The sequence below is a fragment of the Planctomonas sp. JC2975 genome (assembly GCF_012985205.1).
Classification (GTDB): domain Bacteria; phylum Actinomycetota; class Actinomycetes; order Actinomycetales; family Microbacteriaceae; genus Humibacter.
The window spans coordinates 2,065,879-2,122,580 of sequence record NZ_JABEKS010000001.1; the positions used below are offsets into that span (position 1 = coordinate 2,065,879).

Annotated in this window: 54 protein-coding genes, 3 tRNA genes and 2 pseudogenes (1 of these 59 running past the window's edge); 31 read left to right on the forward strand and 28 right to left on the reverse strand. The window is 64.5% G+C overall.

Features of this window, described 5'->3' with window-relative positions; translation table 11 throughout:
* Window positions 1-327 carry the 5' portion of a TetR/AcrR family transcriptional regulator gene (locus HII28_RS09235; protein ID WP_170025138.1) on the reverse strand. It extends 291 nt beyond the left edge of the window, so the window shows 327 of its 618 coding nt (coding positions 1-327); it begins with the start codon at window positions 325-327; its stop codon lies off the left edge, out of view.
* A gap of 232 nt (window positions 328-559) precedes the next feature.
* Between HII28_RS09235 and HII28_RS09240 the strand changes: the two genes are divergently transcribed.
* The 4 genes from HII28_RS09240 (at window position 560) to HII28_RS09255 (ending at window position 5,099) form a co-directional block, all read left to right on the forward strand.
* On the forward strand, window positions 560-1,474 hold the full coding sequence (locus tag HII28_RS09240) for an MBL fold metallo-hydrolase (RefSeq protein WP_170025139.1): 915 nt from the start codon (window positions 560-562) through the stop codon (window positions 1,472-1,474).
* A gap of 92 nt (window positions 1,475-1,566) precedes the next feature.
* A complete protein-coding gene (locus tag HII28_RS09245; protein WP_205864613.1) occupies window positions 1,567-1,968 on the forward strand; it encodes a Zn-ribbon domain-containing OB-fold protein in 402 nt (133 codons plus the stop codon).
* Window positions 1,969-1,970: 2 nt separating this feature from the next.
* Window positions 1,971-3,134: a thiolase gene (locus tag HII28_RS09250; RefSeq protein WP_170025141.1), complete on the forward strand. Its 1,164-nt coding sequence runs from the start codon at window positions 1,971-1,973 to the stop codon at window positions 3,132-3,134.
* Window positions 3,135-3,560: 426 nt separating this feature from the next.
* The gene (locus HII28_RS09255; RefSeq protein WP_170025142.1) at window positions 3,561-5,099 is read left to right on the forward strand and encodes an MFS transporter; all 1,539 of its coding nucleotides are present in this window, start codon (window positions 3,561-3,563) and stop codon (window positions 5,097-5,099) included.
* A 171-nt stretch (window positions 5,100-5,270) separates the two neighbouring features.
* Here the strand turns inward: HII28_RS09255 and HII28_RS09260 are convergent, their stop codons facing one another.
* The 10 genes from HII28_RS09260 to tilS form a co-directional block, all read right to left on the reverse strand.
* Window positions 5,271-5,675 (reverse strand): VOC family protein, encoded by a 405-nt coding sequence (locus HII28_RS09260; RefSeq protein ID WP_170025143.1) that lies wholly within the window; start codon window positions 5,673-5,675, stop codon window positions 5,271-5,273.
* Between the two features lie 63 nt (window positions 5,676-5,738).
* On the reverse strand, window positions 5,739-6,245 hold the full coding sequence (locus tag HII28_RS09265) for a helix-turn-helix transcriptional regulator (protein ID WP_170025144.1): 507 nt from the start codon (window positions 6,243-6,245) through the stop codon (window positions 5,739-5,741).
* A 67-nt stretch (window positions 6,246-6,312) separates the two neighbouring features.
* Complete coding sequence (locus HII28_RS09270; protein WP_170025145.1) at window positions 6,313-6,792, reverse strand: DUF3180 domain-containing protein; 480 nt, start codon at window positions 6,790-6,792, stop codon at window positions 6,313-6,315.
* The gene (gene folK / locus HII28_RS09275; RefSeq protein WP_170025146.1) at window positions 6,789-7,400 is read right to left on the reverse strand and encodes a 2-amino-4-hydroxy-6-hydroxymethyldihydropteridine diphosphokinase; all 612 of its coding nucleotides are present in this window, start codon (window positions 7,398-7,400) and stop codon (window positions 6,789-6,791) included. Before folK ends, HII28_RS09270 begins: the two co-directional genes overlap by 4 nt.
* Window positions 7,397-7,867 carry a dihydroneopterin aldolase gene (folB, locus tag HII28_RS09280; protein ID WP_170025147.1) on the reverse strand — a complete coding sequence of 157 codons (471 nt, stop codon included), beginning with the start codon at window positions 7,865-7,867 and terminating at the stop codon, window positions 7,397-7,399. The genes folK and folB overlap by 4 nt, the downstream gene beginning before the upstream one ends.
* Window positions 7,864-8,715 carry a dihydropteroate synthase gene (gene folP, locus HII28_RS09285; RefSeq protein ID WP_346769250.1) on the reverse strand — a complete coding sequence of 284 codons (852 nt, stop codon included), beginning with the start codon at window positions 8,713-8,715 and terminating at the stop codon, window positions 7,864-7,866. Before folP ends, folB begins: the two co-directional genes overlap by 4 nt.
* Window positions 8,712-9,284 carry a GTP cyclohydrolase I FolE gene (gene folE, locus HII28_RS09290; protein ID WP_170025148.1) on the reverse strand — a complete coding sequence of 191 codons (573 nt, stop codon included), beginning with the start codon at window positions 9,282-9,284 and terminating at the stop codon, window positions 8,712-8,714. Before folE ends, folP begins: the two co-directional genes overlap by 4 nt.
* 18 nt (window positions 9,285-9,302) lie before the next feature.
* The gene (ftsH, locus tag HII28_RS09295; RefSeq protein WP_170025149.1) at window positions 9,303-11,306 is read right to left on the reverse strand and encodes an ATP-dependent zinc metalloprotease FtsH; all 2,004 of its coding nucleotides are present in this window, start codon (window positions 11,304-11,306) and stop codon (window positions 9,303-9,305) included.
* 294 nt (window positions 11,307-11,600) lie between these two features.
* Window positions 11,601-12,155: a hypoxanthine phosphoribosyltransferase gene (hpt, locus tag HII28_RS09300; RefSeq protein ID WP_170025150.1), complete on the reverse strand. Its 555-nt coding sequence runs from the start codon at window positions 12,153-12,155 to the stop codon at window positions 11,601-11,603.
* Window positions 12,156-12,264: 109 nt separating this feature from the next.
* On the reverse strand, window positions 12,265-13,305 hold the full coding sequence (gene tilS / locus HII28_RS09305; RefSeq protein ID WP_170025151.1) for a tRNA lysidine(34) synthetase TilS: 1,041 nt from the start codon (window positions 13,303-13,305) through the stop codon (window positions 12,265-12,267).
* Between the two features lie 234 nt (window positions 13,306-13,539).
* Here tilS and ppa point away from each other — a divergent pair, with 234 nt between their 5' ends.
* Entirely contained in the window at window positions 13,540-14,031 is a 492-nt protein-coding gene (gene ppa, locus HII28_RS09310; RefSeq protein ID WP_170025152.1) for an inorganic diphosphatase, read from the forward strand.
* A 20-nt stretch (window positions 14,032-14,051) separates the two neighbouring features.
* Window positions 14,052-14,999 (forward strand): class A beta-lactamase, encoded by a 948-nt coding sequence (bla, locus tag HII28_RS09315; RefSeq protein WP_170025153.1) that lies wholly within the window; start codon window positions 14,052-14,054, stop codon window positions 14,997-14,999.
* A 57-nt stretch (window positions 15,000-15,056) separates the two neighbouring features.
* On the opposite strand, the gene HII28_RS09320 is transcribed toward bla, so the two are convergent.
* Both HII28_RS09320 and HII28_RS09325 read right to left on the reverse strand, forming a co-directional pair.
* Window positions 15,057-16,529, reverse strand: a complete 1,473-nt coding sequence (locus HII28_RS09320; protein ID WP_240977286.1) for an NlpC/P60 family protein — start codon at window positions 16,527-16,529, stop codon at window positions 15,057-15,059.
* A gap of 19 nt (window positions 16,530-16,548) precedes the next feature.
* Window positions 16,549-17,820, reverse strand: a complete 1,272-nt coding sequence (locus HII28_RS09325) for a M23 family metallopeptidase (RefSeq protein ID WP_170025154.1) — start codon at window positions 17,818-17,820, stop codon at window positions 16,549-16,551.
* Between the two features lie 219 nt (window positions 17,821-18,039).
* On the opposite strand from HII28_RS09325, the gene HII28_RS09330 reads away from it, so the two are divergent.
* From HII28_RS09330 to HII28_RS09340, 3 genes are all read left to right on the forward strand, one after another.
* Window positions 18,040-18,112 (forward strand) — tRNA-Glu (locus HII28_RS09330).
* A 43-nt stretch (window positions 18,113-18,155) separates the two neighbouring features.
* A tRNA-Asp gene (locus tag HII28_RS09335) sits at window positions 18,156-18,229 on the forward strand.
* 61 nt (window positions 18,230-18,290) lie between these two features.
* A tRNA-Phe gene (locus tag HII28_RS09340) sits at window positions 18,291-18,366 on the forward strand.
* A 534-nt stretch (window positions 18,367-18,900) separates the two neighbouring features.
* Here the strand turns inward: HII28_RS09340 and HII28_RS09345 are convergent.
* The 3 genes from HII28_RS09345 to HII28_RS09355 all read right to left on the reverse strand — a co-directional run bounded on the left by HII28_RS09345 (window position 18,901) and on the right by HII28_RS09355 (window position 22,451).
* Entirely contained in the window at window positions 18,901-19,401 is a 501-nt protein-coding gene (locus HII28_RS09345) for a flavin reductase family protein (RefSeq protein ID WP_240977288.1), read from the reverse strand.
* A gap of 106 nt (window positions 19,402-19,507) precedes the next feature.
* Window positions 19,508-20,977 carry an NtaA/DmoA family FMN-dependent monooxygenase gene (locus HII28_RS09350; RefSeq protein WP_170025155.1) on the reverse strand — a complete coding sequence of 490 codons (1,470 nt, stop codon included), beginning with the start codon at window positions 20,975-20,977 and terminating at the stop codon, window positions 19,508-19,510.
* Between the two features lie 61 nt (window positions 20,978-21,038).
* Window positions 21,039-22,451 (reverse strand): LLM class flavin-dependent oxidoreductase, encoded by a 1,413-nt coding sequence (locus HII28_RS09355; RefSeq protein WP_170025156.1) that lies wholly within the window; start codon window positions 22,449-22,451, stop codon window positions 21,039-21,041.
* A 194-nt stretch (window positions 22,452-22,645) separates the two neighbouring features.
* Here HII28_RS09355 and HII28_RS09360 point away from each other — a divergent pair, with 194 nt between their 5' ends.
* The 9 genes from HII28_RS09360 to HII28_RS09400 all read left to right on the forward strand — a co-directional run bounded on the left by HII28_RS09360 (window position 22,646) and on the right by HII28_RS09400 (window position 29,875).
* Complete coding sequence (locus tag HII28_RS09360; RefSeq protein ID WP_170025157.1) at window positions 22,646-23,659, forward strand: aldo/keto reductase; 1,014 nt, start codon at window positions 22,646-22,648, stop codon at window positions 23,657-23,659.
* Window positions 23,660-23,729: 70 nt separating this feature from the next.
* Entirely contained in the window at window positions 23,730-24,581 is an 852-nt protein-coding gene (locus tag HII28_RS09365) for an ABC transporter permease (protein WP_170025158.1), read from the forward strand.
* 76 nt (window positions 24,582-24,657) lie between these two features.
* Window positions 24,658-25,722 carry an ABC transporter substrate-binding protein gene (locus HII28_RS09370; RefSeq protein ID WP_170025159.1) on the forward strand — a complete coding sequence of 355 codons (1,065 nt, stop codon included), beginning with the start codon at window positions 24,658-24,660 and terminating at the stop codon, window positions 25,720-25,722.
* The gene (locus HII28_RS09375; protein ID WP_170025160.1) at window positions 25,719-26,642 is read left to right on the forward strand and encodes an ABC transporter ATP-binding protein; all 924 of its coding nucleotides are present in this window, start codon (window positions 25,719-25,721) and stop codon (window positions 26,640-26,642) included. Before HII28_RS09370 ends, HII28_RS09375 begins: the two co-directional genes overlap by 4 nt.
* Entirely contained in the window at window positions 26,639-27,478 is an 840-nt protein-coding gene (locus tag HII28_RS09380; RefSeq protein ID WP_170025161.1) for a sulfurtransferase, read from the forward strand. Before HII28_RS09375 ends, HII28_RS09380 begins: the two co-directional genes overlap by 4 nt.
* Window positions 27,479-27,534: 56 nt before the next feature.
* Complete coding sequence (locus tag HII28_RS09385) at window positions 27,535-27,870, forward strand: NIPSNAP family protein (RefSeq protein ID WP_170025162.1); 336 nt, start codon at window positions 27,535-27,537, stop codon at window positions 27,868-27,870.
* Between the two features lie 97 nt (window positions 27,871-27,967).
* Complete coding sequence (locus HII28_RS09390; RefSeq protein ID WP_170025163.1) at window positions 27,968-28,375, forward strand: hypothetical protein; 408 nt, start codon at window positions 27,968-27,970, stop codon at window positions 28,373-28,375.
* A 98-nt stretch (window positions 28,376-28,473) separates the two neighbouring features.
* Window positions 28,474-28,917, forward strand: a complete 444-nt coding sequence (locus HII28_RS09395; RefSeq protein ID WP_170025164.1) for an OsmC family protein — start codon at window positions 28,474-28,476, stop codon at window positions 28,915-28,917.
* Window position 28,918: 1 nt separating this feature from the next.
* A complete protein-coding gene (locus tag HII28_RS09400; RefSeq protein ID WP_170025165.1) occupies window positions 28,919-29,875 on the forward strand; it encodes a rhodanese-like domain-containing protein in 957 nt (318 codons plus the stop codon).
* Between the two features lie 746 nt (window positions 29,876-30,621).
* Here the strand turns inward: HII28_RS09400 and HII28_RS09405 are convergent.
* From HII28_RS09405 to HII28_RS09425, 5 genes are all read right to left on the reverse strand, one after another.
* Window positions 30,622-31,158, reverse strand: coding sequence for a hypothetical protein (locus tag HII28_RS09405; protein ID WP_170025166.1), 537 nt, complete (start codon window positions 31,156-31,158; stop codon window positions 30,622-30,624).
* Window positions 31,159-31,731: 573 nt separating this feature from the next.
* Window positions 31,732-32,688 carry a DMT family transporter gene (locus HII28_RS09410; RefSeq protein WP_170025167.1) on the reverse strand — a complete coding sequence of 319 codons (957 nt, stop codon included), beginning with the start codon at window positions 32,686-32,688 and terminating at the stop codon, window positions 31,732-31,734.
* Window positions 32,689-32,791: 103 nt separating this feature from the next.
* Window positions 32,792-32,956: a hypothetical protein gene (locus HII28_RS09415; protein ID WP_170025168.1), complete on the reverse strand. Its 165-nt coding sequence runs from the start codon at window positions 32,954-32,956 to the stop codon at window positions 32,792-32,794.
* Between the two features lie 271 nt (window positions 32,957-33,227).
* Entirely contained in the window at window positions 33,228-34,325 is a 1,098-nt protein-coding gene (locus HII28_RS09420; protein WP_170025169.1) for an acyl-CoA desaturase, read from the reverse strand.
* 1,339 nt (window positions 34,326-35,664) lie between these two features.
* Window positions 35,665-36,666 (reverse strand): diacylglycerol kinase family protein, encoded by a 1,002-nt coding sequence (locus HII28_RS09425; protein WP_170025170.1) that lies wholly within the window; start codon window positions 36,664-36,666, stop codon window positions 35,665-35,667.
* Window positions 36,667-36,928: 262 nt separating this feature from the next.
* Here HII28_RS09425 and HII28_RS09430 point away from each other — a divergent pair, with 262 nt between their 5' ends.
* On the forward strand, window positions 36,929-37,639 hold the full coding sequence (locus HII28_RS09430) for a GAF and ANTAR domain-containing protein (RefSeq protein ID WP_240977291.1): 711 nt from the start codon (window positions 36,929-36,931) through the stop codon (window positions 37,637-37,639).
* Window positions 37,640-37,663: 24 nt separating this feature from the next.
* Window positions 37,664-38,404 (forward strand): GAF and ANTAR domain-containing protein, encoded by a 741-nt coding sequence (locus HII28_RS09435; protein ID WP_170025172.1) that lies wholly within the window; start codon window positions 37,664-37,666, stop codon window positions 38,402-38,404.
* Between the two features lie 729 nt (window positions 38,405-39,133).
* On the opposite strand, the gene HII28_RS09440 is transcribed toward HII28_RS09435, so the two are convergent.
* Together HII28_RS09440 and HII28_RS09445 are read right to left on the reverse strand one after the other, a co-directional pair.
* On the reverse strand, window positions 39,134-39,718 hold the full coding sequence (locus tag HII28_RS09440; protein ID WP_170025173.1) for a hypothetical protein: 585 nt from the start codon (window positions 39,716-39,718) through the stop codon (window positions 39,134-39,136).
* Between the two features lie 326 nt (window positions 39,719-40,044).
* Window positions 40,045-41,064, reverse strand: a complete 1,020-nt coding sequence (locus tag HII28_RS09445; RefSeq protein ID WP_240977293.1) for a site-specific integrase — start codon at window positions 41,062-41,064, stop codon at window positions 40,045-40,047.
* A 446-nt stretch (window positions 41,065-41,510) separates the two neighbouring features.
* Here HII28_RS09445 and HII28_RS09450 point away from each other — a divergent pair, with 446 nt between their 5' ends.
* Entirely contained in the window at window positions 41,511-41,816 is a 306-nt protein-coding gene (locus tag HII28_RS09450) for a hypothetical protein (protein WP_170025175.1), read from the forward strand.
* 350 nt (window positions 41,817-42,166) lie between these two features.
* On the opposite strand, the gene HII28_RS09455 is transcribed toward HII28_RS09450, so the two are convergent.
* Window positions 42,167-42,655 (reverse strand): hypothetical protein, encoded by a 489-nt coding sequence (locus HII28_RS09455; protein ID WP_170025176.1) that lies wholly within the window; start codon window positions 42,653-42,655, stop codon window positions 42,167-42,169.
* A 680-nt stretch (window positions 42,656-43,335) separates the two neighbouring features.
* Here HII28_RS09455 and HII28_RS09460 point away from each other — a divergent pair.
* The 5 genes from HII28_RS09460 to HII28_RS09480 all read left to right on the forward strand — a co-directional run bounded on the left by HII28_RS09460 (window position 43,336) and on the right by HII28_RS09480 (window position 45,502).
* Complete coding sequence (locus tag HII28_RS09460) at window positions 43,336-43,593, forward strand: hypothetical protein (protein ID WP_170025177.1); 258 nt, start codon at window positions 43,336-43,338, stop codon at window positions 43,591-43,593.
* Window positions 43,594-43,898: 305 nt separating this feature from the next.
* A complete protein-coding gene (locus HII28_RS09465) occupies window positions 43,899-44,366 on the forward strand; it encodes a cation transporter (protein WP_240977295.1) in 468 nt (155 codons plus the stop codon).
* A gap of 139 nt (window positions 44,367-44,505) precedes the next feature.
* Window positions 44,506-44,712, forward strand: coding sequence for a hypothetical protein (locus HII28_RS09470; protein WP_170025178.1), 207 nt, complete (start codon window positions 44,506-44,508; stop codon window positions 44,710-44,712).
* Window positions 44,713-44,834: 122 nt separating this feature from the next.
* Entirely contained in the window at window positions 44,835-45,155 is a 321-nt protein-coding gene (locus tag HII28_RS09475; protein WP_170025179.1) for a hypothetical protein, read from the forward strand.
* The gene (locus HII28_RS09480; RefSeq protein WP_170023362.1) at window positions 45,086-45,502 is read left to right on the forward strand and encodes a hypothetical protein; all 417 of its coding nucleotides are present in this window, start codon (window positions 45,086-45,088) and stop codon (window positions 45,500-45,502) included. Before HII28_RS09475 ends, HII28_RS09480 begins: the two co-directional genes overlap by 70 nt.
* Before the next feature lie 55 nt (window positions 45,503-45,557).
* Here HII28_RS09480 and HII28_RS09485 read toward each other — a convergent pair.
* Both HII28_RS09485 and HII28_RS09490 read right to left on the reverse strand, forming a co-directional pair.
* A pseudogene (locus HII28_RS09485) lies at window positions 45,558-45,824 on the reverse strand (leucine zipper domain-containing protein); the annotation flags it as partial.
* 365 nt (window positions 45,825-46,189) lie between these two features.
* Window positions 46,190-46,495 carry a hypothetical protein gene (locus HII28_RS09490; protein WP_170025180.1) on the reverse strand — a complete coding sequence of 102 codons (306 nt, stop codon included), beginning with the start codon at window positions 46,493-46,495 and terminating at the stop codon, window positions 46,190-46,192.
* Between the two features lie 268 nt (window positions 46,496-46,763).
* Between HII28_RS09490 and HII28_RS09495 the strand changes: the two genes are divergently transcribed.
* From HII28_RS09495 to HII28_RS09505, 3 genes are all read left to right on the forward strand, one after another.
* Window positions 46,764-46,925: a hypothetical protein gene (locus HII28_RS09495; protein WP_170025181.1), complete on the forward strand. Its 162-nt coding sequence runs from the start codon at window positions 46,764-46,766 to the stop codon at window positions 46,923-46,925.
* 80 nt (window positions 46,926-47,005) lie between these two features.
* Window positions 47,006-47,170 carry a hypothetical protein gene (locus HII28_RS09500; RefSeq protein WP_170025182.1) on the forward strand — a complete coding sequence of 55 codons (165 nt, stop codon included), beginning with the start codon at window positions 47,006-47,008 and terminating at the stop codon, window positions 47,168-47,170.
* Between the two features lie 156 nt (window positions 47,171-47,326).
* Window positions 47,327-47,806 (forward strand): hypothetical protein, encoded by a 480-nt coding sequence (locus HII28_RS09505; RefSeq protein WP_346769251.1) that lies wholly within the window; start codon window positions 47,327-47,329, stop codon window positions 47,804-47,806.
* Between the two features lie 640 nt (window positions 47,807-48,446).
* On the opposite strand, the gene HII28_RS09510 is transcribed toward HII28_RS09505, so the two are convergent.
* Complete coding sequence (locus HII28_RS09510) at window positions 48,447-48,704, reverse strand: hypothetical protein (protein WP_170025184.1); 258 nt, start codon at window positions 48,702-48,704, stop codon at window positions 48,447-48,449.
* Window positions 48,705-48,836: 132 nt separating this feature from the next.
* On the opposite strand from HII28_RS09510, the pseudogene HII28_RS09515 reads away from it, so the two are divergent.
* Both HII28_RS09515 and HII28_RS09520 read left to right on the forward strand, forming a co-directional pair.
* Window positions 48,837-49,822, forward strand: a pseudogene (locus tag HII28_RS09515) (IS481 family transposase).
* Between the two features lie 417 nt (window positions 49,823-50,239).
* Window positions 50,240-52,837, forward strand: coding sequence for an AAA family ATPase (locus tag HII28_RS09520; protein WP_240977297.1), 2,598 nt, complete (start codon window positions 50,240-50,242; stop codon window positions 52,835-52,837).
* A 919-nt stretch (window positions 52,838-53,756) separates the two neighbouring features.
* On the opposite strand, the gene HII28_RS09525 is transcribed toward HII28_RS09520, so the two are convergent.
* Window positions 53,757-56,345, reverse strand: a complete 2,589-nt coding sequence (locus tag HII28_RS09525; protein WP_170025186.1) for an AAA family ATPase — start codon at window positions 56,343-56,345, stop codon at window positions 53,757-53,759.
* Window positions 56,346-56,702: the final 357 nt, after the last annotated feature.

Sequence of the window (56,702 nt, forward strand, 5' to 3'; positions counted from 1 at the left end):
GCCGCGGGATCCGGCCACGAACAAGTCGACGGCATCCGTCACGCCGGCATGCCGTGCATCGGCAACGGCCTTGGTGGCCGCCTCGCTGTAGACCGCCTCGAACTCCTCCCAGAGCGCCAGGAAGAGATCGGCCTTGCCGTTGAAGTGGTGGTAAACGCTGCCGACGCTGAGCCCGGATCGCTCGACGATGTGAGCGATGTTCGCCTCGGCGTAGCCCTCGTCGACGAAGACGTCTCGTGCCGCATCCAGAATGGTGCGCCGAGTCTGCTGCGTCCGCCCCCACTGGCGAGCCGGCCGCTCGTCTGCGGCAACTGATTCGGTGCTCACGTGGTCCCTCTCGTGGTGGGTGTGCTCGCCCCCTGGGCTCACTCAGCGTTGTCATCGTACGGGGCGGCCCCCGCGACTCTCACCTTGCAACCTCGTCCGAGGCCGTGTTAGAACATCATTCTAGAATCAAGTTTGGATTCCTGGAAAGCCTTCCGTCACCGGCAGTCATCCTCGCCCCGAGCGGGGAAGAGCCGTGCAGAAAGCACCTGGATCCGGCATGGAGAGGTCGAAGATGACAATCGCCGTGACGCAGCCGTGGCCGCCCGAGCCCGACTCCGCCCGAGGTGTGGCGCCCGCCGTCGAGCACTTGCTCGCGCCCAATGCGAGCTCGTGGACCTACGAGGGAACCAACTCCTACGTCATCGCGAACGGCGGCGCGTCGGTACTCATCGACCCCGGCATCCTCGACGAGACGCATCTGGAAGCGCTGCGGCGCACGGGCCGCGCCAACGGCCGCGAGGTCGCCTCCGTGCTGCTCACGCACGACCATCCGGACCACAGCGACGGAGCCAGGGCGCTGGCCGACTCGCTCGGCGTGCCGATCCTCTGCATGTCTCCCCGGTTCGCCGACGACTACCTCGCAGGCGGCCAGGTGCTCGACGTCGACGGACTCGACGTGCACGTCATTCACACACCGGGCCACAGCGACGACTCCGTGTGCCTCTGGATGCCGGACAGCGGCACCCTGCTCACCGGCGACACCGTGCTCGGTGCGCGGTCGTCCGGCGTGATGGGCAAGCTGGGCGACCTTCTCACCTCGCTCGAGCTGCTGCGGAACCTCGCAGCGGATCGGGATGTGCTCGCGCTCCCCGGCCACGGCCCTGCGTTCACCGACCTCGTCGCATCCGCCACGAAGGTGATCGATGTGCGCACGAGGCGAATCAACGAGCTGCGCGGATACATCGCAGACGGCGACACCACGCTGCTGACCCTCATCAAGCGCCTCTACCCCGACCTCACCGGATCCCGCGCCATGTTCGGCGCCTCGACGGTGATCTCCACCGTCGAGTACCTGGCGGGCCTCGACGGGGAGCACGGGATCGCGGATCCCGACCAGCGCGAACAGATCCTCGCCGACATCGAGAAGTACAACCAGCAGTTGGCCGCCCACGCGAAGGAGCGGGCGGCGGCCGCTGCGGCGCACTGAAGCGCCACTGGTCGAGGCCGGGCCGACGGCACCTTCCAGGAGAGACGACAGCATCCACCAAGAAGAAAGGGGCGAACGTGTCAGAAGGACCCGTGCCCGTACCCACTCCCGAGACCAAGCACTTCTGGGAGGGCACCGCGGTCGGGGAGTTGCGCATTCAGCGCTGCACTTCCTGCGAGAAGTTCTACTTCTACCCGCGCCCCTATTGCCCTCTGTGCAATTCCGGCGATGTCGAATGGCGGGTCGTCTCCGGAAAGGGGACCCTGGCCTCGTACAACATCAACTACCGGCCGTTCCCCATGTTCAAGACGGATGAGCCGCAGGTCATAGCGCTGGTGCAACTCGATGAAGGCGTGCGCTTGATGTCCAACATCATCGGCGTGGATCCGCTGCCGGAGAATCTCCCGCTCGGATTGCGCCTGAAGGTCGAATTCGAGCCACGCGGAGACCAATTCCTGCCGGTCTTCACTCCTGAGAACACCGAGGGGAACTGACCGTGACGACCACCAGTATGCATCAGGGCAACATCGCCATCGTCGGCGCGGCGGAGACGGAGCACATCGGCATCGTTCCCGATGTCTCGATGATCCATCTGCACACAGGTGCCGCGCGCCGGGCCATCGCCGACGCCGGCATCGACATCTCGGAGATCGACGGCGTCGCCACCGCAGGGCCGACCGCCATCGAGGTCGCCGACATGCTCGGCATCCGGCCGCGCTGGGCCGACGGCACCATGCTCGGTGGCTGCAGCTTCATGGCGCTCGTGCGCCACGCATCTGCAGCCATCGCCTCCGGCGCTGCGAACGTCGTGCTCGTCACGCACGGCGAGTCGGGTCGCTCGCGGGTCGGCGTGCCGAACTACAGCCACTCCCCGAGCTCGATGGGCGGTCAGTTCGAGGCGCCATTCGGCGCCCTCGCGCCGTACTCGTCGTTCACCACCCCTGTGCTCGCGTTCATGAAGTCGCGCGGGTTCACGCGCGAAGACCTCGCCGAGGTCGTCGTGTCGCAGCGCCTGTGGGCCATGCCGAACGAGCGCGCGCAGCGCCGCTCGCCGATCGACGTCGAAGGCGTGCTCTGCGCACCGCCCATCGCCTACCCGTTCACCCGCGACATGTGCTGCGTCGTGACGGATGCCGGCGGCGCGCTCGTACTGATGAGCGCCGAGCGGGCCCGCGATCTGCCCTCGGCCGAGCGGGCCGTGTACGTGCTCGGATCCGGCGAGGGCACCGAGAGCGTGATCGTCTCGCAGATGGACGACCTCGAGTCGTTCGGACCATTCCGCCGCGGTGCCGAGGAGGCGTTCGAGACGGCCGGCGTCACCCACGACGACATCGACCACGTGATGTTCTACGACGCGTTCGCCCACCTGCCGCTGTACATGCTGGAAGACACCGGATTCGTCGGCAAGGGCGAATCCGCCGACTTCTATCGCGACGGCCACACGAGGCCGGGCGGAAAGCTGCCGATCAACACCCAGGGCGGCGGCCTCTCCTACACGCACAGCGGCATGTACGGCATGTTCGCCATCCAGGAGGCCGTGCGGCAGCTCCGCGGCGAGGCCGCGGTGCAGGTTCCCGATGTGCAGACCAGCTTCGTGCAAGGCGTCGGCATGATGTTCGGCGCGGGAGGGAGCCTCGTGCTGTCCAACCGCAGGCCGTAGCGCCCGCCACGCGTTGACGCGTTGGTGGGGGCGTTCGGCGGCATCGGTCGTGAGCGCCGGCCGTACCGCGGATGCCCCCACCCGCTCCCGCTCAACGCAACTATGAATCCTTCGGGATTCGCGTTCTGATTACGAATAGTGAGCAATTCGCTATTTCGTCCGGAAATGCCTGCTTTTCCGATTGATCCTGCGCAATTCGGCATGCAATGTCGCGGCCGAAATAATGCTTCGATGAATAACACAAATTCCCTATACAAGCGGTATGGCCGTCTGTAAGGTACCCATAAACCGAACCCGACTGCATTCGAAATGAAGTGGGACCCGAGACAAAGTCGTCCGGGGGTTCATCCGAATAACGATCGATTCAGGGCAATGGCGCCCAGCCGAACGCCTGCCTTTGCAATCCCCGTATAGCCAAGGATAGGAATGACTACAACCACTCTCGCCTCCGCCGGCGTCGACCGGCGCCTGGCGTCACTTCGCATCAAGCCAGTCAACGCGGTCGCCATCGTCGCCGCGATGATCGTGTTCGTCGGCGACGCTCAGGCGCTCGCGCTGATCCCGCTGACGAGCACCATGGAGAAGGAATACGGGCTCAGTCCGTCGCAGGCCAGCCTCGTGCTGGCGATCCTCGGTCTGGTGGGCGCCGGATTCCTGCCCGTGCTCACCCGGTTGGCCGAACGCATCAGCCTGCGGCTCTTCCTCCTGATCGGCGTCGCACTCGTCGCCGTGGGCAACGCCATCTGCGCCCTCGCACCCGGATTCACGCTCCTGCTGATCGGACGCGGCATCATCGGCTTCAGCGCCGCCATGCCGATCGCCCTCGCCCTGGTGCGTGAGAAGGCGGACACCGAGCACAGCACCAACCGCGCGCTCGCCGTCGTCACTGCCGCCGTCGGCATCAGCGTGGTGTTCTCGTTCCTGCTCGGCGGATTCATCCTGCAGATCGGCGGCCACGTCAGCACCGTGTTCTGGGTCATGGCCGCCGTCGGCCTGCTCACGTTCCTGGTCGGCCTGGTGATCGTGCCCGACTACCGCACCACGACACGCCAACGGGTCGACCTGCTGGGCGCCATCACCCTGGTCGTCGGTCTCACGCTCATCGCCATCGGCATCGGTTTCGCCGAGAGCTGGGGTGGAACCGGCCTACTCGTGCTCATCGGCGGCTTCGTCGTGATGATCCTCTGGGTCGTCGTCGAGTTGAACGTCAAGGATCCGATGATCGACCTGCGGCGCACGTTCCGCCGATACACGGTCCCCGCGTTCATCCTCGGCGGCCTGTTCGGCATGGTGGCGGTCATCTCCAACCTGGCCGTCACGATGTACGGCGAGTTCAACCCTGAGCCGTTCTCCAAGGTGCCTGCACTCGCCGGCCCTCTCGGATACGGCTGGGGACTCATCGTCCTGCAGACATCGCTGTTCCTGATGCCGACGGCGTTCTTCATCCTGATCGGCGGCTTCACCGTCGGCCGCATCATCACGAAGATCGGTGTGAAGACCACGTTCGCGATCGCGAGCATCTGCACCATCGTCGCCTTCACGCTCATGGCACTTCTGCACGACCAGGTCTGGGCGAACGCGGTCGGCATGGGAATCTGGGGCATCGCCTACGCGCTGGGCAGCACGGCAGCCAACGCTGCAGTGCTGCACGCGGCGAAGAACACGGAGGGTGCGCACTTCTCGGCGGCGTCCTCGACCATCGTCGCGACGATCGGGTCGCTCGCCGCCCCGATCTTCACCGCCATCCTGTACGCGTTCGCCATCACCGTCCCGATCCCCGACGGCAAGGGCGGAACGATCCCGACGCAGATCCCGACCGTCACCTCGTACGAGAACACGTACTGGACCCTGGTCATCTTCGGCGTGCTCATGCTCGTGTTCACGGTGCTGCACAAGACGCAGAAGTTCCGCAACAAGACCGTCGAGGAGCCGGTCGCCGAGGTGGTCGCCGACGGAGTGGCATAGTCCGATCGGTTCCTCATCATCCGTATGAGGGAGCCGGAAGCGGCGGTCGCCTGCATGGCGACCGCCGCTTCTTCGTCTCGGGCGCGGCGGCTCGGTCCGAGTCTCGGGGTCCGATCGGCTGGTTCGTGCAGCCGAATCGTCGTTCGAACCTCCGAGCTGCCGTCCTTGCCCTCAGGACTGCGCGATCCGGATCATGTTGCCGCTGGGGTCGCGCACCGCGGCGTCCCGCACGCCCCAGAACTGGTCCGTCGGCTCCTGCAGCACCTCGACGCCCGGTTCTGCTGCCAGCCTGTCGAATGTCGTCGCAAGGTCGTCCGTGCGCAGCTGGAGCATCTGCAGCTCCCCCTTCGCCAGCAGGGTTGCGACAGCGTCGCCGTCCTCCTGCGAGCGTCCGGCGTGGGGCTGCTCCAGCACGATCTCGATCTCCGGCTGGGATGCCGTGGTCAGCGTGATCCAGGTGAAGTCTCCCTGGTTGACCTCGTTCTTCACGGTGAGCCCGAGGATGTCGCGGTAGAAGGAAAGGGCGCTCTTCGGGTCGTCGACCAGAACGTGCACGCCACTGATTGCTACTGTCATGGCTCCCACGCTAGGGCGGCCACGGATGCGACGCTTCTCGGAAACTGCTCGCTTCAGGATGCGTCAGCCGGATGCCGACGCCGACAGAGGCTCCGACGCAGCGACCGGTGCCGTCACGGACTCCGCCTCGCCACCCAGCTCCAGGCCGCGTTCGTCGAGGTGCGCTCGCCCTTCGCCCTTGCGATGCCGCGTCAGCACCATGGCCTGACAGGATGCGAACGAATCCAGCGCCTCATGGTCGCGATCGCGATAGGCCGAAGGCGACTCGCCGACGAGCTCCGTGAACCGGGACGAGAACGAGCCGAGGCTCGTACAGCCGACGGCGCTGCAGACATCCGTCACGCTCAGATCGCCACGGCGCAGCAACGCCATCGCGCGTTCGATGCGACGGGTCATGAGGTACGAGTACGGCGTCTCCGAGTAGACGTCCCTGAACCTTCTGCTGAAGTGGGCGGGCGACATCAGCGCTGTCGCGGCCAGCGCGGGCACGTCGAGCGGCTGCGCGAACTCGCGGTCCATGCGGTCCCGCGCCCTGCGCAGTCGGCGCAGTTCGTTCAGGTCGACGCCCATCGCACCAGTCTGACAGACACCACTGCGAGCAGCGCCGGTCGCGGCGGCCTGCTCGGGGCTGTGGTCATCAGCGGGCGTGCACGTGGTCCGTCTGCTCGTCCTGTTCGTCTCCAGGAGGCGGCAGCGTGCAGAAGAACTCGGCCACGAGGCCGCCGACCAGCAGGATGATCGCACTCACCGCCGCGACGACGGCCAGCCAGATCGCGTCCGACCCGGCCGGCACCGGACGAGTCAACACGTAGACGACGACGCCGATGCCCGTGCCGGTGAGCAGCGCCCCGACGAGGCTGCACGCCTTCGCGAGCACGGCGATGCGCATGGCCCGGAACGGATCCACGTGCACCTTCACCTTGCTGCGCACCGCACGCCGGATCGGAATGGCCAGCAGCACAACGATCACGCCGATCGCCACCAACGTGATCGACAGCGACACCGGCGGGATCAACATCGACGTCCCCGCCGCCACGAGCAGCACCTCGAGCAGGTATCCGACGGCGATGCCGACGATGCCGAGCGCGATCAGGGCGGCCGCTGCGGTGCGTCTCACGACCGGCTCCCCTCGCCCGAGCCGTCCGGCTCGGCATCCGAGGATCGACCTACGGCTTCAGCCCCGGCCCCGGGTCCGGTTCCGGAATCGGCAGATGCGGATGCCCGCACTCGCTCCAGCAGCACGTCCACCCGTCCCAGCCCCGGCAGCTCGGCATCCGGGTCGACGTCCAGCCACGGTGCGAGCACGAACTCGCGCTCTGCGGCGCGCGGATGCGGCAGCACGAGCGTCTCGTCGTCCACGTACCTGCCGCCCATCGCGATGAGGTCGAGGTCGAGCGTGCGGTCGCCCCAGCGCTCTACGCGCACGCGCCCGTTGGCATCCTCGATGCGGTGCAGCTCGTCGAGGAGCGCGTGCGGATCCAGCGCCGCGGAGATGAGCGCGATGCCGTTGAGGTAGCGCGGGGCGTCCTGGTCGACGCCGTCCAGCCTCAGCGCCGCGGTCTCGTGCAGGGACGAGACGGCGTCCAGCCGCACGCCCGGAGTGGACGCGAGGTCGTCGAGCGCCGCTCGGATCGTGGCCTCACGGTCGCCGAGGTTGCTGCCGAACGCGACAACGGCGGGCTCGAGGGGCCGCATCCGCTGCGGTTTCGGTGCGACCGGGCTCATAGCGCCTGCTCCTGACCGGACGGCATCTCGCCCGGCGTCTCGTCCGGCTGGGTCGTCGCATCGGAGCGTCCGAGCGCGCCGGCCGGCGCGGTCGTGCCATCGGCCCATGCGCGGTCCCTCACCACGGTGACGGCCACGTCATCGAATGGCACGGAGATGGGTGCGCTCGGCTTGTGCACCGTCACCTCGACGTGCTCGACAGGGAACGACAACGCGACCCGTGCCACCCGCTCCGCCACCGTTTCGATGAGGTCGACGGGATCGGATGCCACGGCCTCCGCGACGGCCTCCGCCAGCTCCCCGTAGTGCACGGTGGCCGCGAGCTCGTCGCCGCGCGCGGCGGGAGCCAGGTCGAGCCACGCGACGACGTCGATGACGAAGTCCTGACCCTGCTCGCGCTCGAAGTCGAACACCCCGTGGTGGGCGTGCACCCGCAGCCCGCTCAGCGTGATGCGATCGGCGTTCATCGGATGCCCCTCCCGCTTTCCGTACCCATCGCGGCGGATCCGCCGTCCCAATGCCGCACGACGTCCAGCGCGATCCTGGTGGACACCACATCGTGCACGCGCACGCCCCACACGCCTTCCCTGGCGGCGAGCGCAGCGACGACCGCGCTCGGCAGGTCGCGGTCCTGCGGTGTCGCTCCGTCCCACATCAGGTCGGACAAGAACCGCTTGCGCGAGGCTCCGAGCAGCACCGGCAGGCCGGCGGTCTCGAAGTCGCGCAGGTGCCGCAGCACATCCCAGTTGTGATCCGACGTCTTCGCGAAGCCCAGCCCAGGGTCGACGATGATCCGTTCCGGCGCCACGCCATCGGCTTCGAGCGCGTCGACACGACGGAAGAGCTCCTCGCGGATCTCGCGCGCGGCATCCGTGTAGTGGGCCAGGTCGTTCATCGTTCGGCTGTGTCCACGCCAGTGCATCACGACGTAGTCGACGCCACGGTCGGCGACCAGGGGTCCCATCGCCGGGTCGGCCAGACCGCCGGAGACGTCGTTGACGAGCTGCGCTCCCGCGTCGACGGCTGCTCTGGCAGTCTCGCTGTTCATCGTGTCGATGCTCACGCGGATGCCGCGCCCCGCCAGTTCCCGCACCACCGGCAGCACGCGCTCCAGCTCAGCAGGAACGGGCACGCGCTCAGCGCCCGGACGGGTGGACTCACCGCCGACGTCCACGATGTGCGCGCCCTGCGCGGCGAGCTCGAGGCCATGTGCGATCGCGGCATCGGTGGATGCCCACCGCCCGCCGTCGCTGAACGAATCCGGCGTCACGTTGAGCACGCCCATGATGAGGGTCGTCTGGCCTGCGAAACTCACTGCAAGCCCCTGCCGATGAGGGCGATGAGCTCGGCTCGCACGACCGGGTCGCTGAGCTCGCCGCGGCTCGCGATCGTGACTGTCGAGGCATCCGTCTGGCGGGTGCCGCGCGTCGTCACGCACGCGTGCCTCGCGTCGAGCACCACGAGAACGCCACGCGGATCGAGGCCCTCGACGAACGTGTCGGCGATCTCCTCGGTCAGCCGTTCCTGCACCTGCGGCCGTGCAGCGAGGATCTCCACCACCTTGGGCAGACGGCCAAGACCCACCACGCGCTCGCGCGGAAGGTACGCCAGGTGGGCGACACCGGTGAACGGCAGCAGGTGGTGCTCGCACATCGAGCGGAAGTGGATGTCGCGCAGCAGCACCGTCTCGGCGTCGCTGTCTCCGAGCGGAACGGTGTCGCGCAACGGCTCCGCCGGATCCAGACCGAGCCCGCCGAAGAACTCCTCGTAGGAGTCGGCAACGCGCGACGGAGTCTGCGCGAGCCCCGGACGCGCGACATCCTCGCCGATAGCGGCGAGGATGTCGGCGACGGCCGCTTCCACACGTGCGCGGTCGATAGCCATACAGCTATTGTGCCGGGGCTACGCGGTGGCCGGGCGCGGGTTGATCTGGCGCGAACGCTTCGGGGTGGGAGTCGAGTCGATGTCGCCGTCGACGACACCCTCGTCGATGGGCGCGGTGGCCGGCTCGGGGAAGGCGATCGGCGGGATCCCGGGGGACACGCGGTTGTCGGCCGACACCCATTCCGGACGCTCCGGGAGCTTCTTCACGTTCTTGAAGATCTCGGCGATCTGGTGGTGGTCGAGCGTCTCCTTCTCGAGGAGCTCGCGCGCCAGGGTGTCGAGGATGTCGCGGTTGTCGTTGATGACCTGCCAGGCCTCGTCGTGGGCCTTCTCGATCAGCGTGCGGACCTCGGAGTCGACCTTCTCCGCGATGTTCTCCGAGTAGTCGCGCTGGTGACCCATGTCGCGACCGAGGAACATCTCGCCGGAGGACTGGCCGAGCTTGACGGATCCGATGTCCGAGCTCATGCCGTACTCGGTCACCATCTTCCGTGCGATGCCGGTGGCCTTCTCGATGTCGTTGGAGGCGCCGGTGGTCGGGTCCTTGAAGACGACCTCTTCGGCCACGCGCCCACCCATGGCGTACGCGAGCTGGTCGAGCAGCTCGTTGCGCGTGACGGAGTACTTGTCCTCGAGCGGCAGCACCATCGTGTAGCCGAGTGCCCGGCCGCGCGGCAGGATCGTGATCTTCGTCACCGGGTCGGTGTGGCGCATAGCAGCGGCGGCAAGCGCGTGACCACCCTCGTGGTACGCCGTGATGAGCTTCTCCTGGTCCTTCATCACGCGGGTGCGGCGCTGCGGACCGGCGATCACACGGTCGATGGCCTCGTCGAGGGCACGGTTGTCGATCAGCTGGGCGTTGGAACGCGCGGTGAGCAGCGCGGCCTCGTTGAGCACGTTGGCCAGGTCGGCACCCGTGAATCCCGGGGTCTTGCGAGCGACGACCTCGAGGTCGACGCCTGCAGCCAGCGGCTTGCCGCGTCCGTGCACCTCGAGGATCTTCTTGCGACCGAGCAGGTCGGGCGCGTCAACGCCGATCTGGCGGTCGAAACGACCGGGACGCAGCAGCGCCGGGTCGAGGATGTCGGGGCGGTTGGTGGCGGCGATGAGGATGACGTTGGTCTTGACGTCGAATCCGTCCATCTCCACGAGCAGCTGGTTCAGCGTCTGCTCGCGCTCGTCGTGTCCTCCGCCGAGGCCCGCGCCACGGTGACGGCCGACTGCGTCGATCTCGTCGACGAAGATGATGGCCGGAGCGTTCTGCTTGGCCTGGTCGAACAGGTCGCGAACGCGGCTTGCGCCGACGCCGACGAACATCTCGACGAAGTCGGAACCCGAGATGGAGTAGAACGGCACGCCCGCCTCGCCCGCGACTGCGCGAGCGAGCAGCGTCTTACCGGTTCCGGGAGGGCCGTACAGCAGCACACCCTTGGGGATGCGCGCACCGACCGCCTGGAACTTGGCCGGCTCCTTCAGGAAGTCCTTGATCTCCTGCAGCTCCTCGATGGCCTCGTCGCTACCTGCGACGTCGTCGAACGTGACCTTCGGGCTCTCCTTGGAGACGAGCTTGGCGCGCGACTTGCCGAACTGCATGACCTTGTTGCCACCACCCTGCATGCCGGAGAGCATGAGCCAGAAGAAGGCGCCGATCAGGATGACCGGGAGCAGGATGCTCAAAGCGGAGAGCCACCAGCTGGGCTGCGGAACCTGATCGTCGTAGCCCTTGGGAAGATTGGCGTCCGTGACGGCCTTGACCACCTCGGCACCGCGAGGAGCCACGTAGTAGAACTGCACCTGCGTGCCGTTGCTTCCGTCGGCCTCCTTGAGCGAGAGGTCGACGCGCTGGTCGGTGTCCACGATGACAGCCGACGAGACCTTGCCGTCCTTCAGAAGCTCAAGACCCTGTTCCGTCTTGATCTGCTTGAAGCCCGACATCGTGATCAGGCTCGAGCCGATCCACACGATGATGACCGCGAGCACGATCCACAGGATGGGGCCACGGAAGATCTTTTTCAGGTTCATGGTGAAGTCAGGGTACCGCCACGCTCCTGGAGGCCGTCTGCGTGTTCGCCCTCGGCGTGCACTGTGCTTCCTGTGCGCCGGTCACTGCCCTGCGCACCGCTGTCGGCCTCGCGACGAAACGAGTCCGGCGACGTGCACGCCGCCGACTCCAGGAGCGGCCCACGTCCGCCTCGGTGCGACCTGCGTCCTGCCTGCGGCACGCACGCCGTCGGAGTCGACGGCCACCCCCTCGTCCACCGCGTGGAAGACCGCGACCGGACCCCGCGCCCGACAGTATCCGCGAGGAGCGGACGGTCAGCTCTCGTACACGTGCGGAGCGAGGATGCCGACCGACCGCAGGTTGCGGTAGCGCTCGGCGAAGTCCAGCCCGTAGCCGACAACGAAGTCGTTCGGGATCTCGAATCCGACGTACTTCACATCGACCTCCACCTTGGCGGCGGCCGGCTTGCGCAGCAGTGCGCAGATCTCGACGGATGCCGGTCCGCGCGAAAGCAGGTTCTCGCGCAGCCACGAGAGGGTCACGCCCGAGTCGATGATGTCCTCGACGATGAGCACGTGCCGTCCGGCGAGCGCCGCATCGAGGTCTTTCAGGATCCGCACCACACCGCTGGACTTCGTGCTCGCGCCGTACGAGCTCACGGCCATCCAGTCCATGTTGATCGGGATGCTGAGCGCCCGCGCCAGATCCGCCATCACCATCACGGCGCCCTTGAGCACGCCGACGAGCAAGACGTCCTTGCCTGCGTAATCCGAGTCGATCTCCGCTGCCATCTCGGCGAGCCGAGTCTGGATCTGCTCCTCCGTGACGAGAACCGTCGTGAGGTCGCCTTCGATGTCTTCTGGCAGCATGCGTCCATCCTCGCATGCGCGCTGGAGCCGGGACCCAAGGTCATTTCCGGCCCACGCCGCGGCGCTCCTCGCGCTCGGCCGGACAGCGGAACGATGCCGCCGGACGCGCTCAGTGCTCGTGGGGCAGCACCGTCGTCGACCCTGTCGTGGAGAAGACGACGTGACCACCGGATCGTGACGCGCTGATCCCACCTGGCAGGTCGAGCGCCTTCTGCCCGTGCCAGTCGGTCACCAACCTGGCCACGGCGAGCACATGAACGCGCTCCAGCGCGACGCCGAATTCGCTCGACACGACATAACGGATGATGCGGTTGCGCAGCGCAGGCGGATTGGCCTCCAGCGCACCGACCGACACGGCGATGCCGGCCTCGGCCGGCGCGCAGATGTCCTCGATGACCTCCTCGATCATCTCGTCGAACGCCTCGGCATCCTCGCGGAGCTGTTCAGCTGTGCGCGCGAGCGCTTCGGCAACACCCGGACCGAGCTCACGCTCCAGCGCAGGCAGAACGTTCCGTCGCACGCGCACGCGCGTATAAGAGGGGTCGAGATTGTGCGGGTCGTCCCACGGATCGAGTCCGGCATCCAGGCACGCCTGCCGCGTCGTCGCGCGCCGGATGCCCAGTAGGGGCCTCAGCACAGATCCGGCCTCACTCGCCATCCCCTGAAGGCTGGCGGCGCCGGACCCGCGGGCAAGCCCGAGCAGAACGGTCTCTGCCTGATCGTCGAGCGTGTGGGCGATCAGCACCCGCGTCGCACCGGTCTCGGTCAGCGCCTCGGCGAACGCGGCGTATCGCGCATCCCTGGCGGCGTTCTCCGGACCCCCGCCGTCGACCCCCTGAGCGACACGAACCCGCTTGACGACCGCGGGGGCCAGGCCGAGGGCGACCGCCTGCGCACGCGCGCGGTCCGCGGTCTCGGCGGACGCATCCTGCAGCCCGTGGTCCACGATGACGGCGCCCACCCGGATGCCGGCTCTCGGCCCCTCGAAAGCAGCACCGGCCGCGAGCGCGAGCGAGTCCGGACCCCCGGAGAGCCCCACCAGCACGAGGTCACCCTCTGCGACTCCCGCGGATGCCAGACCTTCCCGCACAGCGCGCCGGATGTCCGCGATCGGCGGTGTCAGCCGCGGGCGACGTTCAGCATCGGTCACGTCTCCACGCTACGGCCTGCCGTGCGCTTCCGTACCTCGGGCGACGCCGGGCACCGGCCGAGCGGATGTTGTCCGGGCATTCACGGTGACGGCATCCGGAGAAGCGCGTGGGCGGGGTGCCCAGTGCCCACGGGTAGATTGGATGCGCATGTCTGCGGCGGTGACGCGTGTGTCCGGCCGCTTCGGACATCCCATCAGCCATCCCGCACATCCACCGAATGAACTGGAGCACCCATGGCCGACTACGACGCGATCATCGAGATTCCGCGCGGAAGCCGCAACAAGTACGAAGTCGACCACGAGACCGGACGGGTGTTCCTGGACCGCGTGCTGTACACGAACTTCAGCTACCCGACCGACTACGGATTCTTCGAGAACACGCTCGGTGAAGACGGCGATCCGCTCGACGTGCTCGTGCTGCTGGACTACCCGCTGTTCCCCGGTGTCGGCGTGAAGGTGCGCCCGGTCGGCGTGCTCCACATGAGCGACGAGGCAGGCGGCGACGACAAGATCATCGCCGTGCAGTACAAGGATCCGCGCTGGTCGCACATCCAGGACGTCGACGATATCGCCGAGTACACGAAGAAGGAGATCCAGCACTTCTTCGAGCACTACAAGGACCTCGAGCCCGGCAAGTGGGTCAAGGTGGACGCCTGGGGCAACGCGGCAGACGCCGACCGGCTCGTGCAGGAGGCCATCGCCCGCCTCGCCGAGCAGGGTCACTGAGACCGCCCGTAGCGCCCCTGGTGGCGCGGAGACCGAGTAGAGCAGCGCTCGCCGCCATCGCGGCGAGCGCTGCTCTCGCTCTGCTCTCGGGATGCTCCGCGGCCCAGGACGCGCCGCCGCCCACGCACTCGTCTGCGCACACCGCGACCGGCGCGACGCCCGTACCTTCCATCGACGCCGCGGCGCTGGATGCCGAGCTGAAAGGCATCGAGTCTCACTACGGCGCGCGGGTAGGCGTGCAACTGATCGACACCGGCACTCGCATCTCGTTCGGATACCGAGCCGACGAACGCTTCGCGCTCGACTCCACCGCCAAGCTGCTCACGTCTGGCATGCTGCTGAAGGAGGCCGACGACGCGCGCCTCGCTACGGTCATCCCCTACGACGGCTCCGAGCTGCAGTCCTACTCGCCGATCACGTCGCAGCATGTGCAGACGGGGATGACACTCTCCGCCCTCATCGCAGCGGCTCTGCAGTACAGCGACAACACGGCCGCGAATCTCCTGTACGACCAGCTCGGCGGGCCTGCCGCCGCCCAGGATCGGCTGCGCTCCTGGGGCGACTCCGTCACGAACCTCGACCGGATCGAGCCGGACCTCAATTCGGCGCTGCCGGGCGATGCTCGCGACTCGTCGACGCCGGCACAGATGGCGGCGAATGCGAAGGCGCTGCTCATCGGTGATCGGCTCTCGAGCTCCCGCCGGCAGACCCTGGTCGACACGATGCTGGCGAACACCACAGGGGATTCCTTCATCCGCGCGGGGGTCCCATCCGGCTGGCGGGTCGCGGACAAGACCGGCAACGGGGGTTACGGTTCGCGGAACGACATCGCGGTGCTCTATCCGCCCGACGCCCGACCGATCGTGCTGGCGATCTACACCACCAGAAGCACAGCGGATGCCGCCTCCGACGACGACCTCATCGCCACCGTCACACGTGCGGTCGTCGGTGCCCTGCCGAACGGATGATCCGCTGCGGCACATGACACGGCTCGTCGCCGCGCCGCGGATCGAGCGGGACGCGCCTCAGGCGGACGGCCTCGCCACGTACGGATAGGGAGATCCCCACAGACTCTCGATCGCCAACGGCTCTCCATAGTCCCGTGCGGCGATGATCTGGTTGCCCCCTAGGTAGATGGCGTCATGGTAGAAGCCGCCGTCGTACCAGAAGATGATGTCGCCACGTTGGCGCTGGCTCAGCGGAACCACCTGACCGCGCGACTGCGCCGTGTAGAACTGGTCGGAAACGCTGTGCGAGCCGACGTAGATCCCGGCCGCACCGTAGGCCGCCATGACGAGGCCGGAGCAGTCGTAGTAGACGGGTCCCGCGCCGCCGAGATCGTACGGCGCTCCGATGTGCGCCGTCGCATAGGCGATCGCCGTCTCGACCGCACTGCTGTTGGGCGCTCCGACCGATCCGCCACCCCCCGAGGGTGCAGAACCTCCGCCGCCGCCCGATCCACCGGACGAGGTACCGCCCGACGAGCCGCCTGCCGACCCTGGCGAGCCACCCGCCGCCTGAGCGGGTGGCGGCGGTGGCGGAGCCGACTTCGCGGCGTCCTCCGCGGCCTTCGCCGCCACACCGACGGCGTACTGCTGCGCCACCTGTTCGGACGTGTTCTGCAGCGACGCCAGCTGGGTGACGAGTTCGGCCTGCTTCGTCTGCTGGGTCGCCAGAGCCGCACGAGCCGCTGTTGCGGCATCCTTCGCCTTCTGCAAGGCGGTGGCCGCGGCATCCGCGAGCTGTTTCCTCGCCTTTTCGGCTGCTGTCGCCTGGTCGGCGATCGACGCTGCGGCGTTCTTGTCACTGAGTGCCTGGCGGTAGATCGTTGCGGATTGCTCCGTCAGCTGGCTCATCGCACTGAGCTGGTCGAGCAACTGATCGGATGCGTCGGCGTCGCCACCGGAGAGGAACAGGTTCACCGAGGAGTCGCCGCCGGACTTCGCCAGATGGGATGCCAGCAGCCCCGCCCGCAGAGCGGACGCCTTCGCCGTCTTCTCCGCCGCCTTGGACTCCTTCTGCAGGTCGTCGGACTTGGCCGTGGCGTCGTCGAGCTTGCCCTTGGTGACGAGGTACGCCTCCGCGGCGAGGTCCGCCTGAACGCTTGCGGCATCCGCCTGCTTCTGCAGATCGCCGATCAGGCCGGTGATCTTGTCGACGAGCGCCTGCTGGTCCGCGACGTTCCGCTTGGCCTGCTGCACGTCGTTCCAGTTCGGATAGTCGTCGGCGTGCGCGGGCGGCACAGCGATGCCGATGGCACCGGTCATCACACCCACTGCGGCGGCGCCAAGGGACAGCGATCCGAGCCCGAAGCCGGACGTGCGGTGCTGCGGATGCTCGCCCCCATCGTCTTCGATGGGTGGATCTGCAATGGGATGCCCGGCAGGACCCCACGCAGAGGTACGTGCCCGCTGGCGGCGCTGTGCCTGCAGGATGTCGTTCTCACGGCGCAGACGTTCTTCCGCCCGCGCGCTCTCGTTCGGCGATTCGGTTGCCATATCGCCCCCCGCGATATTTTCAGCCGAGCGGGGCTCCCCGATCAGCCATGAACGGGATCGGATTGATGGCGCTCCCGTCGTTCCGCACCTCGAAGTGCAGGTGACATCCTGTCGAGTTCCCGGTTGAGCCCACCCTCGCGATCGGCTCCCCCGCACCGACGTTCTCGCCGATGCTCACCATGATGCCTCCTGACACGATATGTCCGTATCCGGTGGAAATGCCATTTCCGTTGTCCAACAGGACGAAGTTCCCGTACCCGCCGTTCGGACCCGCCCACGTGACGACACCGTCGTGAGCGGCGTAGATCGTGTTGTTGCAACCCGCCCCGATGTCCACGCCTTCGTGGTAGGTCGTACAGCCGGAACAGGGCGCGACTCGGTATCCGAAGTAGTCGGTGATCGGACCGCTCGCCGGTACCGCCCAGCCCTGTGGTCCGACGTGTCCACCCTGTCGTGCCGCCGCCGCGGCGGCCTCTTCCGCCTTGCGGCGCGCTTCGACGCCGGCCTGGTAACCGGCGACGGTCGCGGTCGTCGTGTCCTGCAGCGCCTTGAGCTGCGCCTCGAGGATGACGGACTGCGCCTGCTGCGCCGCCAACGCCGCTTGCGCGGCCTGTGCTGCGGCGATGGCCTTCTTCAGCGCGGCATCCGCTGCGGATCGCAACTGCTCGCGCTCGTGGAACGCGGCCGTTGCCTGGTCGCTCATGGATTTGGCCGTGTTCCGCGCCTGCGCAGCCTGCTGGTACACGCCGCTCGTGTTTTCGACGAGCTTGGAGGCGGATCCGAGGTGGTCGAGCAGCTTGGCGGCATCCTTCGGATCCTTCGATCCGCTCAAGAAGATGTTGGCCGACAGGTCGCCCCCGCCGGTGCGGTAGAGCTCCGCGACGAGGCGTCCAGCCTGGGTGGTCGCGGCATCCGCCTTCTTCGTCAGTTCGGATGCCTGAGCCTGCATCGTCTGCGACTTCACGTCGGCCGCGTCGAACCTCTGCTGGGCCAGGTTGAACTCGTTGCCGGCAGCGACGGATGCGGCCTGGGTCTGCCCGACCTGCGCCTGCAGGCCCGCGATCAGGCCCTGGATCTTCGTGACCTCGGCCTGCGCCGCGGCCTCGTTGGCCTTCGCTGCCTGCACGTCGGCCCAGCTCGGGTAGTCGTCAGCATGAGCTGGAGCGGCGACGCCGCCCACCAGCACGACAGCGATGACACCGACCAGAATCCGGCTGAGAGCACCGACAGCGGACGCGCGCGACACTCCTCGAAAGAGCGCGCGTCGTCGCGTGCTTTCGTCTGGCGTCATGGCGCTCGTCCTCGGGTGGGTCGCGGAGTGTCCGTCGGGCGGTGTGCTTGAGCGACTGTACCCCTGGGGTGACGGGGGTTCGGCACATTCTCGGGGGTGGCGGGAATCGACGTGCGGAGGGCGACTCGCCCGGGGTGCGCGGCCGCATCCGCTCGGTTTGGCAATCGCCGAGGGGTCATCTAAGCTAAACCCTCGGAAGTCAGCGCCGTGAGCGTGGACGGCCCCATCGTTTAGTGGCCTAGGACGCCGCCCTTTCACGGCGGTAGCACGGGTTCGAATCCCGTTGGGGTCACGCTATGATTGTCTTCCGAAACATAAAACTGAACACACCATATGGCCCTGTAGCGCAGTTGGTTAGCGTGCCGCCCTGTCACGGCGGAGGTCGCGGGTTCAAGTCCCGTCAGGGTCGCTCTGGAGAAGCCCTCCTTCGTGGAGGGCTTCTTTTCCAGTAGGCGTCTTTCGGATGCCATGGCTCTGTAGCTCAGTTGGTAGAGCGTTCGACTGAAAATCGAAAGGTCACCGGATCGATGCCGGTCGGAGCCACCAAGTAAAACCCCCGATCCCACTGGGAATCGGGGGCTTTTTTGTCTCTGCCTCGGGAGTCCCTTGGAGTCGTTTGACTACACTTTGACTACACCTGAGTGATACGCACCAGCGTTCATCTCGACTGCAACGGCGTCACGGTGATGGTCGAAGTGGTCGGCGTAGACGTCGAGTGTCATCGTTGCGGGGCGCGCCTGAACATTTGTTGCACCGACTTCACGTTTACTCCCGTTGACGCTGCGGGGGACGCAGCGGTGTGTCGTAGGTCGTGAGGAGTCAGCCTTGAGAAAGTCGGGTCCTTCGCGCAAAGGAGCCGACACAATGCGGGGCGCGATCGCGTAATCGCCGACCGCGCCCAGCCCGCATTCAGCCCTCCAGACACCACCTGCCGCCGCGACTCGGCGTAAACCCGGTCGCGCCCAAAAGCGCTGTTGGCTCCTGCGGGGGCAGACTCCCTCGCAACAGAATCCCTAGGAGCGATCAGACAGCGAGTTTGGTGTTCGGGTCCGAACAGCGGCGTCGTCACTCACAGTGCCTTCAGTTCGAAACGATTTTCAGAACGTGCCTGTGCCACACCAAGGGATTGCCACTCTCATCCGCTGTGATCGCATGCACCTTCAACACGATGATGTCGTGGTCCCCGGCTGGGTAGGCATGCTCGACAGAGCACTCGAGCCAGATCGGGGCATCGTCCATGAACAAAGCGCCGGACTCCGTCACCGTATGACCCACGCCCGTCAGCCTGTGAAGACGGTCGCGTGACGCGAGCTGCCTGATGATGCCGACATGGCGCTCGCCCAGGATCGAAACACCGATCACCGGCGCTCCAGCAAGCACCGGCCAGGTGGTCGAAGTGCGTTGCACAGCGAAGGAGACCATCGGTGGTTCGTGAGAAACGCCAACCGAGAACGACGAGGCGACCATAACCAGTGGCACGCCCGACTGGATCGCCGCAATAGCCGCTATGCCAGAGGGAAAGCCTTCGAAGGCCGCGCGCATTCGTTTCGGGTCGCTGACGAAACCGACCGCCATGCTCATGGTCGTCTCTTCGTGACGCACGTGGATTGGTCCCGCCCGACGTCGAAGAACGCGAATGTGCATTGGTTAAATGCACGGAAGTGCCGCCATCGCCCTACGGCCACTTCTAGACTCCGGCCACTCGCGAAAGGCTCTTGGTTGTATCGAAGTACCCGGCAGGCCTGGCTAGCCCGAAGTGATCCCGGAAGGTGTGGCTCTCATATGTTCGCCGATAGATTCCACGGCGCTGCAGTTCGGGCACCACTTGATTTGTGAACCGGTCCAGCTGGTCCCAGAGCCCGGGCGACTGCACGTTGAAACCGTCGGCCGCCCCTGTGCTGAACCACTCTTCGAGCTCGTCGGCGATCGCACTCGCCGTGCCTACGACAACCGGGAACCCGTCGATGATGGCCGAATAGAGCAGGTCTTTTACCTTTGCTGCCCTGAGGCCGGCGACGGTACGCCCGGTGCGCTCGAAGACGAGGTCAAGCAGATGCCTGCCGTAGCCGTCGAACTCGTCGGCGAGTCGCTCTGGCAGATCCGATTCAAGCTGAAGCGACGTAAGGTCCACGCCGATCTTGGCGGAGAGTGATCCCAGGTTTCGCGTTCCGTACTCCAACGGGGCGCGACCGGCCGGTCCCGCGGCGAACTCCGCCCAGTAGGCGGCGTCGCGACCGCCCCAGACGATGTCGTCGTCGAGGGGCAGGTAGGAGTTCAGCTCGTCGTAGAAGGCGATGGCGGCATCCCTGGTGTCCCCGATGATGGGCGTGATGCCCGGGAGGAAGAAGACTGCCTGAGGGTCGCGGCCGGCCTCGGCGACACGGGCGCGGACATCCTCGTTGAACGCGATGGACTCGGCGATCGTCTTCGGACCCGTGAAGTTGATATCGCCGTGCTTCGCGGTGAGCTGCCGCGAGAGCTCGGATGCTCCTGCGTAAAGGAGAGGCGGGTGCCCCTGCGGTGGCCGGCGCAGCGGCAGCGTACCCTCCACACTGAAATGCTTGCCCCGCCAGTTCAGCCGATGGATCTTGCCGTCGTCGACGAAATGGCCGCTCTCCTTGTCTTGGATGTAAGCGTCGTCTTCGATGCTGTCCCACAGCCGCTTGACCAGCCCGATGAACTCGTCAGCTCGTTCGTAGCGGCTCTCTCCGCCGAGGTCTGGCAGGCTGAAGTTGCGGGCAGCAACGTCGGAGGCTCCTAGCACCACGTTCCAGGCCACCCGCCCGTTCGAAAGGTGGTCGAGCGATGCGCTCAGCCTGGCCAGGATGTACGGGTCGTAATAGGTGGGATGTGCCGTCACCACCAGCCCGATGTCCTTTGTTTGCAACGCGAGCTGCGACGCGAGTGTGAACGGCTCGAGCCGGCCCGTGTTGTGCGTCGTGCGCCACTGCTCGCGCACGATGTCACCCGGCAGCGTGTCGCCTAGGAAGAAGAAGTCGAACTTGGCCTGCTCCACCGTTTTGGCTGCTCGCAGCGCGTACTCGAAGTCGAATGCGCCGTCGGCTGGAGCGTTCGGCAACCGCCATCCGCCCCAGTGGGTGCCGTTCACCCAATACATGTAGCCCAGGTGGAGCTGTCGCTCTGCTTTTGCGTTCATGCGTCTCTCGTTTCGTGTCTCTGCATGCATGTTCGGAGGCTTCTCTCACGCGCTCCGACGGTCAGCTCAGGCCGAGGTTGTCTTCCAGACGAGTCGACTCGTATTCGGTGCGGAAGATGCCCCGACGCTGAAGTTCGGGCACGACATGGTCGACGAAGAAGTCGGCCGGGCCGCGATGGTACGGCGGGAAGAGTTGCACGCCGTCGAGGACCTCCTCTTCGAGGTGCTCCTCCAACCAGTCAGCGAAACCGATCGCGTCGCCGACGTATCGGCCCTGTCCCGCCTGCCGCTTCTGCATCGCGGCGAAGAAGTCCCGCACCGTTAAGTGCTCGTCGTCGCCAAGGGCAGCGAGTACGTCTCGCACAACATCGACGTTGGAGTGGCGCCTCTGCCTCGACGGCTGTGTCGGGTAGCCGTTGACGGTCGGGTCCTCGGCAGCGACATCCCCGTTGTCCAGAAGTGCAACGAGACGGTCGGGATCAATTCCCTCCGCGCCGAGCGCGACAGCCAACGGGACATCGGCGGCAAAGCGGTCAGCGGTGATCCCGAGTGATTGGGCGAGCACGAGCGGCAGCTCGACCTCACGTTGATAGTTCAGGATCTGGCGATACTTTGCCCGGGCCTCCTGGACCGTACCGCCAAGGTAGAACGTGACGCCGGGAAGAATGAGGAAGGCATCCGGATCGCCGCCCGCCGCCGCGACACGGGCCTTGTGCTCCGCGTAGTGCTTCTTACCGGCCTCCAGTCCGAAGTAGGGCGAGAACCTGGCCTGCGCGTACTTCGCTCCGTACTCCAGCGACTCCGGAGAAGTCCCGACGTGCACGTTCGGAATGTGTCGCTGCACTGGCGGTGGCACATTCAGCGGCCCTCGCACCCGGAAGAACTCGCCTTCGTAGTCGATCGGATGCCAGGACCCGGGCCTGATCAGAATGCCGTCCGCCTTGTTGTCCAACAAGAGGTCGTTGTCCCAACTGTTGTGCAGCAGCGCGTAGAGGGCTTCAGTGAACTCTGCGGCTCGCCGATACTTCGACTCCTGGTCGGGCAGCGGGTACCCCTCAAAGTTCTCGACCGGCCCACCCTGACGATCGATGCCGAACACAACGTTGATGGCAGTACGCCCCTCGCTGAAGCGGTCGAGAGTGGCCAGTTGACGCGCGACGTGGAACGGATGCTCGAACGACGAGTTGTAGGTGAGCAGGAATCCGACGTGATCGGTGCGCGCGGCCGCGTGGCCGGCGAAAACCGCACTGTCCCAGCGGAAGACGCGGTTCAGCACGTCGGGCTCCGACGCGAGCGAACTTCCGGCGAACAGGTAGTCGAGCTTGCCGCGTTCAGCGGTGATGGCGAGATCCGAGATGACGCTTGGGTCAGTGAGGCCACGGTTGTTGGACTCGGGTAGGCGCCACGCATCCTGGTCCCAGCCCGTGCCGTATGCGGCAAGCCCGATTCTGAGTCTCTTGCGCTCTGCAGCCATCTGTCGGCCTTCCTGTCATACCGGTGAGTGTCATTGCCTTGACAGGCTAGATAACGTGCAAGTTGTACTGCGTTGTCGTGCGAAATCTACGGTCATGCCCATGCACATTCCGTAACGTTGCTGGCCATTGATACAAGAACCTCCATACGCTGACCGGCGTTCACCTCATCCGCCTGACACGTCTCGGAGCACCCATGGCCCCCAGCGGCATCCTTCCTTCCGGCTATCGCACGCTCGGTTCTACCGGTCTCGTGGTCTCGGAGCTCGGCATCGGCGCCAGCACGTTCGGCCGCTCGGGTATGAAGGCGACATCGGCCAAGCAGGTTAACGGCATCGTGGATGCAGCACTCGAGCTGGGTGTGACGTACTTCGACCTCGCCGAGCTTTACGGCGACAGGCCAGGACTCAGCGAGGAACTCTTCGCCACTGCGCTGCGGGGACGGCGCGACGAGGTCGTCATCGGAACCAAGTTTGGCGGCGCGCTCGGCGGCGCGCTCGGTCCGTCGTTCGCGACCGGCGGTTCACGCAAATACATCGTGCGTGCCACGGAGCATGCCCTGCGCCGGCTCGGCACCGACTACATCGACCTGTACCAGATCCACTTCCCCGATCCGCTCACGCCGATCGAGGAGACGCTGTCCGCTCTCTCCGATCTGGTGACTGCCGGCAAGGTGCGTTACGTCGGGGCCTCCAATTTTCCGGCCTGGACGCTTGTCGACGCCGACCACACAGCACGGGCGAACGGTTGGTCGCGCTTCGCGTCGACGACCGACGAGTACAACTTGCTCTGGCGGCGCCCCGAGCAGGAGTTGATCCCTGCGCTGCAGCACATCGGCGCGGGCTTCATCCCCTATTTCCCTCTGCAGAACGGTCTGCTCACCGGCAAATACTCGCGGGATTCGGCACCGGAGGGCGCCAAGATCACGAACCTGAAGCGTCACCTGCTGAAGGAGGCCCCGTGGGATGCGCTCGAGCGCTTCGTCGCGTTCGCCGATGCACGCGGGGTGTCGCCGGCATCCGTCGCTCTTGGCTGGCTTCTCGCGCAGCCGACCGTCTCCACCGTCATCGCCGGAGTTACCGGCCCGGAGCAGGTACGTGCCAACCATGCCGCGGCCAAATGGCGACCGACCGTCGATGAGGAGGCGGAGCTGCGCAGCCTCTTCGAGGGCGATCTCTCCGGCGGGCCGGGCAAGGTCACCGCCGACTGAGCGACGGCTCTTCGCGCGATCCCGCACGACAACGACGAGCATCCCCATCACAGCAACGAAGGAGACGGCCATGGCAATCGACCAGACGGCGGCAGCCCTGCCGCAGTTCGACGCCCCACGTGTGGCACGAACCCGTTCCGACAGCAGGCGCTTTCGGCTGACGCGACGCACGACGGCCATCCTGATCGGCCAGGTGGCACTCGTCGTGGTCATTCTCAGCGTCGTGGAGTGGCTCGTGGACAGCGGAACGGTCGACCCCATCTACCTCGCATCGCCCAGCCAGGTGATCGCGAACCTACCGAATCTCGTCGTTGAGCAGAACCTCTTCGGCAACCTGCTCGTCACGCTCGGGGAGGCCATCGCCGGTGTCGCTGCAGCCTTCGTGCTCGGCGTGTCGACCGGCCTCTGGATGGGTCTATCGCTGTCGGCAAACCGATTCCTGAACCCGTTCGTCGCAGCGGCGATGGCCGTGCCGAAGGTGACGATCATCCCGCTGCTCACGCTGTACTTCGGCATCGGCGTGCTGCACAAGGTGGTCATCGTCTTCCTCTTCGGCTACTTCCTATTCGTCTACAACACCATCGCGGGCATCCGCCAGGTGCAAGAAAGCCACGTGAAGGTGGCACGCGCATTCGGCGCGAGCCGTGGCCAAGTGGTGACCAAGGTGATCCTCCCGTCGGCTGCAGCTTCGATCATGGCGGCCGTGCGCGTGGAGACCGGCACGGCACTCGTCGCCGCGCTCTTCGCCGAGATCGTCGCCTCCAAGGCGGGTCTCGGAAACCTGCTCAACCGGGCGTTTGGCCTCTATGACACACCGTCGATCTTCGGACTGGTGCTCGTCATCACGATCGTCTCCGTGCTGCTCATCGCGGCCGTCAACCTGCTCGAGCGAACAGTGCTCCTCAAGTGGAAGCACCAGTGACGGCGGCGGCGACGCATCCATCCGTCGACCACACGCACCCCCATTCCCGCATCACACACGAACCGAAGGAACTGCAATGACCAGCACCATCTCGCGCCGCACGCTGCTCGGCGGCGGTCTCGGCGGCGTCCTCGCCCTTTCCACTTTCGCGCTCACCGGATGCTCATCGGCGGCCGCCGAGAACGGCTCGGGCTCGGCATCGGGCAAGCTCGACACCATCACGCTGGCTGACCCGTCGTCGACGTACACGCAGCTGCCCATCTTGTACGGCGAGCAGAAGGGCATCTGGGCGAAGCACGGTCTCCAGCCGAAGTTCGAGACGCTCGACTACAACAGCCAGCTGTCTGCGGTGGCCAGCGGCGACCTCCTGTTCGCGTTCGGCGCGACGACCTCGTTCTTGCAGGCGGCGCAGAAGGGGTCGCCGATACGGCTTGTGGCCTCGGCGTTCCGTAGTAAGGGTCCATACTGGCTCATCGCCAAGAAGGGCATCAGCAAGATCAGCCAGCTGAAGGGTAAGACCCTGGGCACGGGCGGAGCCGGATCCGCGATGGAGACATACGCCAAGGTCATCCTCACGGACAACGGACTCGACCCGGCGAAGGATCTCACCCTCGTTCCCGGCGGATCCACGGACCAGACCCTCTACACCGCCGTGAGGACTGGACAGGTGGATGCAGTCATGATCCACCAGCCGTACGCAGCTCTCGGCGAGCTCGACGGCATCACGACGACGCTCGCCCGCGGCTGGGAGTATCTCCCCAAGTACCACACCGGTGCACTCATCTCCGGCACGTCCACGATCACGAAGAGCCCCGACGTCCTGAAGCGTGCGCTGGCCGCGTACTTCGAGATCTACACCTACACAAGGGCTCACGAGTCCGCCTACATCCCATGGCTGCAGAAGCAGCTTAAGACCATCGATCCGCGAGCGGTCAATGCGGCGATCGAGCAGGAGAACGACATCTGGGACAGCAACCCGGCGATCGACCTCACAGCCATCAACGAAAGCCAGAAGATCGAGGTGGCAGCCGGGCACCAGACATCCGTCTTCGACCCGAAACCGTACATCGACACCGACCTGATTCCACAAAAGTATGTGAAGCCGTTCTCCTATCCGACCGCAAAGCCAACGGAGGGATGACCGTGGCCGACAGCACATCCGCGCGGGCTTCCACGTCAGCGTCGGGGAGCAACCCGAACGCCGCACAGGAGATCGCGTTCGAGGTCGCCGGTATCGGCAAGACGTTCCCCGGCAACCCGCCCGTCGTCGCTCTCGACAACATCGACCTGCGTGTCGAGCGCGGAGAATTCCTCGTGCTCCTCGGACCGAGCGGATGCGGCAAGAGCACCCTGCTTGAGATCCTCTCTGGGCTCCAGGAACCGACCGAAGGCACTGCCACGTTCAACGGGTCGCAGATCCACGGCCCGAGCCCCGAACTCGGCGTCGTGTTCCAGGATGCCTCGCTCTATCCCTGGCGGACCATCGCGCACAATGTGGAACTCGGCCTCGAGCTCAAGGGAACCCCGACAACAGAACGGCGTGCCATTGCTGCGGACACGCTGGCATCCGTAGGCCTCGCCGGATTCGAGCGCAAATACCCGCACCAGCTCTCGGGAGGGATGCGCCAGCGCGCCGGGATCGCACGCGCACTGGCCACCCGGCCGGAAGTGCTACTGATGGACGAGCCATTCGGCGCCGTCGACCACCTCACTCGCATTCAGCTGCAGCACGAGCTGCTCTCGTTGTGGGAGAGGGACCGCAAGACAGTCGTCTTCGTCACGCATGACGTGGGCGAGGCTGTGTTCCTCGCCGACCGGATCGTCGTACTGTCCCCACGGCCGGGTCGTGTCTACCGACAGATCCAGGTCGATGCCCCGAGGCCGCGGCAACGCGGCGACCACCAGCTGCTGGACCTCGAGGCGGCGATCTACGGAATCCTGCACGAGCTCGGTGCCGACAGGCTCGGTACCGACGGCCTTGCCGGCCCGGCCTCCGCGGACGCCAGTGGTGACGACCGACTCGCAGCAGATCGGTCCGAACGGGAGGTGCAGAACGCATGAGCACACGCGAGACCGCGTTCATCTCAGCGGACGACCTCCGCTCTCTGCTTGGCCGGAACGAGCTGGTGGTCCTCGACGTGCGCTTCCAGCCGGTCGAGGGAGCTCAGCCCGCCGAATACGCGGCAGGACACATCCCCGGCGCCGTGTTCGTCGATCTGCCTGCGGAGCTCGCTGGTCCGGGCGGCGGAAACGCTGGACGATATCCGCTGCCTGCCGTCGAGCTGTTGCAGGCATTCGCGCGACGCTGGGGCGTGAGTGCTGACAGCACGGTCGTCGTCTACGACGACAGGCAGGGTCTATCCGCCGCTCGCGCTTGGTGGGTGCTCACCTGGGCTGGCGTCCCCGGTGTTCGCGTGCTCGACGGCGGGTATTCCGGATGGCTGGCCGGCGGCAATCCGTCCAGCACCGCCGCGCATGTGCCCGCCACCGGCGACGTGACGCTGTCGCCTGGTCATCTAGACGTGATCGGCGAGGACGACATCGACCACCTCATTGAGGGTGGCGTGCTTCTCGATGTACGCAGCCCGCGCCAGTACGAGGGCGATCCAGACAAACCCGCGACCGGGCACATCCCTGGCGCCGTCAATGTGGACTCGAGGGGCAACGTAGACGAACGCGGACTGCTCTTGGCCGAAAGCGAACTGCGCGAACGCTACGGTTCCGTCGGCGCAGACGGAAACACACCCATCGCCGCCTACTGCGGTGGAGGTGTGGTCGGCGCCCACACCGTACTCGTGCTCAGCACACTCGGCCTGCGCGCCGGACTCTATCCCGGATCATGGTCGGCGTGGAGCACCAACTCCCACAACCCGATCACGACCGGTCCGCTGCCCTGAACGTATCTGCCCAGAAATCATCTCTGCCCTGAACTGCGCGACGAGAAGGAACGACAATGACCATTCAGCTCCGCCGTTATCAGCTGCGGCCAGGAACCCTGCCCACGTGGGTCGAATACTGGCGCAGAGACGTCGCTCCCCTGCGCCGGGAGTTCGGCTTCGGCATCCGATTCGCCTCCGCCGACCACGCGAACGACCAGTTCGTCTGGGCCCTCGAGTTCGACGGCACCCCCGAAGAACTCGCGGAACAGGATCGCCTCTACCACGCATCGCCACAATGGGCGGAGCGGAACGACGACCAGAACATACCGCTGATCGACACCACAATCGCGGTCATAGAGGACGTTACGGTGGCCGCCCCCGGGTTGCTGAACGCTGAGGCGAACCTATAGAAGTGCTATATCCGCACCGTATAATTCGTACGCCACAGTCGCGACGGATACCACGGCTACGCGACCCACACTGCATCATCGACACCGGAGGGGCGTCATGGCCTTCGAACGCAAGTACAGCGACGACCTGCGCAAGAAGTCAGTCGAGCGGGTCTTCGAGCGACGACGTGCCGAGCCACACAACCGTGCCATTCTCCGCGAAGTCGCCGAGGAGTTCGAGGTCGGTCCGCAGTCCCTTCGCCAGTGGGTCGCGCGCTACGACGACGGCAGCTATGGCTATGACGATCCGGTGCCGACGCATCGGTCGTACGGTTCATCATCGCGTTCGGAACTCCTGGCCCGCGTGCTTGAACTGGAGCAGCAGGTTCAGACGCTCGAAGAGGACAACCGTGCGCTGACCAGGGTCGCGTCCCTCTTCGCTGGACAGCTCCGAGGGGTTGATGCGTTGTCCGACGGACGGAGCGCCATACAAACCACCGGATACCCCGTCGCACTCCATTCGTAGTCTTTCTCAACACTTGCGCGGGCGGACGCCCCGCCGCTTAGCCTCAACCCGAACAGGCCCGTCCGATGGGTTCGGGCCGGCACCAGGAGGCGAGGCGCATGATCAGCGACCCGGACGATGACCGCGTCATCGTCGCGAGCCACGTGCACGGCGCAATGACCGACGTGCGCGGCCGATATGTCATCAGTGGGGCCGACTTCGAGCTTGTCACCGACGGATCCGTGCGCAGCGGCGGTCGCGGGGAGGCGGCGAGCTCGCTCGACCTTCTAGTAGCCTCCCTCGTCTCCTGCGCCCTCAACGCATTCCGCTACGACCTCGTGCCGCCCGGACGCCCGGAACGGTCAGTGGAGATCTTCGCTCGCGTAGAACGCGACCTCACCGCGGACTCGCTAGGCACGCTCATCCTCGAGTGCTTCTTCGACGACGTCGACTCGATCACGGCCGAAGACCTCGTCGACCAGTACAAGAGACGGTGCCGCATCTACGCGGCGGTCAAGGACAGCCTGCCCATTGTCTTCATTCCACATGTAACGCGGGCCTGACATGTCACCCCGGCTCGGACCTGCTGCACAAAGCGAACTACTCATCTCGGCCAGCGAAGCGATGACCGCGATGAGCGAGTTGGTATTCGTCGAGATCGCACCCTGGCGCGCGATGACGGTGTCGCCTGACCCGATTGAGGGCAGCATTCCCGGGGCACGATTAGCTTCAGTCGCCACGGACTTTGCCGGCACACCCACGCCAACGAGCGGCCGCCTCCCACTGCCGGACGCCGAGAGTGTGACCGCGCTCGTCGCATCGTGGGGCGACACTACGCCGGAACAGCCGATGCCCTTCGACGTGAGCCACGCGCCAATCGTCGTATACACGCGGCGTTGCGAAGAGTTCTCGTCATCAACCCGAGCCTGGTTCACGCTGCTCCAGTCGGGAATCGGGCACGTGCGGGTATTGGATGGCGGCCTCCCCGCATGGGCCGAAGCCGGAGGGCCGCTCGGCGACAGCATTCACTCGGCTTCCGGATCGGCAAGCGATCGACCGTCCGTGCCGCGACGAGACGGAGCACATGACTCCGTGGCGACCAAGCCTCCCTTCGACGTCCTCGACGTCGAAAAGGTTCAGTGGGTTGCCGCCACGGGAACCCTGCTCGACGCACGCCCGGAGGCCGCCTACAACGGAACCGCGGACGTAGAACGCAGCGGCCACATTCCTGGGGCCCGAAACGCACCGATGACCGAACTCCTGGATCCACGAGGGCGGCTCCGCGACGCTACCTGGCTACGCCGGTGGTTCCTGGCTCGCAACGCTGTTGGGCGGCATCAGGTGGCCGCATACTGCGGAGGCGGCGTCGCAAGCTCGGCACTAGTGTTCGCCGGAGCGACGATCGGACAGCGGGTCGACCTTTACATCGATTCGTGGTCGGCATGGGAGCGGGATCTAACACTCCCCGTCGAGAAGACCTCAGGCCCAGCGACTGCGGCTCGTGGGTTCACCGACTGTTGAGGCCCCGCTCCGCGGGTCTCGAAGGAACGATCACAGTCCAGGGTCACTGCACCCGCGCATTCACGGAAGTTGACCCCATCACCGGTCCGACGGCGGTCCGATTCCGTGCAATTCCTCGCCCAGCCTGGCCCTATTGAACCAAGCCCGTCCGCACAGTCGCTACTCGAACTAACCATGTCAACGAGCCCCTTCGTTGCGTGGATTGTCGCTGCTCACACCATCGATGCCCTGAAAATCGAAGGTTCACCGGATCGATGCCGCACGGGGCGACAATAAAGGCCCGCGATCCCACTGGGAATCGGGGGCCTTTATGGTCTCTGCGTCACAAGCTGCTAAGGCCGCTCGACTAGATCCGAGTGCGACACACAAGCGTTCAAGGCGACTGCAACGGCATCAAGGTCATCGTCGAAGAGGTCGACATCGACGTCGAGTGTCATGGCGGCGGAGATGTGACCCAGCTTTGTTTGCACGGACTTCCCGTTCACTCAACCCAGCAGTGTGTCGCTGATCGTGCGGAGTGCGCCGGGAAAGGTCGGACTCGGATGCCGAAGTCACCCGCGCGAGTCTGCCGCCCCGTCCGGCGACACCGTGGTGATCCGACCCCATCCTGAACTTCACGACTCCAACCCGCTGGACCTCAGCTTGGGGACGAGGGACAACCCTCGAGGGCCTTCGGGCAACCCGGGACGATCACGCCCCCGAGGTTCTAGCCACCGGGATACTCGGCGATGTCGTAGTGAGGGTGATCACTCGTATTGACTCTCTTTGGCGGCGCCGGCTTCGTAGTCCCCTGAGCTAGACACGTCGTCGTCCACCTCGACCGGTGGTGTACGGGCTGACGGAACCGAGAACACAACAGACTCAGCCAAGCGGACCACTGCCGTCGCTCGCTCTTGTTCGAGGTCGGCGGCTAGCTGCGAGCGTGCGGCGGCAATCACGCGTTGCGATTTCACGCGAATAGAGATGTCTGCCAGTAGCTTCGCGAGTTGGCTGGCCAGGCCGTCGCGAAGCTCCTCCAGGTTTGTGTTGGCGATCTCCAAGCGACGATCGGAGATTTTCAATTCGATGGTTGAGTGGTCGTTCTCGGTCAAAAACGTCCGGGTGTTGTTCCCAAGAATCTCCGCGATCTCGTCATGATCAGGTCGCCTCGTGAACACTGCCTCTACCGTATACCGCTCGGGACCTGAATCGGTCAAGAGAGCGGCAGGTAAAGAACTGATCAGCACCGATCGAAGTCCGAGCAGTCCCACGTCGGCATCGATAGGGGGTGTTTGTGTATTCATGATCGAACATTACCTTCGTGCCCCGGATGACGCTCGAGCCCCTGAGTCCCGGCATCGAATACGGCATGCTCGCTGGACATCCGCTCCTCAGACGGCGCCATTAGATGCTCATCCGCCGCTCGAGAATGGGGCGCGAATGGATAGCGTCGACGCATCAGGCCGGACTCGTGGATGGTGTGAGCAAGAAGCGTGGCAGCTAAGGAGGGCCGGCTGGAAGGACGCGGAGCATCGGGTTGCACGAGCCATCGCCGTCGGTCTGGCGCGGCACTGCACGGTGGAACTCGTAGCGTCCGCCGACGTGCCTGCGACGATTCCCGAAGATGTCGACCTCGTGGTCGTAGGTCCCACCCGTTCGTCCTCGGGCAGAGGCTGCCGCTCCAGCCAGGACCGGCCTGTCTTGCCGAACAGATCCGTCACGGGTGGGCGAGGCAGCAGATTGCGGTGCAGCATCGCCTGGATGCGATTCTTGATCTGGGTACGTTGCCGCACCAGGTGAGCGCGTGAGGTCGTCATCCGACGCAACCGCGCGGTGCGCTCGTCTGGCAACCACACCGGCGGCACCCCTGAGCACCCTCACCTCTCGTTTCCTGCCGATTGCGTACTCAGGGTGGCAGCAGCGTGCGGCTGGTGTCGGGCGAGTTGGATGACGCCGTAAACGGCGATCGCGCCAGCGACGACGAACACGGCGTCGGCCCAGAACGGTGCGGTGGCGGCTTCGCCAAGCACGATGATCCCGATGCTCACGCCCACGAGCGGGTCGATGACGGTGAGCCCCGCGATCACGAGCTCCGGGGATCCGGCCGAGTACGCCGTCTGTACGAAGTAGGAACCGAGGATGCCGGCCGCCGCCAATCCGAGCAGGCAGACCACGGTCAGCCAGTCGGCCGGGTTCAGGTGGAAGCCGTTGTGGATGATCGTCTGGATGCGGGTGATCAACACCTTGGCGAGCGTGGCCACGAAACCGAAGAGCACGCCGGCACCAACCACGTAGAAGATCCTGGTCAACCTGGTGCGCAACAGCACGAAGGCGATACCGAACACCAGGAGTATGACGGCAAGGATGATCACCACGATCAGGAGCTGAGCGTCGGTGATCGGAATGGTCGTGGTGGTCAGTGCGGCAACGGTGACGAAGAGACCGACCCCGCCCACGCAGTACAGAATTGCGCGGATCGTCGGCCGCCGGAGCATGGTTCTGGTCAGCCGGGCGGTAATCAGGGCCGTCACGACGAGCGCGATCGCGCCGAGCGGTTGCACGACTGTCAGCGGCGCCAAGTAGAGGGCGAACAGCTGGAACACGATGGCGAGTCCGAGCATGAGCGTGCCCAGCAGCCAAGACGGACGCCGCGCGAGAGCGGCCAGTTGCCTCCAGCCCAGACCGGAACGTTCGGTGCCGTTCTGGGCATTACCGACCCTGGTCAAGCCATGTTGTTGGAACTCGGCTCCTACCGCGAGGAAGATCGATCCCACCAGCGCGACCGGAATACCCAACGTCTGGGCGGGTGTCAGGGAGACGAAAGCGAGACTCACGAATCACCTCCGCAGTAGTTCGACCGGATTCCACGTCGAACGATCAAAGCTTCGATGCCGCCTGGCGAATGAAGTCCTTCGCTGGGCGGCAATCCAGGCAAAATCAGATCTTCGCACCCTTGTTGCGCTGTCGGAGGATTCCAAAGATGAGCGTGCCGAGGAACAGCACGATTCCGATGATCGCGAGCCACAACAGGCCGTGGAACGCGAAACCAACGACCGACGCCACCACCCAGACCACGAGCAAGATCACAAGTACTACCCACACGGGCTTACCTCTTTCTTTGTCTTTCGTTCTCCGAACGCCCACTTGGGCGACGGTGATCTCGATGCATTCTGCAAAGAGGTTGTGCGCCTGAAGCCAGTCGGCGACGGCGTCGTGGACCGCGCGACACGTCGTCGCCGAGGAATCCGTGCTGGTGCCAATTGCGGCGGAGATGTCACAGCCACCGTTTGCGCTTGAAGGCGGCCCATAGCCCGAAGCCCGTGGCAAGCGTGAGGAGCAGAGCGAAGGGATAACCCCATCTCAGACGGCGCCACTAGATGCTCATCCGCCGCTCGAGTATGGGGCAGGCGAATGGATCCTTTTCTCCGAGGCCCACCCGATTGATGTATCGGAGGACGATCGCATAGGACTGCACGAGACTCGTTTCCACGTACGGCACATCGCGTTCCGCGCAGTAGCCGCGCACGATCGGCGCCGCCCGTCGCAAATTTGGTCTGGGCATCGATGGAAACAGGTGGTGCTCGATCTGGTAGTTCAGTCCGCCCATAGCAGTGTCGAGAATTCGGCTACCGCGAATATTCCTGCTCATCATGACCTGGCGTCGCAAGAAGTCGAGTTTCATGTCCTTGGGTACGAGCGGCATGCCTTTGTGGTTCGGGGCGAACGACATCCCCATATAGAAACCGAAGAGAGCCAACTGGAGCCCGAGGAACGCGGCGGCCTTTCCCGGCGGCAACACGAAGAACACAACTCCCAGGTAGCCGAGCGTGCGCACGGCCAGGAACGAGATCTCGACTGGTCGTCGAGCAATCGGTTCACGAGAGAACACCCGGCGCACACTGGATGCGTGCAAGGAGACCCCTTCGAGGCACAGTATGGGGAAGAAGAAGGTCCCCTGGTGCGCTAACACCCATCTCAGAAGTCTCGGTCGCCGTTGCCCCACCTGCGCCGGGCTGAAAGAGATGACCGGCAAGTCAATATCGGGGTCGTGTCCTTCGCGATTCGGATTCGCGTGATGCTTCGTGTGTTTGTGCTGCCACCAGCCGTAGCTCATACCGACGAAAAAGTCGCCGATGATCAGACTCATCCAATCGTTCCACCGACCTGAACGGAAGATCTGGCGATGCGCGGCGTCGTGCCCGAGGAAAGCGGTCTGAGTGAAGAGGACCGCCATAAACAGCGCCATCATGAGCTGCCACCAGGTGTCACCAATCATCACAAAAAGGGTGAAGCATCCGGCATAGGCGAGCGGCACAGCGATGAGCTTCGTCCAGTAATAGCCATAGCGTCGACGCATCAGGCCGGACTCGTGGATGGTGTGCGCAAGAAGCGTGTAGTCGTTCACGGCCGCGGATCGCGGCTCGACCGTTCTCACCGGACCCAGGCCGATTGGAGCCGTTGTGCTGATCATGGTGTCCTCCCCGTCTTCACCGCTTCCGCAGCAGGTAATGATCAGGCGGCCGGGGTCTGGGACAACCTGACGGCAGAATACGCTGCTGCGCTCATAAGAAGCTGCGGACAGTGAAACCGATCCACGGTCACCAGCTCGACTTCGTCGCGGCCGCACCCCGATGGACCTGGGTGTGCATGATCGTTTCCGGCGAACTGATCGGGGCCGCACCGTAAGTCCTCGTCCGGCGGCCGTGGCATCAACTGGCTGTTGGCCGCTTGAGGGCGGTCCTCCTCGACCTGCTTTCACGACAAAATGGTCAAGCTGGGCTGCAACGCGAAATGAGCAGCCGCCAGCGAGCGCACCTCCTTCCTCCACGCGATCAATCAGCCAATAGATCCTCGGGGCGTTGGAGTGCGGCGTTCGCGTGGCGTTCACCCTCCCCCACCGTTTGCAGTGACTACCGGCAGGATGCCTGTGCACACAACCTGGTATTCCAGACTGGACCACTTTCCGGTGTACTTCAGCGGCTACGGCGGCGAAAGGCATCTCCGACAGGCGTGCCGCGCGTCCGTTCGGCGCTGTTCGACTGCTCGAACGGCCTTTCCTGCTCATCACGACCTGGCGTCTCAAGAAGTCCACGCTCGATCGAGCGGCCGGTCACAACTAGCTCGTGTGCCATCGTGCAGGACGCCAGCTCCGACCGCGACGGCGACCGCCCAGGCTCTCATACAGCTGTGCGACAAGGGCCCGGCGAGGAAGGATGTCTGCGTCTTAGCTGGTCCCGGACAAGGTCTCCGGACGAGCTGCCAAATTGGGCATATTAGCGCGGACTGCCGTGATCCAATCGGTCAACCCAGTGGTACGTAGGTACACGGAGCCCCAGCGGCTTCGGCGCGGCATTCAAGATGTAGTTTCCGGCACCGAACTCTATGGCCCCCGGTAGGTTCTCGACGCGCGTTACACCGTCCAGTTGCCTATCTCCATGCCAGGGTCCGCCGAAAAAGCGACAGTCATAACCGAAACCTGACATGATGCACACCCCGTCCCGGGGTTCAGGCTCCTCGGACTACCTCGAAATGAGTCCGATCAAACCAGGCAAAACCTATTTTGAGCGTACGCTCCGGGACCGCATATTGCGACGCCAGGCGACACTACTGCCAGGTACGAGACCGGGGAAGCCACCCGACCACTTAACCAGGGTGGTCGTCGTCCGTTCAAGGGTCGGCCGGGGTCGAACAGACGCCCGGCTATGGACGGGTGTCCGCCACGCTTCTACGGGGACGTCATCGCGGACCGAACCCGGCGACCACGGCGCCAGCACCGTTTCGTCTGGCACGGTTCGTCCGCCCGACTGACTTCAGGTGCCCTGGATATTGTTCGACTGATTTGGAGGTTCATTCGTATCGGGCATGCAGATCGTGAGTGCCCGTGACCGAAGCGTGATTCGTACCCGGCAAATGGATCCGAGCCCGTCGCCGTCGAGTTCAACGTCATGAGGGGTCTCGAATCGGGCTTCGAATCGTTCCCCCTGCGCATAGGCAAGCGCTTTGAGGTCTGGAGCGAGCTGAACAATACGACGCCCAAAGCGAGTACGAGACCCCACTCCTTGCAGGGTCAAGCGTGTGCCAATGCCGGCCCAGCCGATTCGTCTTCGCGGGCGCAGCATGACCACGTCCAAGAGGCCGTCGTCCACGACGGCACTCGGAAGCAGGAGCATGTTTCCGGTGAGAGTGCCGCAATTGCCGACGATTACGGTGTGCGCATGTGACGACCTGACGTGACCTCCATCGATCCTGTAGTCGACCTGAAACAGGCGATTGGTGATGATCGATCGTGCAATCGGCGTCACATAGGCAAGCCACCCAAGGTACTTCTTGGCAACAGCGCTTGTGTTGTTAGCCATTTCCGCGTCGAGCCCGATCCCGGCCATGACAAGAAACACTTCCGAATGTTGTTGGCGATGCGGGTTCTCCAAGTCAGCAACCGCTAGATCTATGGCGCGTGTGTTGTTCCCGAAGGCGGCACCGATCGCACCGCGAACATCATTGAGAGGTATGCCGAGATTGCGGGCGAGCAGGTTGCCTGTGCCGACAGGTACCAAGGCAAGAGGGGTACCTGACTCATAGATAGTCGCGGCCACCGTCCGCACCGTGCCGTCGCCGCCGGCCACAACGATCACGGACGCCGCGCCCTGTAATGCCGCCTCTGCAGCACCACGTCCTGCGTCATCAGCGCCAGTCTGATACCAGTGAGACGGCGCCCACCCAAACTGCTTTTCGTACGCCAGAACGACTGGTTGTAATCGATCTCGTGAAATCTTGGTCGGGTTGTAGATGACAGCCGCCCGCTTCACACTCATCGCCTGCCACCAGGTTGAGGACGGGAAACCCAATCCACCGCGACAACGTGATGATCCGGTTCAGTTGCCGCGACTCGTAATTGCGGCGGAGCCGACAATGGTCTCGAACCGATCATTGCGTCCTCTCCGTGCTCTAACCCGATTTGGTGTGAATCACGAGGCAGCCGGGTCTGAAGCAACCTGTCCTCACGATACGTGTCACCCCTTGGCAATACGGGCGTACGGTGAGAGTGCGCCATCGGCGCGAAGCCTGCGAGTAGTCATGAATCCGGACGGTCCCAGCGTGGACCGCGAAGCACACAACCTCCGCGCTAGCGGATCAGCCGCCGCGCTCTGTCGTCGATTTGTGAACACCCTCCCGGTAGACGGAGCATCGATATCGGTGTTCGGCATCGGGTGGCAGCAGACGACCATCGCGGCAAGCGATCGTGTTGCTGCAGCCTTGGAAGAGCTCCAGTTCGACCTAGGCGAGGGCCCACACTGGCAGGCGATCCAGACCGGACGATCGGTCTCCGTGACCGATCTGGATTCCGCTCAGTCCGACGCGTGGCCCATGTTTGCCTCTGCCGCCCTTGGTATAGGCGTGCATGCGGTGATCGCTTTGCCCCTCAAGCTTGGCGCCACCACGATCGGGGTGGTCGACCTCAACCGCCGACTGGCCGGGCCTTTTGGCTCTGAAGCGCTCGAAACCGCGGAGACGCTGACCAGACGCACCGCCTTAGCCTCGGCTCGCTTTGCGGCTGAAACGGCACGCGAGGACGTGGTCGAAGAGTCCGACACGGCTCCCGCGCTTCGGCGCGAAGTGCACCAAGCGATCGGCATGATCGTGGTACAGCTAAACACCACAGCAACCGAGGCGTTCGCCCGTCTCCGAGCACACGCGTTCGCCTCCGGGCGTACCGTACAGGCCGTCGCGCTCGACGTAGTCAACCGCCAGCTGGATTTCGCCGCGTTGCAGGATGACGCGACGTAGACTCACCGCATACCGGGATCAAACATGGCAAGTGCTACACGAGAGTCCAGACTCAACGCCGCGTTCGTCGCCGTCGCCGACACACTCACCGCGGACTACGACGTCGTCGACCTGCTACACACCCTCGTCATCGAATGCACGGACATTCTTGATGCACAGGCCGGCGGCCTCCTACTCAGTGATCAACCCGGCGGCCGCCTGAATCTCGTCGCGTCGACCAGTGAAGACGCCGAACTCGTAGAGCTCATGCAATTGTCGGCCGGCCGCGGACCCTGCCTCGACTGCTTCGAATCTGGTCGCCCTGTCGATGTCCCAAACATTGCAGCCCGTCGCGAATCCTGGCCGAGCTTCGTGGAGATCGCGCTTGACCACGGCTTCCACTCCATGCATGCCACCCCCCTGAGACTGCGCGGCGAGATCATCGGCACAATGAACCTCTTTCGCACGCAGTCCGGCGCACTTCCGGAGCCGGATGTGGCCGTTGCGCAGGCGTTGGCCGACGTGGCAACCATTGGCATCCTGCATGAACGCATCAGCAGCAGGACACAGCTCGTAATCGAGCAACTCCAATACGCCCTCGATAGCCGAGTGCTCCTGGAACAAGCAAAGGGGGCAGTTGCGCAAGCCACCGGGCTGAGCATGGACGGTTCATTCGACGCCCTCCGCCGATACGCCCGCAACCACAGCACCACCCTGCGAAACGTGGCTGCATCCGTAATCGACCACACCATAGACCCCGCCCACCTCACACGTCAGGTGCGATAGACAGGACGGTGCTCTAGAGGGCTCTACTCCGAGGCGTCACGATCAAGGCTCGAAAGATGACGTGACGACACAGTTTCCTGCCGGCGCTCTGTACCAGACAACCGGGTTTCCGGGACGCGCCGCTCGAACTCATTCAGCAAGACCGCACACCGAAGGCTTGACGCCCCAGACCAGACGCTTCGGAGGGCGCGGCGCGTTTATCGGGCCCCGAAAGGGTTCAGGTCACGAGCGCCGGACAACAGGTGGACACGAAAACACATAACGGCCGTGACGCGGGTGGAGTTGCCCGTATCGGCCTCCCGATGCAGAGGGCGCGCGATTGCCGCGCGAAGCCGTTGAACCTGCAAACGGTGCAACTCTACGTGCGCAGATGATAGAACCTCGGGATTCTCAGGACCGATCTTCAGTGTCGGATCGATCTTGCGTTTCCGCGGAATAGCCCTCATTGTGCCAGTGGGCATCATTGGCGGCCTTCCAACGTACGGCCCTCTTCTCACGCTCTCCTAGATCAGCCCGTGAAACGGTCGTCCTTTCAGGGTGGTGAGCCTTGCTCGGCTCATCGATTCGGCCATCATCCCGATCACTTTCAGCGGTCAACCTGATCGCCTCCCTCACTACAGTTAGCCCTGGACCTTTCGGCATCCTCCGCGTCGGACTTCCCCACACCTCGGCGCTACTGGGCTGCTGCGGCGCGAACCGACTACTGCGAGCCGGCCGGTTACTGTCGCCTCAAGCAAACCCAACCAAACTCTGCGCTGCGTGATCCCAGAGTGAGAACTGTCCGCACTCCTCGGCTCGATCGCGGCGCGATCCATGCAGCGCAACGAACAGTCTCCCTACATGACGGATGTATCCGATGGTGCCACCGTCATTTCGCACCTCGTCGAGGTCTCCGTCAACCGCGACCAGCACGAGGTTGATCGTCTCGATGCCGGTCAGATCGTCCACGACCCTCAGCGTGACGGACTGGTCCTCGTTCGAAACGGCTTCAGGTGACGGAGCCGACGTCTCTGCTCGCGCGGGGAACGCCTTCGACGCGGCCGCATCGTGGATGCCGACAGCGCGGTAGCGGGAACCTGGTGAATGCTGGACGTCATGCCTGCCGCCGCCACCGGAGCCATCGTGAATCCCCGATCGCTCGAACTCTGCCTGCGCGGCAAGCCGTTCGCGGTCGCCGCCGTCGACGCTGGAAGAATCTGACGCGCGCGCGATCGCTTCACCCCCACCATCCCAAGGCTCCACCGCTTCGGCGGGCTCAGCGATCGATCGAGGTAACCTTGTGGAGGCCGGCTCTCTTGTCCGAACATCGCGCATCAGTAACCCCCTTCGGCCGTCACGCTGCGAACGTGCCGACACTCAACTCCGTGCTTCCACGGACTACTCGGGGGTTTCCGCCTTCGAGGGCGATGTGATCACCGCACGAATCAGGCTACGCTCCGGCCCCCACGACACCGGATCCCGACCTCGACTCTCAGGATCGACACCACCGTCCGACGGACACCACGCGCGCATCACGAGCCACCCAGGCCAAGTGTCGAAAGGTCACCGGATCGATTCCGGTCGGAACCACCAAAATCCCGATCCCACGGGAATCGGGGGCCCATTTGTCTCTGCTTCGGAGGCCGCCGAAGGACTTCTGACTATATTTTGACTGCACCCGAGTGCGACGCACCAGCGTTCAGGGCGACTGCAACGGCGTCCAGGTCATCGTCGAAGAGGTCGGCATAGACGTCGAGTGTCATCGCTGCGGATGCATGGCCAAGCATCCGCTGCACAGACTTCACGTTCGCTCCCGCCGACACGGCGAGGGACGCGGCCGTGTGCCGCAGGTCGTGAGGTGTCAGCCGCGGGAAGGTCTGGTCCTGCTCCATGCACCGGGCTACGGCAGCGTTGAAGATCCGGTTGCGGAAGTTGCCGGCACGGAATACTCCACCGTCCGCGCCGGCGAACACCAGGTCATCCGCGTCGCGTCCTGCGCACCGCTGCTCCAGGCCGCTGGACAGCAGATCGGGGAAGGGCACCGAGCGTCGCTCGTGGTTCTTCGGAGTGCCCCAGACGATAACACCTCGAGGTTCTGACACCGCCTGCGCGACGTCGACTCGGCGACGCTCGAAGTTGATCCTGCCGACCTTGAGGCCGGCCATCTCGCCCCACCGCAGCCCGGTGTAAGCGAGGAAGAGGACCACGACTGCCTGTGTTCCGCACTCGGTAGCGAGCATCCGCACTTGCGCATGCGTTAGGTACCCGTGCTCACGCTTCGCAAGTCTGGGCAGCTGGATGCCGTCAGACGGGTTGGTGATGAGCCGGCCATCTCGGATCGCGTACCTCAGTACTCCCGCCAGCACCAGGTGAATCTGCCTGACCATTGACGGGCCAAGACGCTCGGAGAGCTCTCCGACCCAGGCCTGAACCTCGCCGTGGCGGACATTCACCAGGCTGTACTGGCCCCACTTGGGCAGGACGTACTTGTCCAGATGGAACCGGTAACCCGACCGTGTCGTCGGCTTCACCTGCACCTGCGCACGGAACCACTCCTCGGCCACCACAGACACCGGCGTCCGTGACTTGGTCGGATCCACCCATTCGCCCCTGGCCTGGCTAAGATCCACCGTGGCTAGGAACAGCTCCGCGTCCCGCTTCGTGCGGAAGCCTCGCTTCATGGTGTGACTGTGGTCCGGCTTCCGGTACTGCACCCGATATCGTCGACCCGCCGCCGTTTGGTACGCCTCCACCGACCCCATGCGAGCCTCCGTCCCCCTACCGCCAGGGTGACAGCCACCCCTGACACAGTCGAGCGAGGCTGCCCGAACCGCCACCGGGATAAGCGAACCAGCCGAGCCGCGTTGCGGCACAGTCGATCGTCGTCTGGAACGCCGAGGCGTGCCGTCTATCCGGGTCTTCTAGCCGCTCCGGCGGTCGATCATAGCCAGCTACGTCGGCTGCGATCCCTCCACTCACTATTTGCAGACTCCGGCCGCCACGGCGACCTCCGCTTAGCAACCGTTCCCTCCACTCACTCCGCCAACTCCGCCCGGCAATCGATCTCTCTCACCGGAGCGGCCAGAAGAACGCATCTGGCAACACCACAAAGCAAGGAGAGAGACCAATGAAAGCCGGACTCGTCAACCTAGTCACCACAGACGGCACCGAAACAGTTGTCCTACTGTCTACCGAACTCGACGAACTCACACCCACCGAACGGGTGCGAGCCCTCGAACTAGCCATCTGGCTTGTCGACGAAGGCTGGACCGTCATGACAACGGCCGACTCAGCTCTTGCACCAGTCGTCCGCAAGGGCGCGGAAGCGATGCACGGCAATTACCGCTCAACCGAGGACCGCGGCGAAGCCCACATCCAGCCCTCGCAACACCATTTACCCCCTCGACTAGGCCGAGTGTCGATGTCTTCCTGAGACACACCTGGTTCCACTTCTCAGGCCAGCCCCCACCTCACTCGGCCCCCTAGACTCGCGCAGTGAACGACGCCGTTCCAGCGGCCAGTCCCGACTGGTATGACGACTCTCATCGCAGCATCCGCTAGTGGGACGGGATCCAATGGGGACCAGAAGACCCACAACCCGGCCGCGCAGAGGCCACTGCTGTGCGGCCTTTGGCGCGATGAAATGCAGTCGACTCCGTACCTGTCCGCCCGCGAGCCGGGGTCACGGTCTGACCTATTCGTCCAGCTCGGTTTGCGGGACCCACGTGCAGAGGCAGGGCCGCTGGCTCAACTACACGTTCGCACCGTGGCCGACCGCGGACGCTAGCCGCGGGTCGCGCTATTGATCGAATTCACGAACCTGTCTCGCTCGTCGTTATTTCGGGAAGAAATGCTCGGCGTCAGTTGGGAGTAGAGAACACCAAACGTGAACTCAGCGCCATGGGGACCTGTCGCAATCAGGGTCGGTGGATGCATGACGGACGCGTTGGTTCCGGCTCGAGCGCCGGACAGGTTACCAAGAACCTGCGGACGGCTCGCACTATCCACGACATCGGTTACCAGCTTGGCTGCAATATCCGGCCCGCCAAGAAAACTGATACCCCAGGTGAAGACCTTCGTGACGTCAGCGACGTCGAGCGGCGCGAAGACAAGTCGCACGTTGGACAAAAGTAGCGCGCCGCCGATGAGGTTCATGAAATTGGCGACTGTTGAATCCAGGACAATCTCGCCTGGTAGTGCTGCCACAGCTACCGTGCCTCGACCCTTTCCCTGCAGGAGATTTGCCGTGGCTTCGAACGGAATATCGGTCATCCGAACCACCTTCGATTCCCTCAGTCGTAGTGAGTAATCTTCAGTTTCATTCGAGCCTACTCCGAGATCCGGGGCCTCCGAGGCGCCGAGCATTGGTTGGTCCCACCCGCTGGATCCCGCGGAGAAGTGCGGCAGGCCATTGGACGAGGCAAGGATCTTGTTGGTGACTTGGATCGAGCGCTGCGGAGGGTGGAACAAGCGAGAGGTCAACGAATCCTTCAGGTAATCCCCCAGAACGGCGTCGTGTCATTTCTGATGTCGGGGTCCCCGCTGCCGACACGTTGGGGTCCACCCCGGACACGCCCTGCACGATCACGGTCTGCAAGTCCGTGTTATCTCACGCACCGAGAGTGAAAACGTGTTGTCCTCGACCTTGGTCACGGAGTACAGCGGGCTGCTGGCAGTGGTGCCGCCCTGGAAACTGTCTGTCGCCTTGGCGCACACGGTTTGCGAGAGGGACTAGTAGCAATCACGGCGGGCTGTCTATCGTGGCCGTGGTGGCCGGCGATACTGGCGCGCGAGCGGCCCGCCAGTCCGGCAGCGATGATAGCGGCGAGCAGGCGCGCCCTCATCGCTTCCCTTCCCGGACTGAACCACGCCCAATGCCTCCGGGGGCAGGCGCCATGTCACCCTGCCATGGGGCCTGTTCGCGACGTTCACCACGCACTAGCCTGCGAAGCATGAAAGACAATCCGAGTCGGTACGAGGCCGCAGCTGGCGCGGTAAAGGCCGATGTCGAGCGCACGGGTGCCGACACCATGGGTATCGACAATCTCGTTATCGGCATTCTCCGCGACTGCCACGATTCGGAGAGGCCGGGCTCGGAGATCACGCTGGCGACACTCCGCGACAGGATCCTCGACCGCGTGATGTTCTGGGCAGTGGACTATCAGGCGGTCGACTTCGACGAAGCCGAGAAAGACCCAGAAACCGACTGACCGGGGTCGGGCTCAGCCCTCGACTCGAGCATTGACCATACGTCCCTAAAGGGATCCGCAACTGACGGATGCGGTTGGCGAACCCACGCGTCGCTCACAGGGACCAATCCCGACACGGTCGTGGACCCGCTTGCAGGCAAGGCTCAGTTCGACTGGTCCGATAATCGAGCCATGACGAGTCTCGACGCAGGGAAGCGGCCCCGGTTGCTGCGGCTCGGTTTCATGTTGGAGTGGATCACGCTGGCCTGGAATGTCGTCGGCGTCGTCGTCCTCGCTGTCCTGGCGTCTCGTCATCCTCGATCGCGTTGGCCGACTTCGGACTGGACTCACTCATTGAGATCGGGGCCAGCTCGGTCGTACTGTGGGAGCTTTCGGGCGCCGGCGAACGACGACAAAAGATTGCGTTGCGCTTAATCGGTGCCGCATTTATCACCCTGGCCGCCTACCTCCTGGTGCAGACCACGATCGCCCTGCTCACCCAGCACCGTCCAGACGGCAGCGTCGGCGGCATCATCTGGACCGGTATCACGGCAGTCTGCATGTTCATTCTTGCGACGTTCAAGACCCGTACCGGCCGGGCCTTGGACAACCTCGTGCTGCGCACGGAGGGCCACGTGACGATGATCGATGGACTCCTTGCCTGTGCCGTCCTGCTCGGAGTATTGCTGAATACGGTTCTGGACTGGTGGTGGGCAGACTCTGCAGCAACCCTTGTCATCGTTTACTACGCCATCCGCGAGGCCATCGACATCTTCCGTCCTGATCCAGAATGAACACCACATAGCACCACGCAGGGAGGATCCGCTGCTGACGCGGCCGGCGCAGCATTCTGGAACTTGCCGGCATCCCTTCCGCCACAGTCGAGGACTGGGTTGAGTCGTGGTGGTGGGTTAGACCTAACTCAAGGACTCGTTGCCTTCCGTCGAGGGTTCGCCGGATGAGCCTGCCGTTGCCCGTTTCGGGGTGCGTGCTGCGGACGCGGTGGACCTCTTCGCCTACACGGTGGTGCTCGGGTTGTTCGCTGGAATCCTCGCGTGCTTCGGGCGTGGCGTCTGGGCGTCTTACGGACTCGGGCCCACCTCTCGCGAGCTCCATCCGAACATTCTCCTCGCACCCTGACCGCCCTTGAGCGTCGAGATCCCGACGGGAATCGGGACGCCGGGCCCGTGTGCCCGGGACATGGGCGGCGGGACGCTTTCGTCGTCACCGTGAAAGCCGTGGTGAGAAACGGAGCAGATCCCATGTCCACAGCAGTGCGCGAGCGCACCACTCCCCTCTCTCCGGCGGCGCGCTGGACGGCCGCAACCCGGGCCGCGGCCGCGGTTTGTCTGTTCGCAGCCGGCATCCTCTGGCTCGCCGCGGAGCTCATCGGGTTCGGGCTGGACGATGTCGCTCAGCTCCAGTTCATGGCGGATGCCCCGGTGCTCGCCGGGATCGGCCTGACCTGCGACATCATCGCCGTTCCATTCCTGGCGGGTGCGACGCTCGCCTGGTGGCGCTGGCGCGGCCACGCTCGCCGAAACTGGCCCTCATCGGTGCGATCGCGCTCGCGTTCGGATTGAGCGGTCAGTCCGTGCTGAACGGCGTCGATTTCGCGGCATATCAGATTGCGAACAGCGGGCACATCTCGGCGGCCGCGCTGGGTACAGCACTCGGTGCGAACCCGGTGCCCTCCGTGCCCGGGCTCGCTTTCATGATCACCTTCGAGGGTGGGGCCGCGGGCGGTATCATCCTGCTCATGATCGCCGTGTGGCGTTCGCACACTCTGCCGCGCACGGCCGTGGTGCTCATCATCGCATTCCAAGTGCTGTCGATGCTTCCCGTGCCGTTCCCGGGCACCGTGCTCGCAGCCGTCGGCATGGCGTGGATGGCCGTTCACATCCTGCGCACCCCGAAGGCCGCCGCATGACAGAGAAGGCCGAGGCGGGGACGGACCTGGCAGCTCGCGCCGCCGGGTCCGGCACCGGCCCGAGCCGGCGTCGCCACCGCACCTGCACGATCCGTTTCACGATCTCTGGCGGTGTCTTCGTCGGCATCGAGTGCGGCCGGCTGGAGCGATCAGCCATCCCGGATACCCCCTCGACACGATATCGACTCGCCCACTTCCGGGCCGTCACCGGCGAAACCATGAACATCTTCGCCGCGACGATCACCGGCCATCGGTCATCGACGATCAGTCGCGCCAACCGCAGTCGAGCACGCTGGGTCAAAGCAGCGTTACCGTGGGACACGAAGGCCTCCTGTGTTCCGTCAAGCGGTTCCTTAGACAGCTCCACTTCACAACAGGGAGGCCTTCACCCGTCAGCACATCAAACGCGATTCACACAACAACGTCCCTGAACATCACAACTAGACCGACGGCTGACGCGGGTGGTGATGCGTCAGACGTCGTGCCCCTGTGCTCGGACCCAGGCGACGGTGGACTCGGTGAGACTGGCGTCAGAGGTAGTCGGCAGGGCGGGGCGTATGCGGCCGTTGCCGGGTGGAATCCGGTCAGTCGTGCAACCTTGACACCGTCTTCGCCGGTGGATGGTAACTCGATGAAGGTTCGAAGTGGCACCCATCGCTTGTGGCCCGCTTCAGGACCTCATGGACATCACGGGCACCCGTAACCCGGTAGCGCTCGGCATTGAAAGCCATCGGGTACGGAGAGTCCTCGAGTTCGGATGGTCTCGTGGGTCCGAGCCAGTATGTGACCCGTTACACCGGGAGGGTGACTTCGTCGCACGTCGTAGGTATCGAGACCGGCAATTTCCATGCGCCCGTCTTTGGCGACAGCGATCCAGATGAGTCCGGTCAGATTCAGCAACGCCGCATCGTGCAGTTCCCGCAATCGCTGAAACACCTTTCGGGAGGTGACCTCGTGGCCGAATGTGCCGCTGATCAGTGCGGGGATGGCCATGATCCTTCCCTTCACCTGCTGTGGCCGTGTCAGGCGGCCGGATCAGTCTCGTCCCGAAAATGTGGGCGGGCACACCGAGGGAATCGATCAGAACACAGCAACGAACCGCCAGAAGACAGGAACCGACGCTCACTTACTGACTCTTGCCAATGGATTCCGCAGAGGGAAGGGAGTACGAGCTGTCGGCCGCTCGGTTGCTCCATGCCGGGCGCGGGCAGAAGCGGGGTCGTTCGCAAGGTCTTTGGCGGGACGGCGTACTGTGGCGATCATGTTGATTCTTCTGATCGTCCTGCTCGTCATCTGGGCCGTGCTCGCCGTCGTCGGGTTCGCGATCAAAGGTCTGCTCTGGTTGGCGATCATCGGGATCATCTTGTTCGTCGCCACGATCATCATCGGTGTTGTGCGACGCCGAGCCACTCGCAACCATTGAGTTCTCGCTTGAGTGGTTCGCAGCACATGTAGAACGCAGACTCGCGGCGTAGCCTGGCAAGCCTACGAGAGAAGGTCATCATGACCGCTGGAGATGGCATCAAGAAGGGTGCCGAAGGGACGAAGAACGTGACCGACAAGGTCGTGGATTCCGTCGAGAAGAAGATCAACGATGTGACCGACGCCGTCGCGCGAGGAATTCATCGCGGCGCGAGCCAGAGTGACATGCCTGAGAAGAAGGCGTAGGTCATGGATTCGACGTCCCCGTGCAAGCGTACGGGGACGTTCTTCGTTCGGGACCGGCGACGCCAAGAGGCGCCGGTACCGGAAGCGTAGCCTTCGATCATGAGTACGCAAATACCGCCGATCGATGCTGACGTCGGACTGTTGGGTTTGAGATCGGTGCTCGTCAGTTCTCTGCCGGCCGCTTTGTTGACCGATGCAGGTCCCGACCGTTATACGGTCGAAGCGGTCTTCACACGACGACCGGATCACGAAGAGGTTGCGGGGATACTCGGGAACGAAACCCGCACCTTCTTGACGGACAGGGGTTATTCGACCATCGAGTTGAAGGTCTCCGATCGCCGCTTAGAGATCGCGAACACCAACTTGGAGGAGCTTCGGGATGGCCTGGGCGGCATCCTTGGGGAGCTGCTCGCTGACATCTCGATTCGCGTGAAATCGCAACGCGTGATCGCCACAGCACGGTCGCAGCTCGCGGCCGAACTCGAACAGGATCGGGCGACCGCAGTGGTCAGGCTGGCCGAATCTGTAGTGTTCTCCGTCCCGTCAGAGCGCCCGAACCCGGCCCGCGTCGATGAAGGCCAGCCCAACTCGTGGGAGGAAGAAGGTGGAGCCGCCGCACGAGGTCGCATCGCCTGACTTCAGGAGCGCGGATCTGCTCCAACGTCCACGCCAACATGCTGGTGTCCGCAGCCTGACCGGGAGTGAGGATGAACGCGAGGGCGAGTCCCTTCCCGTCGCAGACTAGGCGATTGTTCGTCGTCAACACGCCACGGGAGTGGCCGATCGCGTGATCAGGCGGCTCGTCACCGCATTTCTTGTAGTTCGATGACGCCCGCTGTGGTGCGCGGGAGGGTGGCACCGTGCCGATGCACGCGCACGATCATGGGGTCGACCGAGGCGACCCCGTCCAGATCCCCGGACTGCCGCGCGAGGGACTGCGTCTTCTCCAGCGCTCGCGCTCACACGCCCTGCTCGGACCACCGGTTGAGGATCTTGTAGATCGTGTTTCAGTTCCCGGACCGCTCCGGCACGTCCCCCCACGGCGCTCACGTGCGGAACCGCCACACGGTCGCCTCGACCACGACCCACCGATCCACCGGAGGCCGCCCGGTCGCCTTCACCGTCGGGACTACGGCCGAATCACAGCCCAAGCCTCGTCAGAAATCACATCACGCGACACGAGGACTCACCCACGCGGCACCAGATCAGGTTCAGCAGCACAGCCTTGGCCAGCCTCGACTCGGCGAGGATCCTCGAATGCTGAGACTGACCCCGGTCAGTCGGTTTCTGGCTCTTTCTCGGCTTCGTCGAAGTCGACCGCCTGATAGTCGACTGCCCAGAACATCACGCGGTCGAGGATCCTGTCGCGGAGCGTCGCCAGCGTGATCTCCGAGCCCGGCTTCTCCGAATCGTGGCAGTCGCGGAGGATCCCGATGACGAGATTGTCGATACCCATGGTGTCGGCACCCGTGCGCTCGACATCGGCCTTTACCGCGCCAGCTGCGGCCTCGTACCGACTCGGATTGTCCTTCATGCTTCGCAGGCTAGTTGTGATGTTCAGGGACGTTGTTGTGTGAATCGCGTTTGATGTGCTGACGGGTGAAGGCCTCCCTGTTGTGAAGTGGAGCTGTCTAAGGAACCGCTTGACGGAACACAGGAGGCCTTCGTGTCCCACGGTAACGCTGCTTTGACCCAGCGTGCTCGACTGCGGTTGGCGCGACTGATCGTCGATGACCGATGGCCGGTGATCGTCGCGGCGAAGATGTTCATGGTTTCGCCGGTGACGGCCCGGAAGTGGGCGAGTCGATATCGTGTCGAGGGGGTATCCGGGATGGCTGATCGCTCCAGCCGGCCGCACTCGATGCCGACGAAGACACCGCCAGAGATCGTGAAACGGATCGTGCAGGTGCGGTGGCGACGCCGGCTCGGGCCGGTGCAGATCGGTGGGGAACTGGGACTGCCGGCGTCGACCGTGCACGCCGTGCTGGTGCGCTGCCGGCTCAACCGACTCTCCCGCATCGACCGGATCATCGGGCAGCCGATCCGCCGTTACGAGCACGACCACCCCGGGTCGATGATCCATGTCGACGTCACGAAGTTCGGCAACATCCCCGACGGCGGCGGATGGCGATACGTGGGCAAGCTGCAGGGCGACCGCAACCGCGCCAACACGACGGATCGGGCGGAAGCCGCCGCGCACCCCTGCTCGGGACCGCGTTCTTGCACACGGTGATCGACGACCACTCCCGCGTCGCCTACGTGGAGATCTGCGCGGACGAGAAGGCCGTCACCGCAATCGGTGTGCTGCAACGCGCGACCGCCTGGTTCGCGCAGCGAGGCGTGAGCATCGAGCGGGTGCTCTCCGATAACGGCTCCGCGTACCGCTCCCACGACTGGCGGGACGCGTGTGCCGAGCTCGGGATCCGGCACAAGCGAACCCGCCCCTACCGACCGCAAACCAACGGCAAGATCGAGAGATTTCACCGCACCCTCGCCGACGGCCGGGCCTACGCCCGGTTCTACGAATCAGAGACCGAACGACGCGCCGCCCTACCCGGATGGCTGCACTTCTACAATCAGCACAGGCGCCACTCCGCCATCGGAGCCCCACCCATCAGCAGGCTCAACAACCTGCCTGGACATCACATCTAGCCCGCTCCCCGGCCATGCCCGCGCGGGTGCGTCAACTGCAGCACGTTCGCGGCGATCGTTGAGCGGCTCGCGGGTTGGTCGGCGAAGGGTTGCTCGAGTCAGAGAAGGAAGTGATCAGGACAGCAACAGGGAACGAAGTGAGATGGGCGAGTCGAAACGATGGAGGCGATGACGATGGTAAGCGTCAACGGGATCGAGGAACCGGATGATCGAATTCTGTTGATGCACGCAGGCACTTTGCAGTGAGAGGGGTACTCTGGCGGTGTGCGTGGGGGTGTTGCACGGTGGAAGCGTGGGGTTGCTTCACAAGGAGTGAAGCAAGCGGTCGCGTACGCCTTCGGCGGTGTCTGTGACGCCACCCTGACCGCGAAAGATGCTGCTGGGGTGATTGCCGCGGCGGACTACGCAGACGCTGTCATGACCAGGTACATCTGCGAGAACGGGTCCATCCGCGACGACCTCCTCAGTCGGAAACAGCTGCGGGATTGGGTCGACGGCCTCGACCCCCTCACCGGTGAGCGGCGTGGTCGGGACCTGGAGTCGCCGGTCGCTGATCTGGTGTTGGATGCGACGGTGAACGCGCCGAAGTCGTTCTCCATCGCGGCCATGCTCGACCCTGAGTTGAATGCGGCGTTCGAGGATCTGCAGGACCGGCTGAGGGACCGGATCATCCACCTGTGGCAGAACGAGCTCAACGCTCGTCGCGGGAAGGGCGGCCTGATTCGGGAGGACCTGGCTCGGGTCGAGGTTGTCGAGCTGAAGCATGAACGGTCGCGGTCGTTGGATCCGCACAAGCACCGCCACCTGTGGTTGAACGTCAAAGTCCAAGGCCAAGACGGGAAGTGGTCGAATCTGGACACCCGGGTCGCTCTTCGGTTCCAGAACGCGGTGAACGCCGAGGGTGACCTTGCAGCGCGTACTGACCCGGCCTGGGTTCGCGCGTTGGCCGCCAAGGGGTACACGCTCAGCAAGGAAGGGGAGATCGAACAGCTCGCGCATCTGGTGCGGCCGTTGTCGAAGCGGTCAGCCCAGATCGAGACCAACCGTGCCGGCCGGTTGGAGTGGTGGCGGTCCCAGCATCCTGGTGAGGAAGCCTCCCGAGATGTGCTGAACCAGATCGACCGCTGGGCGTGGGCCACCGGACGACCCGACAAGCCCCATGAGCTGGACGAGGACGACTGGGCCGGCCAAGTCCGCGCCGAAGTCATGGCGGCCGACCCGGCCATGTCCCGGCCACGGCCAGCGGTCACCGTCGCTGCCACAGCCATTGCGGACATTGACCTCGACCTGGTGGCCGCACGCGCGGTGGTGGATGCGGATGACCGCTCCACCGGGACCGGTGGCCGCTTCTCGGTGTTCGACGTCCGCGCCGGCGTCCTCCGCGCACTCTCGGGTACCGGTGTCGTCAAGGACAGGCAGGTCCTTGATCGGCTCGTGGCCGACCTGGTCGCAAGAGCGGTGTCCGCGCACACCATCCGCCTGCTCGAGGACGAGGTCGTGCCGAATCATGTGAAGCACCTGGTGGCCACCCAAACCGCGGTCGCGAAGAACACGCTCGCGCACCAACTCGAACTCCTCCCCACCACTGGAGGTCCGGCACCCGCTGCCGCTATCACTCAGATCGCGGCAGTGGTCAGCCCGGACAAGACACTCGACGAGGGACAGCTTGCCGGTGCCAGCACCATCGCAGGGACCAGCAGCCTGGTCACGATCATCGGCGCAGCGGGAACCGGGAAGACCACGATGCTGAAAGCCGCCGCCGCGGCGCTGCACCTGCAGCGGCGACGCATGGTCGTCGTCGCCCCGACGAAGAAGGCGGCGACCATCGCCGGCCGGGAAACCGGCGCCGACGCATCATCCCTCCACCAACTCCTCCATGCCTACGGATGGCGATGGGCCGAGGACGACGCTGGACGAACCACCTGGACACGGCTTTCGATGGGTGATCTAGATCCGGCCACGGGGCACACCTACACCGGACCGGGCGATAAGGCGGTGCGGCGTGGGGATCGGATCGTGGTTGATGAGGCAGGGATGCTCGACCTCGACACCGCCAACGCCCTCGTGGCTCTCGGCCACGAGACCGGTGCTGGCCTGGCCGCGGTCGGTGACCCCAACCAGGCGCTCCCCGTCGGGCATTCCGGCGCCATGGAACTGATGAGACGCAACACCGGCTTCAACGTCGAACTCACCGACATCCACCGGTTCAAGGACCCAGCCTGGGCCGAACTCACCCGGGAGATCCGCGACGCCCACGGTGCGCGGGAACGCGACCAAATTGCAGCACGGTTGGTGGAAGGCGGTCACGTCAAGCTCGTCAACAACAGCCACGACGCACTCCACGCCATGGTGGACGGGTGGTTCGACGCGACCAAAAGCCGTGCCACGATCTCGCTCGTTACCGCCACCCACGCCGAAGCCCAAGCAATCGGAGAAGCCATCCAAGCCCGACGCATCCAGGAAGGCTCACTGAACACTGACAGGATCGCGACCGGTCAGGGCGGTCAGACTCTATTCGAGGGCGATGCGGTCCAAACCCGGCGCAACGACTCCCGAGCCGGGGTCGAGAACCGGCAGAACTGGATCGTCAGCCGCATCCGCAACGACAGCATCCTCCTCACCTCAACGAGTGACTCCAGCCAAGCCCGACAGATCAGCCACGAATATGCGGCGGGACATCTCCACCTCGGATATGCCTCCACCGTCTACGGCGCCCAGGGAGAAACGACCGACCGATCCATTGTCGGACCCGAGGTGGACGCCGCCGGCCTCTACGTCGGCCTCACACGCGGACGACACGACAACAGCGCCGTACTCGTCGCCGCTACCGCCAGAGCAGCAACGGCCGAACTGGCCGACATTCTACGACGCGAAACTCCGGAGCCCGGTCTCGATGATTCGCTACACGTAGCTTGGGCTGAACTCCACAAGTCTGCGACGCAAGCCAGTCTCGCGAACCAAGGTCGGTCACCGGACGAGACTCGCGCTAGTACCGCAAGTGCGCTCGGACTTTAGGGAAGTACGCACGACCGGCATATTGGAAATGCGAGCTGGTTCCTCGGCTCGATTCCGCCACGTCGCGCGTCAAACATGATGGCCGCGATGCCTAGGCGATCTGCCTCCATTGCCGCGTCGGGTAAGCATCCTCCGGAGTGGAAAATTAGGCCCTTGCGGCCATCGGACGCCACCAGTGCCGCAGCCCGATCCACCAGTGGCAGCCCGATGTTGCCGCGACTGTTGTCAACCAGGGCGACGTATCGCGAACTGTACAGATCACAGACCGTCGCTGCAGTGCCGGTCGCCTCCACTGTGTCGGGTTGGCCGAGGTACAGCATCCACTCGCGACAGAGTTCGACAGCTTCCTGATTCGAGACTCCGTCAGGACGAGGAGCAGGTCGCGTGCGGTCCATACACCCATCATCACGCGGGCACAGGACGCAAGACTCCTTAAACCATGCCCGGGTCTGCTGCGGTGGACCCAAACGGCGGCTCGTCGCCGCTTATACCAGGTGATCCGCGGTTCCCAGCCCCGTCCGCGCCACAGTTCACAGAGACGGTTATGCCTCCCCATACGTACGATCGAGCCGACACCCTAAGCAGACACCAAAAAAGCGCCCGATCCTCGAAACAGGGTCGAGGCGTCGAGTGTCACGTAACCCGATCGGCTTACGGACGCTCCGACACGTAACAAGGCATTGGAGATATCCATCGCGCGGCTTAGCGGCGCATCTCGCTGAAGTACTGGGCTGCTCGCGGAGTTACCGGTCAGGCTGGCGCGGGGTGAGGGACCGGTTTGCAGGCCGCGCTTTCCGGCCGGGCGTACAACGACGATCCGAGCTACGACGATGGAGCATTACAGCCGATGGTCAGCTCCGTAACTAAGCTGGAGCAAGCGAGTGTGCTCGGGTACGCCGGACGTGTTGCATCAGCAGCCTCAGGAAGCCTTACCTTCGTTCAGCCTCTTCAGCTCCTGGAGCTCGGCCCATTGTCTTTCCAGTCCGGCAAGAGTCGGACTGACGCCCTGAGTGATGAGCGCTTGCGAGTGGCCGTCGATGTACCGACAGGCTTCCTCGAAAATCACACCAATCTTGGGGATGATCTCGCCGAGCTTGTCAATGTTGATGTTGCCGAGCGTTGTCATCTGGACGTGGGCCTGATATCGCCGAGTTACGCCCTTGAGCAACTCATCCTCTGTAAAGACCTCGCACCAGGAGCGAAGGTGGCTGTATCCGGTATGGACCAGAGCATCCCGGGCTTCGCCGTCCAACTGCTTGGCGGCCTGGATGGTGTTGTTGATCCGTGCCTTGATCGCGTTCAAGGAGTCGATGCGTGGTCCGGTGGCACGGGATACGTTGCCCTTGCCGCTTTCGTCAGTGACCTGGAAGTAGGCGCACCGTTTGGATTTCTCGAATAGTGCGAGAAGCGTCGTGGCGAACAGGATGTCGTGAGTGAAGACGATGACCTGGTTGTCGTCGGCCAGTCGAGCGATGCGCTGGGCTACTTCCTTGATCCGACGGTGGTCGAGGCTTGACACCGGATCATCGAAGATCACGGGCGCCGTGATGCCCGCGAGGCGTGCCTCGGCGAGGAAGTCTGCCAGGGCCAACACCTTCTGCTCGCCCTCGGACAGCACCTTGGACGGCTTGTGCTTGCCGCTCAGCACCTTGCGGCGCTGTGCCTTGCCCTCTCGCCCGACGAACTGAACCCTGAGCGACGGTGCGCGGAGCGCTTCGCACTCCTCGAGGAAAAGCGTATCGAAGCTCTGGTTAATCAACTGGTCGCTGGCGATCTTGGCAAGCGCGGTCACGGATCGGCCAAGGCCAGGTAGTGGGCGCTTGAGTGTCTTAAGGCGATCGGCCTCTTTCGCGCTCCTGACCTGCGTCTCAATCAGCGACCAGGACTTGCCCAACTCCACGGCGTCCTTGAGCTCGAGCAGCTCTTCCTGCTTCTCAGCCAGTGCCTCGGTTCGGCCCTTCTGCAGTGCCTCCAACTCCGAGACGCTGTTGCCCACGGTGGTCAGCGCAGTGCCGACATCGGCCAGGGGGCTGGCCACGAGTTTGGCAATCTGGGTGCTGACTGGCTGGCCGGCGGCAGCCGCCGTGGCGGCGGCGCTTCGTGCGCCTTCAATCGTTTCAACCTGAGTGAAGTAATTCGGGCGCTCGCTTGGATCGGCGTCCTTGTATTGCTGGATGAACGACGTCATCTCGTTGCCTTGGAGCGCGGCAACCTCTCGCTTGAAACCACCGAGCGTGGTGTCGTTGGCGCGGATGTCCGCCGAGATCTTGTCCTCAAGATAGGTCGAGTAGCGAGTGAGTAGGTCGCGCGCCGGATCGAGCAGAGGTTGGCGGCAGTAGAGACAGCGGTCTGCGTCGTGCGCCTCAACTTCAACGAGGTGCTGGCGGTACGTCTCGCCGGCCTCGATGAAGTCGTTCCAAGTGTCGTCGGGTTCAGCTGGCAGGTCCGCAGCTGCGAAAAGCTCGCGGCGGAAGGTCTCGTAGTCGGTCGTGAGCTGCGCGCGCGTTGCCAGTGTCTCGTTGTACTTGACCTGCTCGAAGCCAAGCAGCACATCGGCGGTGGTCACTGCCTCCGACAGAACTCGCTGCTCGCTCTTGAGGCCGGTGATCTGGGCACCCATCGTGTTGGCGCGCAGGGCCGCAACACCCTGGGTCAGGGCATCGAGCTGTTGATCGACATCAGATCCGCTCTTGGCTTTGGTCTTGAGGTCGGCGAGGTCGGTGGAAGCACCGATGGTCTCGATCAGCGGGTAGATCGTCGATCCGCGCTGGAACCTGGGGAGCATTCCCGATCCGCTCGAACCAAGCTCGGAGATAGCAGCATCGATCTGAGCTGTTACCGCCTGGATTGCAGTCGTGACGTCGTTGAAGAGCGCCAGCGAGGCCGGGGTGTAGACGTAATCCAGGTCTTCGTCGAGGTGGGTGCGCACGGCGGGACTGTCGAAGATTGACATCCGCGTGAACGGCGACACGCCCAGCTCGCCTGTCCAGGTCAGAGTTTCAGCGTCTTCACCAAGCTTGAACTCGAGCTTGGCGGACTGTGCCTCCGAGGTGTCGGCGTCGATGTTGCCGAGGATTGTGTCAGCGGTACGGCTGTTGGCCAGAGCTTTGAAGATGCGTGAGTAGCCCGTCTTGCCGGTGCCGTTCTCCCCGTAGAGGATCGTCAGACCCTCATGAGGCTCGATCAGTGCACCCGCCACCAGTGCATTCACACCACGCACTTCCGAAAGCCGGGTCAGCGACAGGGGGGGTGCCAACTCGTCCTGACGAGCCTCGATATCAAGCAGCGGAACGGCCGGAAGCTCCCGCTCGTCGATCGCCTTCTCCTGCCGGAATAGCTGGTAGGCCTTCTCGACCACAGAACTTTCGACCGGGCGTCCCGTAGCGATCACTTCGGCGACAATCAAGCGCACCCACTCGTCGTTGGCGTTCGCCCACTCAGCGAGTTGCGCCCGAGGGTCGATCAGCTCGGTGGACTCGGCGGATTCGGCCTCAGTCGGCATAGTCATTAGGCGCGCCCCTTAAGCGGTGCATCGGCATTGATCCAGCTTGACGGCCGGCGCCGATGGCATCCCTCAGGACCCACCCACTGCGTGTCCGGCGTAGACAACGACGATCAGCATGTTGTCCTCGAAGAGATATAGCACCGGTAGTCCAGCGAGCGCACACGCCACCTGGGGCGTTCCTGGCTGGCTTTCCGTTCTTGTTGGAGATCGTTTGGCTCTCGCTCAAGCTCCCGTGCCGAGCGGCTCGAAGTGCTGATGAAGGGGCCCTCGGCTTGTCGATCAAGACGAGCGGAAACCGTTCTCGCGCAGGAATGGGAAATCCCACTTCGATGCCTGGTGAGATCACTCGCACTGACGACA

Excerpts from the sequence above, each read along its gene's own strand:
- HII28_RS09360 (WP_170025157.1), top strand. The coding sequence starts at position 22,646 with ATGGCCCCCAGCGGCATCCTTCCTTCCGGCTATCGCACGCTCGGTTCT.
- HII28_RS09510 (WP_170025184.1), bottom strand. The coding sequence starts at position 48,704 with ATGAAGGACAATCCGAGTCGGTACGAGGCCGCAGCTGGCGCGGTAAAG.
- HII28_RS09435 (WP_170025172.1), top strand. The coding sequence starts at position 37,664 with ATGGCAAGTGCTACACGAGAGTCCAGACTCAACGCCGCGTTCGTCGCC.
- HII28_RS09440 (WP_170025173.1), bottom strand. The coding sequence starts at position 39,718 with ATGCGCGATGTTCGGACAAGAGAGCCGGCCTCCACAAGGTTACCTCGA.
- HII28_RS09420 (WP_170025169.1), bottom strand. The coding sequence starts at position 34,325 with ATGATCAGCACAACGGCTCCAATCGGCCTGGGTCCGGTGAGAACGGTC.
- HII28_RS09445 (WP_240977293.1), bottom strand. The coding sequence starts at position 41,064 with ATGAAGCGAGGCTTCCGCACGAAGCGGGACGCGGAGCTGTTCCTAGCC.
- folE (WP_170025148.1), bottom strand. The coding sequence starts at position 9,284 with ATGGCTATCGACCGCGCACGTGTGGAAGCGGCCGTCGCCGACATCCTC.
- HII28_RS09255 (WP_170025142.1), top strand. The coding sequence starts at position 3,561 with ATGACTACAACCACTCTCGCCTCCGCCGGCGTCGACCGGCGCCTGGCG.
- folB (WP_170025147.1), bottom strand. The coding sequence starts at position 7,867 with ATGAACGCCGATCGCATCACGCTGAGCGGGCTGCGGGTGCACGCCCAC.
- HII28_RS09380 (WP_170025161.1), top strand. The coding sequence starts at position 26,639 with ATGAGCACACGCGAGACCGCGTTCATCTCAGCGGACGACCTCCGCTCT.
- HII28_RS09455 (WP_170025176.1), bottom strand. The coding sequence starts at position 42,655 with ATGACCGATATTCCGTTCGAAGCCACGGCAAATCTCCTGCAGGGAAAG.
- HII28_RS09490 (WP_170025180.1), bottom strand. The coding sequence starts at position 46,495 with ATGGCCATCCCCGCACTGATCAGCGGCACATTCGGCCACGAGGTCACC.
- ftsH (WP_170025149.1), bottom strand. The coding sequence starts at position 11,306 with ATGAACCTGAAAAAGATCTTCCGTGGCCCCATCCTGTGGATCGTGCTC.
- hpt (WP_170025150.1), bottom strand. The coding sequence starts at position 12,155 with ATGCTGCCAGAAGACATCGAAGGCGACCTCACGACGGTTCTCGTCACG.
- HII28_RS09395 (WP_170025164.1), top strand. The coding sequence starts at position 28,474 with ATGATCAGCGACCCGGACGATGACCGCGTCATCGTCGCGAGCCACGTG.
- HII28_RS09405 (WP_170025166.1), bottom strand. The coding sequence starts at position 31,158 with ATGAATACACAAACACCCCCTATCGATGCCGACGTGGGACTGCTCGGA.
- HII28_RS09475 (WP_170025179.1), top strand. The coding sequence starts at position 44,835 with ATGTCCACAGCAGTGCGCGAGCGCACCACTCCCCTCTCTCCGGCGGCG.
- HII28_RS09525 (WP_170025186.1), bottom strand. The coding sequence starts at position 56,345 with ATGACTATGCCGACTGAGGCCGAATCCGCCGAGTCCACCGAGCTGATC.
- HII28_RS09370 (WP_170025159.1), top strand. The coding sequence starts at position 24,658 with ATGACCAGCACCATCTCGCGCCGCACGCTGCTCGGCGGCGGTCTCGGC.
- HII28_RS09350 (WP_170025155.1), bottom strand. The coding sequence starts at position 20,977 with ATGAACGCAAAAGCAGAGCGACAGCTCCACCTGGGCTACATGTATTGG.
- HII28_RS09390 (WP_170025163.1), top strand. The coding sequence starts at position 27,968 with ATGGCCTTCGAACGCAAGTACAGCGACGACCTGCGCAAGAAGTCAGTC.
- HII28_RS09240 (WP_170025139.1), top strand. The coding sequence starts at position 560 with ATGACAATCGCCGTGACGCAGCCGTGGCCGCCCGAGCCCGACTCCGCC.
- ppa (WP_170025152.1), top strand. The coding sequence starts at position 13,540 with ATGGCCGACTACGACGCGATCATCGAGATTCCGCGCGGAAGCCGCAAC.
- folK (WP_170025146.1), bottom strand. The coding sequence starts at position 7,400 with ATGAGCCCGGTCGCACCGAAACCGCAGCGGATGCGGCCCCTCGAGCCC.
- HII28_RS09325 (WP_170025154.1), bottom strand. The coding sequence starts at position 17,820 with ATGACGCCAGACGAAAGCACGCGACGACGCGCGCTCTTTCGAGGAGTG.
- HII28_RS09500 (WP_170025182.1), top strand. The coding sequence starts at position 47,006 with ATGACCGCTGGAGATGGCATCAAGAAGGGTGCCGAAGGGACGAAGAAC.
- HII28_RS09450 (WP_170025175.1), top strand. The coding sequence starts at position 41,511 with ATGAAAGCCGGACTCGTCAACCTAGTCACCACAGACGGCACCGAAACA.
- HII28_RS09265 (WP_170025144.1), bottom strand. The coding sequence starts at position 6,245 with ATGGGCGTCGACCTGAACGAACTGCGCCGACTGCGCAGGGCGCGGGAC.
- HII28_RS09365 (WP_170025158.1), top strand. The coding sequence starts at position 23,730 with ATGGCAATCGACCAGACGGCGGCAGCCCTGCCGCAGTTCGACGCCCCA.
- HII28_RS09320 (WP_240977286.1), bottom strand. The coding sequence starts at position 16,529 with ATGGCAACCGAATCGCCGAACGAGAGCGCGCGGGCGGAAGAACGTCTG.
- HII28_RS09425 (WP_170025170.1), bottom strand. The coding sequence starts at position 36,666 with ATGAGTGTGAAGCGGGCGGCTGTCATCTACAACCCGACCAAGATTTCA.
- HII28_RS09385 (WP_170025162.1), top strand. The coding sequence starts at position 27,535 with ATGACCATTCAGCTCCGCCGTTATCAGCTGCGGCCAGGAACCCTGCCC.
- HII28_RS09400 (WP_170025165.1), top strand. The coding sequence starts at position 28,919 with ATGTCACCCCGGCTCGGACCTGCTGCACAAAGCGAACTACTCATCTCG.
- HII28_RS09495 (WP_170025181.1), top strand. The coding sequence starts at position 46,764 with ATGTTGATTCTTCTGATCGTCCTGCTCGTCATCTGGGCCGTGCTCGCC.
- HII28_RS09375 (WP_170025160.1), top strand. The coding sequence starts at position 25,719 with ATGACCGTGGCCGACAGCACATCCGCGCGGGCTTCCACGTCAGCGTCG.
- HII28_RS09520 (WP_240977297.1), top strand. The coding sequence starts at position 50,240 with ATGACCAGGTACATCTGCGAGAACGGGTCCATCCGCGACGACCTCCTC.
- HII28_RS09260 (WP_170025143.1), bottom strand. The coding sequence starts at position 5,675 with ATGACAGTAGCAATCAGTGGCGTGCACGTTCTGGTCGACGACCCGAAG.
- HII28_RS09430 (WP_240977291.1), top strand. The coding sequence starts at position 36,929 with ATGAATCCGGACGGTCCCAGCGTGGACCGCGAAGCACACAACCTCCGC.
- HII28_RS09460 (WP_170025177.1), top strand. The coding sequence starts at position 43,336 with ATGAAAGACAATCCGAGTCGGTACGAGGCCGCAGCTGGCGCGGTAAAG.
- HII28_RS09355 (WP_170025156.1), bottom strand. The coding sequence starts at position 22,451 with ATGGCTGCAGAGCGCAAGAGACTCAGAATCGGGCTTGCCGCATACGGC.
- HII28_RS09345 (WP_240977288.1), bottom strand. The coding sequence starts at position 19,401 with ATGAGCATGGCGGTCGGTTTCGTCAGCGACCCGAAACGAATGCGCGCG.